The sequence below is a fragment of the Williamsia herbipolensis genome, from assembly GCF_000964005.1.
Classification (GTDB): domain Bacteria; phylum Actinomycetota; class Actinomycetes; order Mycobacteriales; family Mycobacteriaceae; genus Williamsia_A; species Williamsia_A herbipolensis.
Map to the genome: position 1 here is coordinate 1 of NZ_JXYP01000023.1, position 56273 is coordinate 56273.

The 56273-nt window shown below is 69.3% G+C and carries 60 protein-coding genes (1 of these 60 running past the window's edge); 27 read left to right on the forward strand and 33 right to left on the reverse strand.

The features are described 5' to 3' along the window. Positions 1-121: 121 nt before the first annotated feature. Entirely contained in the window at positions 122-2032 is a 1911-nt protein-coding gene (typA, locus tag TU34_RS13710; protein WP_045823470.1) for a translational GTPase TypA, read from the reverse strand. 150 nt (positions 2033-2182) lie between these two features. On the opposite strand from typA, the gene TU34_RS13715 reads away from it, so the two are divergent. From TU34_RS13715 to TU34_RS13725, 3 genes are all read left to right on the forward strand, one after another. Then, on the forward strand, positions 2183-2362 hold the full coding sequence (locus TU34_RS13715) for a hypothetical protein (protein ID WP_055790494.1): 180 nt from the start codon (positions 2183-2185) through the stop codon (positions 2360-2362). A gap of 75 nt (positions 2363-2437) precedes the next feature. Further along, positions 2438-3694 carry a DUF4185 domain-containing protein gene (locus TU34_RS13720; protein ID WP_082080285.1) on the forward strand — a complete coding sequence of 419 codons (1257 nt, stop codon included), beginning with the start codon at positions 2438-2440 and terminating at the stop codon, positions 3692-3694. 178 nt (positions 3695-3872) lie between these two features. Beyond that, the gene (locus tag TU34_RS13725) at positions 3873-5171 is read left to right on the forward strand and encodes a DUF4185 domain-containing protein (protein WP_045823472.1); all 1299 of its coding nucleotides are present in this window, start codon (positions 3873-3875) and stop codon (positions 5169-5171) included. Between the two features lie 32 nt (positions 5172-5203). Here TU34_RS13725 and TU34_RS13730 read toward each other — a convergent pair whose 3' ends face one another. The 5 genes from TU34_RS13730 to TU34_RS13750 are packed head-to-tail and all read right to left on the reverse strand — an operon-like array spanning position 5204 to position 9969. Next, entirely contained in the window at positions 5204-5734 is a 531-nt protein-coding gene (locus TU34_RS13730) for a PASTA domain-containing protein (RefSeq protein WP_238981308.1), read from the reverse strand. 12 nt (positions 5735-5746) lie between these two features. Then, complete coding sequence (locus TU34_RS13735; RefSeq protein WP_045823473.1) at positions 5747-6157, reverse strand: (deoxy)nucleoside triphosphate pyrophosphohydrolase; 411 nt, start codon at positions 6155-6157, stop codon at positions 5747-5749. Then, positions 6154-7212, reverse strand: a complete 1059-nt coding sequence (locus TU34_RS13740; RefSeq protein ID WP_045823474.1) for an ABC transporter ATP-binding protein — start codon at positions 7210-7212, stop codon at positions 6154-6156. Before TU34_RS13740 ends, TU34_RS13735 begins: the two co-directional genes overlap by 4 nt. Beyond that, positions 7209-8921 carry an ABC transporter permease gene (locus TU34_RS13745; RefSeq protein ID WP_420835185.1) on the reverse strand — a complete coding sequence of 571 codons (1713 nt, stop codon included), beginning with the start codon at positions 8919-8921 and terminating at the stop codon, positions 7209-7211. The genes TU34_RS13740 and TU34_RS13745 overlap by 4 nt, the downstream gene beginning before the upstream one ends. A gap of 22 nt (positions 8922-8943) precedes the next feature. Continuing rightward, positions 8944-9969: a thiamine ABC transporter substrate-binding protein gene (locus tag TU34_RS13750; protein ID WP_338063000.1), complete on the reverse strand. Its 1026-nt coding sequence runs from the start codon at positions 9967-9969 to the stop codon at positions 8944-8946. A 112-nt stretch (positions 9970-10081) separates the two neighbouring features. On the opposite strand from TU34_RS13750, the gene TU34_RS13755 reads away from it, so the two are divergent. From TU34_RS13755 to TU34_RS13765, 3 genes are all read left to right on the forward strand, one after another. Then, the gene (locus TU34_RS13755) at positions 10082-10402 is read left to right on the forward strand and encodes a 4a-hydroxytetrahydrobiopterin dehydratase (protein WP_045823476.1); all 321 of its coding nucleotides are present in this window, start codon (positions 10082-10084) and stop codon (positions 10400-10402) included. A gap of 291 nt (positions 10403-10693) precedes the next feature. Further along, positions 10694-11461 carry an Rv1157c family protein gene (locus TU34_RS13760; RefSeq protein ID WP_238981320.1) on the forward strand — a complete coding sequence of 256 codons (768 nt, stop codon included), beginning with the start codon at positions 10694-10696 and terminating at the stop codon, positions 11459-11461. Between the two features lie 222 nt (positions 11462-11683). Then, positions 11684-12511, forward strand: coding sequence for a hypothetical protein (locus tag TU34_RS13765; protein ID WP_052688934.1), 828 nt, complete (start codon positions 11684-11686; stop codon positions 12509-12511). Between the two features lie 79 nt (positions 12512-12590). Here the strand turns inward: TU34_RS13765 and TU34_RS13770 are convergent, their stop codons facing one another. Next, the gene (locus TU34_RS13770) at positions 12591-14039 is read right to left on the reverse strand and encodes a sugar porter family MFS transporter (protein WP_045823478.1); all 1449 of its coding nucleotides are present in this window, start codon (positions 14037-14039) and stop codon (positions 12591-12593) included. 171 nt (positions 14040-14210) lie between these two features. Here TU34_RS13770 and TU34_RS13775 point away from each other — a divergent pair, with 171 nt between their 5' ends. The 4 genes from TU34_RS13775 to TU34_RS13790 all read left to right on the forward strand — a co-directional run bounded on the left by TU34_RS13775 (position 14211) and on the right by TU34_RS13790 (position 17387). Continuing rightward, on the forward strand, positions 14211-14780 hold the full coding sequence (locus TU34_RS13775; RefSeq protein WP_045823479.1) for an HhH-GPD-type base excision DNA repair protein: 570 nt from the start codon (positions 14211-14213) through the stop codon (positions 14778-14780). Between the two features lie 79 nt (positions 14781-14859). After that, positions 14860-15714, forward strand: a complete 855-nt coding sequence (locus tag TU34_RS13780) for a hypothetical protein (RefSeq protein ID WP_045823480.1) — start codon at positions 14860-14862, stop codon at positions 15712-15714. A 51-nt stretch (positions 15715-15765) separates the two neighbouring features. After that, positions 15766-16452: a transketolase gene (locus tag TU34_RS13785; protein WP_045823481.1), complete on the forward strand. Its 687-nt coding sequence runs from the start codon at positions 15766-15768 to the stop codon at positions 16450-16452. Then, a complete protein-coding gene (locus tag TU34_RS13790; protein WP_045823482.1) occupies positions 16449-17387 on the forward strand; it encodes a transketolase family protein in 939 nt (312 codons plus the stop codon). The genes TU34_RS13785 and TU34_RS13790 overlap by 4 nt, the downstream gene beginning before the upstream one ends. Before the next feature lie 233 nt (positions 17388-17620). Here the strand turns inward: TU34_RS13790 and TU34_RS13795 are convergent, their stop codons facing one another. Together TU34_RS13795 and TU34_RS13800 are read right to left on the reverse strand one after the other, a co-directional pair. After that, positions 17621-18946, reverse strand: coding sequence for a WS/DGAT/MGAT family O-acyltransferase (locus TU34_RS13795; protein WP_082080287.1), 1326 nt, complete (start codon positions 18944-18946; stop codon positions 17621-17623). A 30-nt stretch (positions 18947-18976) separates the two neighbouring features. Continuing rightward, on the reverse strand, positions 18977-20206 hold the full coding sequence (locus tag TU34_RS13800; protein WP_238981309.1) for an acyl-CoA dehydrogenase family protein: 1230 nt from the start codon (positions 20204-20206) through the stop codon (positions 18977-18979). A 103-nt stretch (positions 20207-20309) separates the two neighbouring features. On the opposite strand from TU34_RS13800, the gene TU34_RS13805 reads away from it, so the two are divergent. Together TU34_RS13805 and TU34_RS13810 are read left to right on the forward strand one after the other, a co-directional pair. Next, positions 20310-21173 (forward strand): LLM class flavin-dependent oxidoreductase, encoded by an 864-nt coding sequence (locus TU34_RS13805; protein WP_045823484.1) that lies wholly within the window; start codon positions 20310-20312, stop codon positions 21171-21173. A gap of 231 nt (positions 21174-21404) precedes the next feature. Beyond that, the gene (locus TU34_RS13810; protein WP_045823485.1) at positions 21405-21608 is read left to right on the forward strand and encodes a cold-shock protein; all 204 of its coding nucleotides are present in this window, start codon (positions 21405-21407) and stop codon (positions 21606-21608) included. 80 nt (positions 21609-21688) lie between these two features. On the opposite strand, the gene TU34_RS13815 is transcribed toward TU34_RS13810, so the two are convergent. Beyond that, entirely contained in the window at positions 21689-22642 is a 954-nt protein-coding gene (locus TU34_RS13815) for an ROK family protein (protein WP_045823486.1), read from the reverse strand. A 102-nt stretch (positions 22643-22744) separates the two neighbouring features. On the opposite strand from TU34_RS13815, the gene TU34_RS13820 reads away from it, so the two are divergent. Next, positions 22745-24847 (forward strand): RecQ family ATP-dependent DNA helicase, encoded by a 2103-nt coding sequence (locus tag TU34_RS13820; protein ID WP_045823487.1) that lies wholly within the window; start codon positions 22745-22747, stop codon positions 24845-24847. Positions 24848-24873: 26 nt separating this feature from the next. Here the strand turns inward: TU34_RS13820 and TU34_RS13825 are convergent, their stop codons facing one another. The 3 genes from TU34_RS13825 to TU34_RS13835 form a co-directional block, all read right to left on the reverse strand. After that, the gene (locus TU34_RS13825) at positions 24874-25962 is read right to left on the reverse strand and encodes an NADH:flavin oxidoreductase/NADH oxidase (protein ID WP_045823488.1); all 1089 of its coding nucleotides are present in this window, start codon (positions 25960-25962) and stop codon (positions 24874-24876) included. An 87-nt stretch (positions 25963-26049) separates the two neighbouring features. Then, positions 26050-26427, reverse strand: coding sequence for a cupin domain-containing protein (locus TU34_RS13830; RefSeq protein WP_045823489.1), 378 nt, complete (start codon positions 26425-26427; stop codon positions 26050-26052). A gap of 37 nt (positions 26428-26464) precedes the next feature. Beyond that, a complete protein-coding gene (locus tag TU34_RS13835) occupies positions 26465-27592 on the reverse strand; it encodes an FAD-dependent oxidoreductase (RefSeq protein ID WP_045823490.1) in 1128 nt (375 codons plus the stop codon). Positions 27593-27653: 61 nt separating this feature from the next. Between TU34_RS13835 and TU34_RS13840 the strand changes: the two genes are divergently transcribed. Then, positions 27654-28226, forward strand: coding sequence for a TetR/AcrR family transcriptional regulator (locus TU34_RS13840; protein ID WP_045823491.1), 573 nt, complete (start codon positions 27654-27656; stop codon positions 28224-28226). A gap of 1 nt (position 28227) precedes the next feature. On the opposite strand, the gene TU34_RS13845 is transcribed toward TU34_RS13840, so the two are convergent. Continuing rightward, on the reverse strand, positions 28228-28773 hold the full coding sequence (locus tag TU34_RS13845; protein WP_045823492.1) for a hypothetical protein: 546 nt from the start codon (positions 28771-28773) through the stop codon (positions 28228-28230). A 350-nt stretch (positions 28774-29123) separates the two neighbouring features. Between TU34_RS13845 and TU34_RS13850 the strand changes: the two genes are divergently transcribed. Then, complete coding sequence (locus TU34_RS13850; protein ID WP_045823493.1) at positions 29124-29600, forward strand: NUDIX hydrolase; 477 nt, start codon at positions 29124-29126, stop codon at positions 29598-29600. A 10-nt stretch (positions 29601-29610) separates the two neighbouring features. Here the strand turns inward: TU34_RS13850 and TU34_RS13855 are convergent, their stop codons facing one another. Further along, positions 29611-31047 carry an alpha/beta hydrolase gene (locus TU34_RS13855; RefSeq protein ID WP_045823494.1) on the reverse strand — a complete coding sequence of 479 codons (1437 nt, stop codon included), beginning with the start codon at positions 31045-31047 and terminating at the stop codon, positions 29611-29613. Between the two features lie 160 nt (positions 31048-31207). Between TU34_RS13855 and TU34_RS13860 the strand changes: the two genes are divergently transcribed. Together TU34_RS13860 and TU34_RS13865 are read left to right on the forward strand one after the other, a co-directional pair. Then, positions 31208-32116, forward strand: a complete 909-nt coding sequence (locus TU34_RS13860) for a hydroxymethylglutaryl-CoA lyase (protein WP_045823495.1) — start codon at positions 31208-31210, stop codon at positions 32114-32116. A gap of 30 nt (positions 32117-32146) precedes the next feature. Beyond that, positions 32147-32665, forward strand: coding sequence for a metallophosphoesterase family protein (locus TU34_RS13865; protein WP_045823580.1), 519 nt, complete (start codon positions 32147-32149; stop codon positions 32663-32665). On the opposite strand, the gene TU34_RS13870 is transcribed toward TU34_RS13865, so the two are convergent. Continuing rightward, the gene (locus TU34_RS13870) at positions 32662-33393 is read right to left on the reverse strand and encodes a hypothetical protein (protein WP_045823496.1); all 732 of its coding nucleotides are present in this window, start codon (positions 33391-33393) and stop codon (positions 32662-32664) included. The genes TU34_RS13865 and TU34_RS13870 overlap by 4 nt on opposite strands. 182 nt (positions 33394-33575) lie before the next feature. On the opposite strand from TU34_RS13870, the gene TU34_RS13875 reads away from it, so the two are divergent. After that, entirely contained in the window at positions 33576-34529 is a 954-nt protein-coding gene (locus tag TU34_RS13875; RefSeq protein ID WP_045823581.1) for an SDR family NAD(P)-dependent oxidoreductase, read from the forward strand. A gap of 13 nt (positions 34530-34542) precedes the next feature. Here the strand turns inward: TU34_RS13875 and TU34_RS13880 are convergent, their stop codons facing one another. Genes TU34_RS13880 through TU34_RS13900 form a run of 5 tightly spaced genes read right to left on the reverse strand, consistent with a single transcriptional unit; the run spans position 34543 to position 37656 of the window. Then, positions 34543-34953: a DUF6992 family protein gene (locus TU34_RS13880; protein ID WP_045823497.1), complete on the reverse strand. Its 411-nt coding sequence runs from the start codon at positions 34951-34953 to the stop codon at positions 34543-34545. A 7-nt stretch (positions 34954-34960) separates the two neighbouring features. Then, positions 34961-36241, reverse strand: a complete 1281-nt coding sequence (locus TU34_RS13885) for an MFS transporter (RefSeq protein ID WP_420835186.1) — start codon at positions 36239-36241, stop codon at positions 34961-34963. After that, on the reverse strand, positions 36238-36537 hold the full coding sequence (locus tag TU34_RS13890) for an MGMT family protein (protein ID WP_045823499.1): 300 nt from the start codon (positions 36535-36537) through the stop codon (positions 36238-36240). Before TU34_RS13890 ends, TU34_RS13885 begins: the two co-directional genes overlap by 4 nt. Continuing rightward, positions 36534-37058 (reverse strand): AAA family ATPase, encoded by a 525-nt coding sequence (locus TU34_RS13895; RefSeq protein WP_045823500.1) that lies wholly within the window; start codon positions 37056-37058, stop codon positions 36534-36536. Before TU34_RS13895 ends, TU34_RS13890 begins: the two co-directional genes overlap by 4 nt. Before the next feature lie 55 nt (positions 37059-37113). Next, positions 37114-37656 carry a putative immunity protein gene (locus TU34_RS13900; protein WP_045823501.1) on the reverse strand — a complete coding sequence of 181 codons (543 nt, stop codon included), beginning with the start codon at positions 37654-37656 and terminating at the stop codon, positions 37114-37116. A 70-nt stretch (positions 37657-37726) separates the two neighbouring features. On the opposite strand from TU34_RS13900, the gene TU34_RS13905 reads away from it, so the two are divergent. Further along, positions 37727-38224 (forward strand): hypothetical protein, encoded by a 498-nt coding sequence (locus TU34_RS13905; RefSeq protein WP_045823502.1) that lies wholly within the window; start codon positions 37727-37729, stop codon positions 38222-38224. Here TU34_RS13905 and TU34_RS13910 read toward each other — a convergent pair. The 7 genes from TU34_RS13910 to TU34_RS13935 form a co-directional block, all read right to left on the reverse strand. Then, on the reverse strand, positions 38189-38848 hold the full coding sequence (locus tag TU34_RS13910; protein ID WP_045823503.1) for a class I SAM-dependent methyltransferase: 660 nt from the start codon (positions 38846-38848) through the stop codon (positions 38189-38191). The two genes, TU34_RS13905 and TU34_RS13910, sit on opposite strands and share 36 nt — an antisense overlap. 74 nt (positions 38849-38922) lie before the next feature. After that, complete coding sequence (locus tag TU34_RS24100) at positions 38923-39093, reverse strand: KOW domain-containing RNA-binding protein (protein WP_203225461.1); 171 nt, start codon at positions 39091-39093, stop codon at positions 38923-38925. Positions 39094-39109: 16 nt separating this feature from the next. Further along, positions 39110-40189: a redox-regulated ATPase YchF gene (ychF, locus tag TU34_RS13915; RefSeq protein ID WP_045823504.1), complete on the reverse strand. Its 1080-nt coding sequence runs from the start codon at positions 40187-40189 to the stop codon at positions 39110-39112. 56 nt (positions 40190-40245) lie between these two features. Next, positions 40246-41490 carry an AI-2E family transporter gene (locus tag TU34_RS13920; protein ID WP_045823505.1) on the reverse strand — a complete coding sequence of 415 codons (1245 nt, stop codon included), beginning with the start codon at positions 41488-41490 and terminating at the stop codon, positions 40246-40248. A gap of 41 nt (positions 41491-41531) precedes the next feature. Further along, complete coding sequence (locus tag TU34_RS13925) at positions 41532-42500, reverse strand: TIGR03557 family F420-dependent LLM class oxidoreductase (RefSeq protein ID WP_045823506.1); 969 nt, start codon at positions 42498-42500, stop codon at positions 41532-41534. Positions 42501-42505: 5 nt separating this feature from the next. Beyond that, the gene (locus TU34_RS13930) at positions 42506-43063 is read right to left on the reverse strand and encodes a type 1 glutamine amidotransferase domain-containing protein (protein ID WP_045823507.1); all 558 of its coding nucleotides are present in this window, start codon (positions 43061-43063) and stop codon (positions 42506-42508) included. A gap of 12 nt (positions 43064-43075) precedes the next feature. Next, a complete protein-coding gene (locus tag TU34_RS13935; RefSeq protein WP_045823508.1) occupies positions 43076-43354 on the reverse strand; it encodes a DUF7218 family protein in 279 nt (92 codons plus the stop codon). Between the two features lie 185 nt (positions 43355-43539). Between TU34_RS13935 and TU34_RS13940 the strand changes: the two genes are divergently transcribed. Next, positions 43540-44733: a PQQ-dependent sugar dehydrogenase gene (locus tag TU34_RS13940; protein WP_238981310.1), complete on the forward strand. Its 1194-nt coding sequence runs from the start codon at positions 43540-43542 to the stop codon at positions 44731-44733. A 5-nt stretch (positions 44734-44738) separates the two neighbouring features. Here the strand turns inward: TU34_RS13940 and TU34_RS13945 are convergent, their stop codons facing one another. Next, entirely contained in the window at positions 44739-45002 is a 264-nt protein-coding gene (locus TU34_RS13945) for a hypothetical protein (protein WP_045823509.1), read from the reverse strand. 168 nt (positions 45003-45170) lie between these two features. On the opposite strand from TU34_RS13945, the gene TU34_RS13950 reads away from it, so the two are divergent. The 6 genes from TU34_RS13950 to TU34_RS22385 all read left to right on the forward strand — a co-directional run bounded on the left by TU34_RS13950 (position 45171) and on the right by TU34_RS22385 (position 52125). Then, on the forward strand, positions 45171-47453 hold the full coding sequence (locus TU34_RS13950; RefSeq protein ID WP_150116529.1) for a carbon starvation CstA family protein: 2283 nt from the start codon (positions 45171-45173) through the stop codon (positions 47451-47453). After that, the gene (locus tag TU34_RS24495; protein WP_045823511.1) at positions 47450-47677 is read left to right on the forward strand and encodes a YbdD/YjiX family protein; all 228 of its coding nucleotides are present in this window, start codon (positions 47450-47452) and stop codon (positions 47675-47677) included. The genes TU34_RS13950 and TU34_RS24495 overlap by 4 nt, the downstream gene beginning before the upstream one ends. Positions 47678-47756: 79 nt before the next feature. Then, the gene (locus TU34_RS13960) at positions 47757-49310 is read left to right on the forward strand and encodes an AlkA N-terminal domain-containing protein (RefSeq protein WP_045823512.1); all 1554 of its coding nucleotides are present in this window, start codon (positions 47757-47759) and stop codon (positions 49308-49310) included. Continuing rightward, entirely contained in the window at positions 49307-49825 is a 519-nt protein-coding gene (locus TU34_RS13965; RefSeq protein ID WP_045823513.1) for a methylated-DNA--[protein]-cysteine S-methyltransferase, read from the forward strand. Before TU34_RS13960 ends, TU34_RS13965 begins: the two co-directional genes overlap by 4 nt. Positions 49826-49866: 41 nt before the next feature. Continuing rightward, positions 49867-50982, forward strand: coding sequence for a DNA recombination protein RmuC (locus tag TU34_RS13970; RefSeq protein ID WP_045823514.1), 1116 nt, complete (start codon positions 49867-49869; stop codon positions 50980-50982). An 87-nt stretch (positions 50983-51069) separates the two neighbouring features. Continuing rightward, positions 51070-52125 (forward strand): DUF6542 domain-containing protein, encoded by a 1056-nt coding sequence (locus tag TU34_RS22385; RefSeq protein WP_052688935.1) that lies wholly within the window; start codon positions 51070-51072, stop codon positions 52123-52125. A gap of 6 nt (positions 52126-52131) precedes the next feature. Here the strand turns inward: TU34_RS22385 and TU34_RS13980 are convergent, their stop codons facing one another. Further along, complete coding sequence (locus tag TU34_RS13980; protein WP_045823584.1) at positions 52132-52905, reverse strand: fructosamine kinase family protein; 774 nt, start codon at positions 52903-52905, stop codon at positions 52132-52134. A 40-nt stretch (positions 52906-52945) separates the two neighbouring features. On the opposite strand from TU34_RS13980, the gene nadE reads away from it, so the two are divergent. After that, positions 52946-53776, forward strand: a complete 831-nt coding sequence (gene nadE / locus TU34_RS13985) for an ammonia-dependent NAD(+) synthetase (RefSeq protein WP_045823515.1) — start codon at positions 52946-52948, stop codon at positions 53774-53776. On the opposite strand, the gene TU34_RS13990 is transcribed toward nadE, so the two are convergent. The 3 genes from TU34_RS13990 to TU34_RS14000 all read right to left on the reverse strand — a co-directional run. Further along, a complete protein-coding gene (locus TU34_RS13990) occupies positions 53762-54679 on the reverse strand; it encodes an SDR family oxidoreductase (protein ID WP_045823516.1) in 918 nt (305 codons plus the stop codon). The two genes, nadE and TU34_RS13990, sit on opposite strands and share 15 nt — an antisense overlap. Before the next feature lie 28 nt (positions 54680-54707). After that, a complete protein-coding gene (locus TU34_RS13995; protein ID WP_238981311.1) occupies positions 54708-55838 on the reverse strand; it encodes an N-acetylmuramoyl-L-alanine amidase in 1131 nt (376 codons plus the stop codon). 214 nt (positions 55839-56052) lie between these two features. After that, positions 56053-56273, reverse strand: the 3' portion of a protein-coding gene (locus TU34_RS14000; RefSeq protein WP_045823517.1) for a DUF3253 domain-containing protein. It continues 40 nt past the right edge of the window; only the last 221 of its 261 coding nucleotides appear in the window; its start codon lies off the right edge, out of view — the gene reads right to left on this strand; it ends in the stop codon at positions 56053-56055.

The window sequence follows — 56273 nt, forward strand, 5'->3', positions numbered from 1 at the left end:
CGCCGGGGCGGGTCGGCGGTGCACGCCGCGGTCGAGAGCACCGCGACACAACCGAGCACCACCGCCCACCTGGGCGCGCGTCTGCGCATCGCTGCGACGTCCACCGCCACCGGCCTCGAGATCAGCTGACGCTCTGGTTGCGTGCCTTGGCGCGCGAACGCTCACGGCCGCGGGCGGTCGCGTCGAGCTCCACCTTGCGGACGCGCACGACCTCCGGCGTCACCTCGACGCACTCGTCGCCGGCACAGAACTCCATGGCCGCCTCGAGATCGAGCTGCATGGGCTTGGCGAGGGTCTCCATCACGTCGGCCGAGGACTGACGCATGTTGGTCAGCTTCTTCTCACGGGTGACGTTGATGTCGAGGTCCTCCTGGCGCGGGTTGATGCCCACCACCATGCCCTCGTAGGCGTCGGCGCCGGGCTCGACGAAGAACGTCCCGCGGTCGGCGAGCTGGATCATCGCGAACGGTGTCACCGAACCGGAGCGGTCGGAGACGAGCGATCCGGTGTGGCGTGCCCGGATCTCCCCGGCCCACGGCGCGTAGCCGTCGAAGACGGCGTTGGCGATGCCGGTGCCGCGGGTCTCGGTGAGGAAGTCGGTGCGGAAGCCGATGAGGCCGCGCGAGGGCACCACGAACTCCATGCGGACCCAGCCGCTGCCGTGGTTGGTCATCTCCCCCATGCGTCCCTTGCGGGCCGCCAGGAGCTGCGTGACCGCGCCGAGGTACTCCTCGGGCACGTCGACGGTGAGGTGCTCGAACGGCTCGTGCAGCTTGCCGTCGACCTGGCGGGTGACCACCTGCGGCTTGCCGACGGTCAGCTCGAAGCCCTCGCGACGCATCTGCTCCACGAGGATCGCCAGCGCGAGCTCGCCACGACCCTGGACCTCCCAGGCGTCCGGGCGACCGATGTCGAGCACACGCAGCGACACGTTGCCGACCAGTTCCTGGTCGAGGCGCGACTTGACCATGCGCGAGGTCAGCTTGTGGCCCTTGACCCGACCGACGAGGGGTGAGGTGTTGGTGCCGATGGTGACCGAGATGGCGGGCTCGTCGACGGTGATGCGCGGCAGGGCGACCGGGTTCTCGAGATCGGCGAGGGTGTCGCCGATCATGATCTCGGGCATGCCCGCGACGGCGACGATGTCGCCGGCGACGGCCTTCTCGGCCGGGGTGCGCTCGACGCCGACGGTGGCGAGCAGTTCGGTGATCTTGGACCGCTCGATGACCGGCGCGCCGTCGACCTCGCGCATCCACGACACGGTCTGTCCCTTGGTGAGGGTGCCGTTGTGGATGCGGACGAGTGCGAGGCGACCGAGGAAGGCCGAGGCATCGAGGTTGGTGACGTGGGCCTGCAGCGGGGCGTTCACGTCGCCCTTGGGGGCGGGGACGTAGCTCATCAGCACGTCGAAGAACGGGTCGAGGTTCTCGCCCTCGGGCACGTTGCCGTTCTCGGGTGCGACGGTGCTGGCGATGCCCGCGCGGCCCGAGGCGTAGAGCACCGGCAGGTCGAGCGCGAGTTCGGCGGCCTCGGCCGCCTCGTCGTCGACGTCGGAGGCGAGATCGAGCAGCAGGTCGTGGCTCTCCTCGACGACCTCGGCGATGCGGGCGTCGGGACGGTCGGTCTTGTTGACCAGCAGGATGACGGGCAGCGATGCGGCGAGCGCCTTGCGCAGCACGAACCGGGTCTGCGGCAGGGGGCCCTCGGAGGCGTCGACGAGCAGCACGACACCGTCGACCATGGACAGTCCGCGCTCGACCTCGCCGCCGAAGTCGGCGTGGCCGGGGGTGTCGATGACGTTGATGATCACCTCGGTGCCGTCGGGCTGGACCCGGTGCACCGCGGTGTTCTTCGCGAGGATGGTGATGCCCTTCTCGCGCTCGAGGTCACCGGAGTCCATCACCCGGTCGACCACTTCCTCACGCTCGGTGAACACGCCGGATTGGCGAAGCATCGCGTCGACCAGGGTGGTCTTGCCGTGGTCGACGTGGGCCACGATCGCGACGTTGCGGAAATTCGGAACAGCAGTCACTGAGATTTCTTTCGGGTGGTGGACTCGAGGGTCACGACATGGCAAAGAAGGCCGGACTGGTGCGCGACCGCATACCAGGGTATCGGTACCGCGGGTGAGATGACGCTCACGCCCACATCGCGAAGGTAAGGCTCTGCTAACATGACGCTCGTGTCGAAGAAGATCACGCCGACGACGCTGCACACGGCGAAGTCCAAGAAGAAGTGCTGCCGCAAGTCCATGCGGTGCACCAGCTGCCCCGTCGTCCTGCACCGTCTGCGCAAGATCGACGCCGACGAGTTCACGAACAAACAGTTCTCGAAAGCCCTGAAGAAGGCACGCGCGGCCTGACCTCGGGCCGAAGTCCCCCGAGAAGCCCGTTCGCATGGGTGACATCGCCCGGACGTTCATGGGGAGGGTCCAATCGTGCGATCGCGTTCGCTTCTGGCTGTCATCACCACCGCCTGCCTGACCGCATCATTGGCGGCGGCGGTCGGCGTCACCGCGCCGGCCTCGGCGGCGCCGTGTGGCAACAAGGGAATCTTCGGCTCCAGCCTGGCCTTCGGGAGCAGTTTCGGCGGGCTGCTGGGCAGCCGGAGCGACCAGAAACCGTTGCCGCGCATCAGCACCGGGACCAGCCGCACCATCGGATGGGTCACCGGCGCGCTGTCGAACAATCGCACCGACACCCGCTTCGGGATCTCCGGGACCGATCTCGGCATCTCGTGGGACAACGGCTCGGGTCAGACCCTCATGGCCTTCGGCGACACCTACGGCGATTGCAACGCGCCGGGTCAGCAGTGGCGCCACAACACGATCATGCGGACCACCGACACCGATCCCGACAACGGGCTCGTCATCGGCCCCGGTATCCCCGGTGACATCCGCTCGGGCGTATCGGTGTCGGCGGCCGCGCCGCGTACGGCGTCGGAGGCCGTCGGCTCGCCCGGCGTACCGGGGGTGGCCATCACCTCCATCCCCACCGCGGGTATCGCCATCAACGGCATCCAGTTCATGAACTACATGTCGGTGCGGTCGTGGGGCGCGGCCGGGCGCTGGGTGACCAACTACTCGGCGATCGCGGTGTCGCGGGACAACGGGCAGACGTGGACCACGGCGCAGAGCACCGTGCGCCCCAACCTCCCCGCGCCGTCGCCGGGGGTGCGCGTCGTCGACGACAGCAACGGCAAGTTCCAGCAGAGCGCCTACGTCGACGGGCGCGACGGCTTCATCTATCAGTACGGCACACCCAACGGCCGCTTCGGCGCCGCCTTCCTGGCGCGCTTCCGTCCCGCGGACATCCTCGACCTCGGCAAGTACGAGTACTTCACCGGCGATCGCAAGACCCCGTGGTCGCCCGACAAGACGAAGTCGAACTCGGTGGTGCGCGAGCCGGTCGGCGAGCTGTCGGTGGCGTGGAACGCCCGGATCGGACGCTTCGTGATGCTGACTGGCGACGAGAACCGCGGATCGATCACCCTGCGCACCTCCCGGACGCCGCAGGGCCCGTGGAGCGGCCCGACCACGCTGCTCACCTCGGGGCAGCTCAGCGGCGTGTATGCCCCGTACATCTACGCCGGGACGTCGCCGGACAGCCCGTACCTCTACTTCACGGCGTCGCGGTGGCAGGACTACAACGTCATGATGATGCGCACCGATCTCTCGCTCATCCGGGTGCCCTGACCGAACCCTCACGGCCGTAACGATCCGATGACCGTTCGGCCGCAAACCGATCCTGGATTCCCGCTGCCGTACGGAAGTCGTGGATAGTCGGCGGGTAAACCCCACCGCCTCACCAGTCACACACGCACCATCATCGGTGTCGGCTCGTGGCCTGGGGTCCCGCCTCTCGAGGAGCGTCATGCCCGTCCTGCGCCGCAGTGCCGTCCTGCTGACCACCGTGTGCACCGCAGCGGCGACCCTGGTCGGCCTCGGGGTGGCGGGCACCGCGTCGGCGGCGCCGTGCGGCAACGCCGGACTGCTCGGATCGAGCCCGCTGGGCAACGCCATCGGCAACGCGTTCGGCAGCTTCGGCAGCAGCGGCGGCCCGCTGTTGGGCAAGAGCAGCTCGCAGGGGCCGCTGCCGACGGTCAACGGCGGCAACACCACACCGGTCGCATGGGTGACCGGGGCGAAGTCCCCCAACAACACCGAGGCGCGCTTCGGCATCTCCGGCACCGACCTCGGGATCGCCTGGGACAACGGCACGGGTCAGACCCTCATGGCCTTCGGCGACACGTTCGGCAACTGCAACGCCGCCGGCCAGCAGTGGCGCCACAACCTGATCCTGCGCACCACCGACACCAACCCGGCCGACGGCGTGACCATCGGCAACGGCGTCCCCGGTGACGTCCGCTCGGGCGCCGTGGTCGGTTCGGGCGCACCCACGTTCGCCACCGAGTCGATCCCCGCACTCGAGATCGCGGGGGTCGAGGTGACCACCATCCCGACCGCGGCCATCGCGATCGACGGCAAGCAGTACATGAACTACATGTCGGTACGGCAGTGGGGCGGACCGGGGCGGTGGGTCACCAACTCCTCGGCCATCGCGGTCTCGAGCGACAACGGTCAGACGTGGGCGACACAACCGCAGACCGTGCGCCTGAACCTCCCGGTCACCGTTCCGGGGGTCGAGCAGGTCGACGACAGCAACGGCAAGTACCAGCAGAACGCGTACCTCCGCGGGCACGACGACCCGTACATCTACCAGTACGGGACACCCAACGGACGCTTCGGCGCCGCGTTCCTCTGCCGATTCCTGCCCGGGAACATCCTCGACCTGAGCAAGTACCAGTACTACACCGGCGACAGCGACCCCACCAAGACGTGGTCGCCCGACACCACGAAGTCGAAAGCCGTTGTCACCGAACCGGTCAGCGAACTGTCGGTGGCGTGGAACAACCGTCTCCAGCGTTACGTGATGCTCTACGGCAACGAGACCACCGGCAACCTCGTGATGCGCACCGCGACGGCACCGCAGGGACCGTTCAGCGCACCGACCACCCTGCTCACCAGCCAACAGCTCGGCGGGGTCTACGCGCCGTACATCTATCCCTCCAACGGCGGCAACGACCAGTACCTCTACTTCACGGCCTCGCGGTGGCTCGACTACAACGTCATGATGATGCGCACCGACCTGTCGCGGATCCCCGTCGGCTGAACCGACGCCGACCCGTTCGGCGACAACCGTTCCTAGCAGGGGTTGGGCTCGTCGGTCTTGACCACCGACAGCACCGCGTCGCCCTCGCCGATGCGCGCACCGGCCGCCGGTGACTGCGCGACGACGATCCAGTTGCGGTCGAAGATCTGCGCGCGCCCGGCGCCGGTCGCGTCGCGGCTCCGGGAGTAGAAGACACCGGTGCGCTGGATGAGATCCTGGGCCGCCTGAAGGTTCATGCACACGACCTGCGGCATGATGCCCTCGCCGGACGCCGCGGTCGTCGACCGTGGCGCGTCGGTGGTCGAGGCCGGGGACGCCGATGAGGGGGTCGACGACGGGGCGCTGACCGTGGTACTCGGCGCGACGGTGACCGTGACCGGCGGCGCGGCGACCGGATCGTCGGATCCGCCCGTCCCCACCACCACGGCGATCACGATGACGAGCAGGATCACCGCCGCTCCCAGGATGATCCAGGCACCGGTGTTCGGCGACCGACTGGGGGGTTTCGCGAACGGATCGGTGTCGTCGCCGGGATCGAATCCACGTGTCGGGGGCAGGGACATGGTCGCTGATCCTTACTGGGCGTCGGGCGCGTCGAGGAGCGCGAGGAGGTCTGGGAGCCACGCGGTGTCGGCGGGGACCACCGCCCCGGCGTCGGCGAGGGCGCGCAGCCAGTCGGCGTCGACCCACCGGACGGCGAGATGTTCGGTCGCCGTGGGTGTCCCGTCGCGCAGCACGCAGCGCATCGCGATCAGGTCGACACCCGGCGCCACCTCGACGCGACCGCCCACCGTCTCGTGGACGGTCACCTCGATGCCGAGTTCCTCGCCCAACTCGCGGGCCAGTGCCTCCTGCGGCGACTCCCCCGGCTCCACCTTGCCGCCGGGCAGCTCCCACAACCCCGCGAGCTCCGGTGGTCGGGAGCGCTGCGCGACGAGCAGCCGCGGCCCGTCGATCACCGCGCCGGCCACGACCGTGCGGGTCATCCGATCACCGCGACACGGTCGGGATCGATGCCGACCCCGACGGTCTCACCCACCGACAGAGCGGGTGTGGACACCGCCGACACGATTGTCCCGTCGTCGAGGGCGACCGACAGGAGGTGCTCCTCGGGCAATGCCGCGACACTGCGCACAATCGCGCGCACCCCGCGCTCCTCGCCGCACACCACCACCGATCGCGGTCGCAGACCCACGACGACCTCCCCACTCGCACCGTCGGATCCACCGTCGAACAGTCGCCCGGCGAGGGCGACGGTTCCGAGCACGGTCTGCACCGTCGTCGCACCGGTGTCGGCATCGCGCACGAGGTGCCCGCCGATCAGGGTGGTGCATCCGACGAACCGGGCCACCCACTCGTCGACCGGTCGACGCCAGATCGTCTCGGGCGCACCGGATTGCACGATGCGGCCCTCCGACATGACCGAGATCCGGTCGGCGATGACGGCGGCCTCCTGGTGATCGTGTGTCACGAGGATCGCCGGGGTCCCGGCGACGCGCAGGATCTCGGCGATCTCGGCGGCGAGCCGCTCACGCAGCCGGCGGTCGAGCGAGGAGAGCGGTTCGTCGAGCAGCAGCAACCGTGGGCGCGGCGCCAGCGCGCGGGCCAGCGCCACACGTTGGGCCTGCCCGCCGGACAACTCGGTGACCGCGCGATCGGCGAGACCGGAGAGCCCGACGAGATCGAGCAACTCGGCGACCCGTTCCGCGCTCGCCGCGCGTGACCACCGGCGCGCGCGCAGGCCGTAGGCGATGTTCTGTCCGACCGTGCGTCCCGGCAGCAGCTGGCCGTCCTGGAAGACCACGCCGAAGTCGCGTCGGTGGGTCGGCACGGCGGCCAGGTCGACACCGTCGAATCGCACGGTGCCGCCGGCGATCGGTTCGATCCCCGCGATCGCACGGATGAGCGTCGACTTCCCGCACCCCGACGGGCCGAGCAGAGCGGTCACCGGCGCATCGGCGGTGCCGATGTCGAGGTCGATGTCGTCGATGACCACCTCGTCGTCGTAGGTGACGCGCAGCGAACGCACCTCGAGCGTCACAGGTCACCGCCCGAGACGGTGCGGAACGACTCCATCACGACCACGGCGATCGCGGTGACGACGATCATGAGCACCGAGCACGCCATCGCGGTCGCCAGATTGTCGGCGCCGGGGCGGTTGAGTGCCGAGCCGATCAGCACCGGCAGCGTGGTGGTGCCCGGCCGGGCCAGGAATCCGGTCGCCCCGAACTCGCCGACGGCGATGATGAAGGCGAACGCCCCCGACGCCGCCAGCGGACGCCAGATGAGCGGCAGGTCGACCGTGCGCCACACCCGCCACGGTCCGGCACCCAGGGTCGCCGCCGCATGGCGCAGCCGAGGCGGGATCGCCGCGAGCGCGGGGGCGATCACACGGATCACCACCGGTACCGCGATGAGTGCCTGTACGGCCGGGATCAACCCCGGCCACGACGCGACACCGGCGGGCAGCGAGGCGAGCACGATGAGATAGCCGAAACCGACGGTCACCGCACTGACACCGAGCGGGACCAGGGCGAGCGCCGAGCCCACCGTGGCCGCCGTCCCCCGGGCGCGTTGCAGCGCGATCGCCGCGAGCAGGCCGATCACCACCGACAGCACCATCGCCCACAGTGCACTGACGACGCTGTACTGCAGTGTCTGCAGGGGTGTCTGACCGTTGACCGCGCGGGTCAGCGACCGATAACCCGACAGCGTCCACTCCCCTCCGGCGGTGGGACGCAGCGATCGGATCACCACCACCGACAGCGGTCCGACCAGGACGACCACCGCCCACACCGCGACGACCGCTTGCGACGCCCGGCCGCGGACCCGCGCCGTGGCCTCGCGCGCGACGACCGCGACGGTCCGCGGCGTCACCCACCCGGAGATCGCGACGACGACGATCACCACGACGATCTGCAGCAGCGACAGGGTCACCGCCGCGGGGAGGTCGAAGTAGCCGATCGCCTGGGTGTAGACGGCGGTCTCGATGGTCTGCCAGCGGCCGTTGCCGAGGATGAGGACCACGCCGAAACTGGTGGAGCAGAACAGGAACACCAGCGCCGACGCGGACAGGATTGGGACGATCAGACGCGGAAGCACCACGGTGGTGAAGGCGCGCCACGGGGTGGCCCCGAGGGTGCGGGCGGCCAGTTCGGCGCGAGGATCCTGCGTGCGCCACGCCGACCCGACCACGCGCACCACGACAGCGATGTTGAGGAAGGCGTGGGCGGCGAGGATCGAGGCGACGCTGCCGTCGAGGCCGAGACCCGACAGCGGCCCACCCGGGGACACGATGGCCCGAAACGCCATGCCCACCACCACCGTCGGCAGCACGAAGGGAATGGTCACCCCGACCATCAGCAAGGTCGAGGTGCGCGCGCTGCAGGTGGCGACCAACCAGATGATCGGCGCCGCGACCACGAGGGTCACCAGCGTCGAGCCCGCGGCCTGGGCGAGGGTGAACCCGAGCAGACCCCAGGCGTCGGTGCGACGGGCCAGGTCGAGCAGACCCTCACCGTCGGACACCCCGACCGCGCGGACGACCAACGCTCCGACCGGCCACACGAAGAAGACGCCGATGAAGGCCAGGGGGATCACGGTCAGGACCGCGACGACGCGGCGGTGGCCGGTGTCGCCGGTCTCGCCGCGGCGGTGGCCGGTGTCGCCGGTCTCGCCGCGGCGGTGGCCGGTGTCGCCGGTCTCGCCGCGGCGGCGCCGGACCGGTCGCAGCCGTCCCGCGCCGGTCACCGCGTTCGCGGTGGCCGTGACCTCAACGCCCCAGGATCGTGCGCCACTGCTTCTGCCAGTCCTCGCGGTTCCGTGCGATCGAGGCCGCCGACAGCTCCACCGTCGAGGTGGGCAACGGCGCGTACTTCTGCCACGTCTCCGGCAACGTCACGCCGTCGCGGACGGGATAGACGTACATCGAGTCCGGCAGCGCCTGCTGCACCTGCGGACTCAACATGAAGTCGACCAGCTTCTTCGCCCCGTCGGTGTTGGCCGCACCCTTGAGCACGCCCACGTACTCGACCTGTCGGAAGCATCCGTCGAGCAGCGCCTTCGTCGCGGGGTTCGCCGCGGGCGACGAGGCGTACGACACGACGATGGGCTTGGGGCCCTTGCCTTCTCCGCCGGAGAACTGCTGGTTGTACCCGATCTCCCAGCCCGACACGACGGTGACGTCGTTGGCGCGCATGGCGCGCCAGTAGTCCTGCCAGTTCGACGGGTCGGCGGCGATCGTGGCGAGCAGGAAGCCCAGACCCGGCGACGAGGTCGCCGGGTCCATGACCACGGTGTCACCGCGGTAGCGGGCGTCGGTGAGCTGGGCGATCGAGGTCGGGGCGGGGATGTTGCGCTGCGCGAACCATGCCGTGTCGACGTTGACGCAGACGTCGCCGCGGTCGACCGGCGTCAGCTCGTCCTTGTCGCCGTTGAGCGCGTACTGCGCCGCGCCGCCGACCAGCGCCGGTGAGCGATAGGACTCGAGCGCGCCGGCCTGGATGGCGCGCGAGGCGAAGGTGTTGTCGATGCCGTAGACCGCGTCGGCCTTGGGCCGCCCCGGGGTCAGCGACACCTCCGAGGTCAGCTGTCCCGCGTCGCCCGACTGCGACACCTTCAGCTCCAGGCCGGTCTGCTTGCGGAAGTCCGCGATCACCGAGTCGGGTAGGGCGAAGGAATCGTGGGTGAGCAGCGTGACCGACGCCGTCGAGTCGGAGTCACCGCACGCTGTCGCCATCGACGCGGTCAGCGCCGCACCCATCACCACGATCATCGCCCTGCGACCCCACCGCTGCACCCCGATCGACCTCCTCCACCACCAGCGCTCCGGACACGGCGTCCGGGCGCGGAGTTCTTCTTCCGCGATCTAACCAGCACGCTGCAGGCGGGGCGGGGTGCACCATGGATGCATGGCATCCGACGACTCCGCCACCGGACCTCGACCGCTCGATCCCGACGAGATCGAGGCAGCGCGCCCGACCCTGCCCCTGTGGGAGTGGGGCGACGGCGTGATCCGACGGTCGGTCGAGGCACCGTCGTTCCCCGCGGCGATCGATTTCGTGCGGCGGGTGGCCGAGGTGGCCGAGCGCCGCGACCACCATCCCGACATCGACATCCGCTGGCGCACGGTCACGCTGGCCCTGAGCACACACTCAGCGGGAGGATTGACCGTTCTCGACCTGGAATCGGCGCGGGAATACGACTCCCTCGCGCCTGGGCCGAGTGTCTGACTGCCGGTGTCGATCGTGTGTGCAGCGCGTAACAATCGCATCACCAGTCACATGGGTCACTCTGGTATCACGCTATGGTCCCTGGACGGTTGTCGACACGCGGCGACCGCCTAGACTCACCCGCGGCGCCCCTCGAGGTCGCCGACGGGGACGACAAGATTCGACGGCGACCACGGTTGTGTCGCCACAGACGGGAAGTACCACGCTGTGAAGGGTGTTCTAGTGCGAAACGCAGGCGCGCGTCCCGGGTCGTTGACCCGTCGGGCCGTCTCCATCACGGCGTTCGCCGTGATGACCGCCCTGGCCGCACCGGCGGTCGCCACCGCCGCTCCGTTCGCCGCAGCTCCGGCCGCCGGCGCGCCGAAGGTCGACCAGCAGACGCTCGATTCGGTCGGCGCCTTCTTCCCCGCGATCATCGGATCGGTCGCCACCCCCGGTCCCGACGGCAAGGCCAATCCGGCCCTGATCTCGCAGGCCACCGCGCTCGCGACCGCGAAGGGTGTGCCCCCGCAGGTCGGGGCCATCTGGGACCAGGTCGTCGGATTCCTGAACAACACCGCCAAGCCGTCGCAGGTCGCCAAGGTCGCCGCCGCGAACAACAAGGCGGCGAACAACGATCCGATCATCCCGACGGGCCCCAACGCCCCGAAGATCCAGCAGTTCCTCTACCCCACCATCGGTTTCGGTTGCACCCCCGCCGGGAACTCGGTCGGCACCGCACTGGTGACCGCGGGTCCGCAGGCCGCCCCGGCTCCGGGCCCCGCCCGCGGACAGGCCGGCTACGTCTACACCAGCCTGGGCACCGGCCCCGCCGTCGACAACGCACGCAACCCGCTGATCGCGATCTGGATCAACATCGACACCGGCAGGACCGGGCAGATCAACCTCAAGCGCAACGCGAAGATCAACGCCGTCAACGGTCCCGGCACCTTCACCGCGATCGCCAACACCGGCCGGGGTCGCGTCCTCTCCGCCATCTACGGCGCGGTGACGACGAAGAACAACAACCGCGTGAACAGCTGCACCATCGTCCCGACCGTGGGCCTGTCCTACATCTGACCCAGCGCTCGACGAACTCCCATTCACCCGCCACGGCACACGCCTTCGGCGGGTGAATTGTTGTGCGCACCAGTACCAAACGCGATTCGGTCCCGGTCGCGTCTCATCTCGATCACGTGCATTGCGGCTCGCGGACACTCGTGCGAATGTTCACTCGTACCCCCCTGGCCACTTCTGTCACACTCCCTCGGCGCGTCGACCGACACCTCGCCGAGACCGGCCATGAGCTTCGAGGAGCCCGACCCCATGCCGATCCACACCCGCGCGCGCCGCGCCGCTCTGCGCACCGGCGTCGCCGCCGCGATCAGTGCCGCGGCCATCGCCGTCGCAGCCGCACCGGCCGGCGCCGTGCCCACCACCACCACCGTGCCGGCCGGCCAGAGCACGCCCGTCGACTCGGTCGCCGCGGCTGCCCTCTCGGCGCTGACCAGCAACTCCACCGCGACCCAACAGCAGACCCCCACCGCATCGGGTCAGGACATCGGCGCACTCCTCGCCCAGGCCAACGACACCCTGCGCAAACTCGGCATCCAGCCGTTCCTCAACCCGTCGGTGGCGTTCAACTGCGTCGCGCCGACCTCGACCAACCCGTTCGGCCTCGCCCCCGCTGTGGGCGGCGCGGTCGCCGGGCCCTACTCGGCACCGGGGCTCCCGGCGCTGCCGATGATCAACGGGATCGACCCGAACATCGTCAAGAGTGGTGAGACGCTCTACGGCTTCGTGCCCGCCGGCATCACACCCGACGCGAACACCGCGGGCATGCAGGTCGCCTGGTTCAACATCAACTCCGGCAAGGGCGGCTTCGCCCAGATGGGTGACGCGTCGCAGACGATCATCGACCGTTACCTCGCGGGGGTCCCGGCCGGGCCGATCCGCGACGTCGCCGTCGCCACGGTGAAGACCGTGCTCACCACCATCGCGCCCGCAGGAACCCGGCTGGCCCCGGTGGCCACCGGCAAGGGCACCGTTCTCTCCGCGGTGTTCGGAACGGTGAACAGCGGCGGTCGCAGCTGCTTCTTCCTCCCGATGGTGGGCATCACCAACGCCTGACGCACGACGACGACGGCCGGTCGAGGGAACCCCTCGGCCGGCCGTCGTCGTGTCGGGAACGGGTCGCGATGAACCCGGGTCAGGAGACCTCGGTCGGAATCGTCTTCCCGCTGCGGAGGTCGCCCATGTCCTCGAGTTCCATACCGTTCGTCTCGGGCACCTTGAACTGCACGTAGAAGTACGAGATCGCCGCGCACAGCGCGAAGAACCCGTACACGTAGGCCAGGCCCAGGCTCTCGCTCAGCTGCGGGAACAGCAGGGAGATCGCGAAGTTGGCGATCCAGTTCATCGCGGTGCAGACACCGAGGGCGACACCGCGGATGCGGTTGGGGAACATCTCGCCGAGCATCACCCACATGACCGGGCCCCACGTCGCGGCGAAGGCGACCACGAAGAGGTTGGCGCCGATCAGGGCGAGGGTGCCGTAGGTGTCGGGCAGCGTGACCGAGTCACCCGAGCCCTGCTGCTGGGTGAACGCGATCGCCGCGAGCACCAGGCCGATGAACATGCCGACCGAGCCGATCTTCAGCAGACGGCGACGACCGATGCGGTCGACGAACAGGATGGCCCCGAAGGTCATCACGACGTTGATGACACCGGTGATCACCGATGTCTTGAACGACTCGCTCTCGGAGAACCCGACGGACTGCCACAGGGTGGTCGAGTAGTAGAAGATCGCGTTGATGCCGACGAACTGCTGCAGCACGGCGATCCAGATGCCCACCCACACCAGGGGGTGCAGACCGAACGACGGGCCGCGGATGTCCTTGAGCGACACGTTGGACTCACGCTTGAGCGTCAGGCGGATCTCCTTGACGCGGTTGAGCGGATCCTTCTCACCGGTCACCTCGCGCAGGATGCGGGCGGCCTCCTCGTCGAGGTTGTTGCCGACGAGGTAGCGCGGCGACTCGGGGATCATCAGGGCGAGGACGCCGTAGACGATCGCCGGGATGACGCCGACGAAGAACATCCAGCGCCAGGCCTCGATACCGAACCACAGGTCGTTGGACGCGCCGCCGGCACTGTCCTGCAGCAGGGAGTCCGAGAGCAGGGCGATGAAGATGCCGATGGTGATGGCGAGCTGCTGCATCGACCCCAGCGCGCCGCGGAACTTCGCGGGCGCGATCTCGGCGATGTAGGCCGGCGCGATCACCGAGGCGATACCGATGCCGAGGCCGCCGAGGATGCGCCAGACGATCAGATCCGGGACGCTCCAGGCGAATCCGGTCCCGATCGAGGAGATGAGGAACAGGAACGAGCCCACGAGCATCACCGGCTTGCGGCCCCACTTGTCGGCGAGGCGACCGGCGAACCACGCGCCGAGTGCGCAACCGAGCAGGGCCACGGCGACGGCGAAGCCCTTGAAGAACTCGCTCAGCTCGAAGTGTGACCCGATGGAGTCGACGGCACCGTTGACCACGGAACTGTCGAACCCGAAGAGGAAGCCGCCGACCGCCGCGGCGACGGTGACGCCGATGACCTTGGCGAGGTGTTGGTCTTGTTTGGTGTCCTGAGCCGATGTGCTCACCTGACCACCCCGATCTGCTTCGTGGAGAGTGGGATCGGCGCCGAGGGCCCCGCCGTTTCCGGACCACCCTGTGCCGTGGGGAACGCTACTCCCCACCCACCCCGCCGAGTCGGCGATCGACGCAGGTGTCGCGAGGCGGACCGGTGCGGCGGCAAAAGTTAGACTCCCGACATGGTCACACTGCAGATCGCCCAGGACCCGGCCGCCGACGAGCTGTTGTCGAACGATCCGTTCGCCCTGTTGGCCGGCATGCTGCTCGATCAGCAGTTCCCGATGGAACGCGCGTTCGCCGGGCCGGCGAAGGTCCTCGACCGGTTCGGCACGCTCGACCCGGAGAAGATCGCGACGGCCGATCCCGACGCGTTCGCCGAACTGTGTGCCACTCCCCCGGCGATCCACCGCTACGGGCGGTCGATGGCCAAGCGACTGCAGGACCTGGCGAACGTGATCGTCGCCGAGTACGACGGCGACACCACGCGTATCTGGACCGAGGCCACCAGCGGCGCCGATCTGGTGAAGCGGATCAACGCACTACCCGGATTCGGTGAGCAGAAGGCCAAGATCTTCACCGCCCTGCTGGCCAAGCAGCTCGACGTCAAGCCCAAGGGCTGGACGACCGCGGTCGGCGACTACGGCAAGAAGGGATTCCGCTCGGTCGCCGACGTCGTCGACGAGGAGTCCCTGAACAAGGTCCGGGCGTTCAAGAAGGAACAGAAGGCCAAGGCGAAGTCGGAGGCCTGACCGCCCGCTTCGGCGAGCCCGGACAGGGGAACCCGGTGATGAGTTCTCCGTCACACCGCGATGGCATAACCTGTCATCCATGGATGTGAGAGTCGGTTACACGCTGCCGTTCAAGGTCGGCTTCGCCGTGACCGGTGTGGCACTGGCCGCGGTCGAGTCGAGCGTGACCATCGCGCGCCTGACCTTCGAGAACGTCGCCCACGAGGTCAACAACGTCTTCGGCGTCGAGGACACCACCAACTTCTCGGCGCGGACGCCGCTCGCCCTCATCGGGCAGATCGCCGAGATGCTCGGCCCCGACCGTCCCATCGGCAAGATGCTGGCGCAGGACGGCGCCCTCGACCGCCTGTTGTCGCCCGGCGGCGTCGTCGATCGGCTCACCGAGGCCGACGGCTCACTCGAACGCCTCACCGCCCGCGACGGTCTCCTCGACCAGATGGCCGAGGAGGACGGAATCCTCATCCGCCTGGCCTCCAAGGGCGGACCGCTGGATCGTCTGTCCCGCAAGGGCGGCGTCATCGACCAGTTCACCGAGAACGAGGGCATACTCGAACGCCTCACCGGCGAGGGCGGGGTGGTCGACAAGCTGACCGCCGAGAACGGGCTGCTCAACAAGATGACCGAGACCGGCGGCATCATCGACCGACTCGTCGACGACGGCGGACTCCTCGACCAGCTCGTCGGCGAGGGCGGTGCCGTCGAGCGCGCGATCGCCCCGGGCGGCACCATCGACCGCATCACCGAGCTGACCGAGGTCATCAGCCAGCTCGCCCCCAGCATCGTCGCGATCCAGGAGACGGTGCACGAACTGCGCGACGCCGTCGACGTGCTGAACAACGCTGTCACCCCGCTGTCCGACCTCGCCGGCCGCCTGCCCAAGCGCCTCGTCCGCGGCAACGGCAAGCAGGCCGAGCTCAACGGGCACCAGCACTGAATCGACGCGAGCGCTTGACCTGAACAAAGGTCGAGGTTGCATCGTGGTCCCATGACCACCACGACACCCCTGGGTCGTCGCGACCTCACCGCGCTGATGGCGCGGATGACCGGCGACGAGAAACACGACGCAGCCGCACTGTCCACCCTCGACGTGGTGTGGACGCTCTACCACCACGTCCTCGACATCTCCCCCGACCGCCTCGACGATCCCGACCGCGACCGGTTCTATCTGTCCAAAGGTCATGGGCCCATGGCGTTCTACGCGACGCTGGCCGCACACGGCTACTTCCCGGTCGAGTGGCTCGATCACTGGACGTCGGTCGACTCCCCGCTCGGCGCCCACCCCGACCGGGCGCTGATCCCCGGATGCGAGATCTCCTCGGGATCGCTCGGCCACGGGCTGCCGCTCGCCGTCGGCACCGCACTCGCATTGGGTGCCCGCGGGAGCCGTGCCCGTGTGTTCGTCCTCGTCGGCGACGCCGAACTCGACGAGGGGTCCAACGACGAGGCCATCGCCTTCGCCGGCGCCATCGGGCTCGACGGTCTGACCGTCATCGTCATCGACAACGCCTCGGCCACCCATCGCCGGCCGCACCGCCTCGCGGCGCGATTCGCGCTCGAATCGTGGTCGACCGCCGAGATCGACGGGCACGATCCGACCGCGATCCTCGGCGCGCTGCAGCCGTCCGAGCCGGGTCCGCGGGCGGTCGTCGCCAGGGTGGAGGCGAAGTCATGACCGATCCACGAACCCGATTCGCGGACACCGCTGTCGACCTCGTCGACCGCGACCCCGACACCGCACTCGTCTACGCCGAGATCGGCGGACAGTTCTTCGGCGGCGCAGCCGCGCGCCACCCCGACCGCGTCGTCAATGTCGGCATCCGGGAACAGCTCCTGGTGAACGTCGGTGCCGGGATGTCGCTGGCCGGCATGTTCCCGATCGTGCACACCTTCGCGCCTTTCCTCGTCGAACGCGCCTACGAGCAGATCAAGCTGGGCTTCGGCCACCAGGACGTCGACGGGCTCCTGGTCTCGACCGGCGGATCGGTCGACATGTCGACCACCGGACGCACCCACCAGACCGACGCCGACGTCGCGCTGATCGACGCGGTCCCCGGAATCGCGATCCACGTACCGGGCACCGCCGCCGAGGTCGAGGCGGTGATGCGTGCGGCCCACCGGCGCCGCGGACGCCACTACGTTCGCGTGACGGCACAGCAGAACTCGGCCACCTTCGACGCCGCCGACGGTCAGCTGCACATCGTGCGGCCCGGATCGTCGAACCTCGTGATCCTCGCCGTCGGCCCTGTTCTCGACGCCGCACTGGCCGCCGCGGCGGAGATCGCCCACACCGAGGGCGTCGAGGCGACCGTCTGCTACACCGCGACCGTCCGACCACTCGACACCGTTGGGCTGTCGAGAGCGTTGGCGCACAACACGTCCGGCGAACACCCCGACGTGGTGTTGGTCGAGCCGTACCTGGCCGGAACGTCGGCGCACGTCGTGTCGGGTGCCCTCCTCGACCGGCCGCACCGACTCCTGTCGTTGGGTCACGGCCGCGCCGAACGCCGGCTCTACGGAACCCCCGAGCAGCACCTGCAGGTCTCCGGGCTCGACGCGGCAGGGGTGGCGCGATCCGTCCGGGCCCTGATGAGGGCACACGCGGCGTAGCGTGAACGGCACACGCCTGCGACGGGAGATGCACATGGGACAACCGATACCTGCGCCTTCGCCACCGGAACCGCCGGATCCCGGCCCGCCGATACCGACGCCCGTGCCCGAGCCCGGTCCCCCGATGCCGGATCCTCCTGCGCCCACTCCTCCTGGGCCCACTCCCCCTGCTCCGCCGTCCCCGGGGCCGACGCCGGATCCGGCACGGCCGACGGTGATCTGACCGACGTGGTCTAGGTGTTCAGTCGCGCGGCCAGACGGTCTCGGTAGGCGTCGACGTCGGCGAGACCGGTCGGTGACGAACAGATCGAGATGACCACGCGGTCACCGATGCCGTGGACGCCGTGCGTCAGCGTCTGCATCGGCGACAGCGCCGGGAAACCCGTCGTGAACGCCACGCGCCCACCGCCGAGAACGAGGTCGGCGGGTCCGCGGTTCACGCTGGACACCACGACATTGCCGGTCATCGTGTCGGGGACGACGTCGGCGTCGAAACCCGCCACACCCCAGCGGATCAGTGCCGCCGGTACCGACGCCATGGCTCTCGACTCGGCCACGGTGGCGGGGTGGGCGGCGCGCAGGACCGCCGCGTCGATCTCGTCGCCGATGCGTCGCGCACGAACGGCACGGTCGGGCTCGGTGATCCACAGGTCGATTCCCGCATTGCGGAAGTGGTTGCGCGCCGACCGGACACCGGGTTTCGCGACGGTGATCTCCGCGCGCAAGCCGACCGACGGGTCGACGTCGAGGTGCTCGGCCAGGGCTTCGGAGATCACCACCAGGGCACCGCGGGTCACCGATCCACCGATCGCCCGCAGCGCGTCGCGGTCGGTGTGGACCGTGCGCAGCTCACGGCGGTGGTCGGGTCGGGTGTTGACGGCGACCAGCGGCCCGCCGGCGGGGGCGGCCGACACCCGCCCCTCGGCGATGTCGTGCTCGCGCCGTCGATGCGCGCGGTGGGCGCCGACGGCGGACACCGCCAGACGCCCGGCACGTACCGGCATCGAGGCCACCGCGCGGGCGACCGCCCTCGTGGGCGAGAAGGTCCCGATGTCCGCGACGGAGCAGTGGGAGTCGGACACGAGGGGGTCGGGGCCGAACAGTCGCCGGGCGATGTCGGAGGCGAGGAGGCCGTCGGCCAGGGCGTGCGCGATCTGCAGCACCGCGACGACCGTGGCGCCGTGCACCCCGGGGGCATCGGAGATCGGATCGAACAGATGTACCCGCCAGCCGTGGTCGGTGAGGTCGATCTGGTCAGCCATCTCGGCGCCGAGGATGCGCAGACAGTCGTCCCATCCCTGGGCCCGATGCCGTCGCAGCTGCCGCGTCGACACCGGCGCGTGCACCCAGTACGGGAAGTCGAGACCGTGCGGGACCTCGACGATCCGCAGCATCAGATCGTCGATGCCGGCCGCCCGACCGAGGAGCGCCGACCCGATCTCGTCGATCGAGTCGCCGGGTCCCACACCGCGGTCGAAACAGTAGAGCAGGAACTGGTCGCTGGGGATCGTGGCCGACATCCAGTACGCCTGGGCGTCGGTCGCGGTCATCAACTCCACGCGCCGCACGCTAGCAGCGCGGTGAACCGATCAGCTGGTGGGACGCTTGCCGGCACTCCACGCGTACGGCAGGTCGTCGCCGTTGAGCTCGAACGCCCCGACCGCCTGCAGCTTGTAGATGAGCGGGTTGTGGGTGGCGATGGTCCGCGCGTTGCGCCAGTGTCGATCGAGACGCAGCCGCTCGGACACGATCGAGGCGCCGCCCACCTCGAACAGCTGCGTGGTGGCCTCGAGGACCTGTGGGATGACGGTGGCCTGCGCCTGCGACGACGCGAGTTCGGCCGCGTCGAGGAGGGCGTCGTCGAACTGCCCGCGGGCCTGCGCGTCGTCGAGCGCGGCGTCGAGGGTGTCGGCGACGGCGAGCACCGTGGCGCGCGCGGCGAAGGCGGCACTGGACAGGCGGCCGACCACCTGCTGGACCAACGGATCCTCGCGGGGCAGGTCGGCGGCGGCGTGGGTGTAGCTGCGGGTACGCGACCGCACCCAGTCGATCGCGTCGTCGGTGGCGCGGCGGGCGATGCCGGCGAGCACCGCGAGCTGCACCAACTGCAGGTACGAGGTGCCGTAGGTGCGGCCCGCCTGGCCGTAGCCGGCGCCTAGGAGGCGATCCTCCCCGACGCGGACGTCGGTGAACTCGGTTGTGCCGCTGGCGGTCAGGCGCTGGCCGAAGCCGTCCCAGTCGTCGTGCTGGCTCACGCCGTCGGCGTCACCGTCGACGAGCACCGACACCCGCTCGCCGTCGAGGTCGGCGGCGACGAGGATGTGGTCGGCGTAGAGGCTGCCGGTGCTGTAGTACTTCGTCCCGTTGACCACCAGCCCGTCACCATCACGGCGCACGGTGGTGCGGTACCGGTCGACGGCCCCGACACCGGGCTCGGTGATGGCGTTGCCGACGAGTCGACCGTCGGCCACCGCCCGCAGCCAGCGTTCGCGCGCCTCGGAGTCGGTCGAGAGCCGCTGGTCCTCTACGAAGCTCCAGTGCACCCGAAGGGCCTGCGGCAGGTTCGATTCCGCGGCCGCGAGATCGATGAGCAACCGGAACAGCTGACGAACCGTCGCGCCCGAGCCGCCGAACTCGACCGGCACACGCAGCGCCCCGAATCCCGCCTCCTTCAGCCATCCCGCCTCGTCGAAGGCGAGGCGGCGATCCACCTCGCGCTCGAGTGCACCCTCCGCGATGCGGGCGAAGACGGGTGCGAAGCGTGCGTCGAGATCGGCGTCGGACGTGGTGGTCGCGCTGGAGGCGAGAGAGCTGGTCACGCGGCCACTCAACTCCGGGCGCGCGGGCGCGGGAAGAGCTGGACTCACGATGGGCCTAATCATCCGCACACCCCGTGCCGGCCGGGCGGTAGCGTCGGGACCCATGCGCCACGGAATCGCCATCCTGCCCGAACACCCCTGGCGCGAGGCCCGTCCACTGTGGGTCGAGGCCGAGGAACTCGGGTTCGATCACGCGTGGACCTACGACCACGTCGTGTGGGGCGGTCTCCCCGAATCGCGGTGGTTCGGGGCGATCCCCACCCTCACCGCCGCCGCGACGGCGACCTCGCGCATCGGGCTCGGGGTGTTCGTCGCGTCGCCCAACTACCGGCACCCCGCGCCGTTCGCGCGCGACCTGCAGGCGCTGGCCGACATCTCCGACGATCGACTCCTGCTCGGACTCGGTGCCGGTGGCGACCCCGACTCCACCCTCCTCGGCGGCCCGGCCCCCAGTCCGCGCGATCGCGTCGACCGCCTCCAGGAGTTCACCGATCTCCTCGACCGGGTGCTGTCGACCGACCACGTCACCACGAACGGACGGTGGTTCTCGACCACCGACATGCGACTGCGCGACGAGCCGATCCGACCTCGCAACCCGTTCCTGTTGGCGGGCAACGGCCCCCGATCGATCGACTACGCGGCACGCACGGGCGACGGCTGGATCACCACCGGACCGAAGGCCGACGACATCGAGGCGTGGTTCGCCGGCGTCGCGACCTCGGTGGGGCATCTCGAGGCGTCCCTGGAGCGGGCCGGTCGCGACCGAGCGTCGTTCCCGACCTACCTGAGCATCGACACGTCACCCGCCGTCTCCCTGTCGAGCACCGAGCTCTACATCGAGATGGCCGGGCGGGCAGGGGAACTGGGCTTCAGCGACGTGATCTGCCACTGGCCGCGGGACACCGCGCCCTACGACGGCTCGCTCGAGGTGCTCCATGACATCGCCGACCGGGTCATCGGGAGGTGACACCGATCGGGTGTCGATGATTCCGCGACGCGCGGGCACATCGGGTTGACACGACCCCGCGTTACCTGTTGACTTGTCGTCGGTACAAGTTTTTGTGTTCGATAGTCGCTCGCAAGAATTTACACGCGAGGGCGTCGGGACATTCGCAAGATTTCCTTCCGCACCCGTAGTTGTAACCCGAGATGGCGTGAGCTGCGCCTTCTCGCACACTGGAAACAAAGGAAATCTCCCATGACTCAGGGAACTGTCAAGTGGTTCAACGCTGACAAGGGCTTCGGCTTCATCACCCCCGACGACGGCGGCAAGGATGTCTTCGTCCACTACAGCGAGATCCAGGGCGGCGGATTCCGCAGCCTCAACGAGAACGATCGCGTGAGCTTCGAGACCGAGCAGGGCAACAAGGGCCCGCAGGCCGTCGGCGTCACCGCGCTCTGATCTCCACCTGATCTCTCCCAGTCAGCCCCGTCCCGAACCGATCTCGATCGGTGGACGGGGCTGATTGCTGTTCGGGGTGCTCACCGCGCCGCGGGCAGCCGATCGGCCAGGTGGACGAAGGCCGCGGCGCCGGCGAGCGGCGCCTCGTCCCCCAGGCCGGCCTCGATCACCCGGACCCGTGACACGTAGTCCAACGGGTGTCGCGCGACGTGCGCCCCGATCCGGTCGATGAGATCCGGCGCCACCCGCGAGAACCCGCCCCCGATCGCGACGACCTCGATGTCGAGCAGCGCCGCGGCACTGCAGACGCCCTGGCCCACCAGCGCCGCCAACCGTTCCACGGCGCGCACCGCGACGTCGTCGCCCGCGGCGAACGCGGCTGCCAACTCCTCACCGGTGGTCCCCGGCCACCCCTGGCCGCGAGCCCACGCCACGGTGTGCGGCCCCGAGGCGACCGATTCCAACGTCGTCCGACTCCCCAGGCTCAACTCCCCTGTCGCACCGGACACCTCGATCTGACCGATGTGCCCGGCGTTGCCCGTGACGACCCGGCCGTCGAGGATGATGCCGCCGCCGATACCGGTCGAGATGACCATCCCGATCATGTTGGCCACACCGTGCGCCGCACCGGTCCAGTGCGCGGCGAGCGCGATCGCCACGCCGTCGCGGTGGAACTCCAGCGGAACACCGGGTAGACGTTCGGCCACGCGTGCGGCGATCACCGCGCATAGCGGATGCTCGTGCCAGGCAGGGAGATTGATCGGGCTCACCGTTCCCGCCCGCTCGTCGATCGGCCCGGCGACACCGACCCCGACCCCGACGATCGAGCCGTCGGCGACGCCTGCGGCCGCCGCGCGATCGAGGGCACCGTCGACGACCTGGAGCACCGACGTATCGAGCTCGGCCGCCGAGCGTTCTCCGCCGGTACCCGCCCGGCATCGCGTCGCACCGAGCACGGCGCCACGATCGTCGACCAGCGCACCCTCCACCTTGGTCCCGCCGATGTCGATCGCCAGCGCCCACCGATCCGTCATGCGCCCAGTCTCGCATCGCGACGTCCACCTGTGGACAGAGAACATGGTGACCCCGGCGCCGGCACCGTCGGTGTCGTGCGTCGCCGGTAGCGTCGGAAGACGATGGACACCGAAGCGAACACCTGGACCACGGCACGCGCCGCCACCGCCACCACCGTCATCGAGGCCCTGGCCGGGCCGGGCGCCACCCTGCGCGAGGACCAGTTGACCGCGGTCTCGGCGCTCACGACACCGGGGTCGCGGGTGCTTGTGGTGCAGGCCACGGGCTGGGGCAAGTCGGCGGTGTACTGGGCGGCGACGGCCATCCTGCGCTCCGAGGGTGCCGGTCCGACCCTCATCGTCTCGCCCCTGCTGTCCCTGATGCGCGACCAGGTCGCCGCGGCCCACCGGGCGGGCCTGCGGGCGGCAACGGTCAACTCCGCCAACATCGGTGACTGGTCGGCCATCGAGGACGATCTCCGCAGCGGTGCGCTCGACGTGTTGTTGGTGTCGCCCGAACGCCTCGCCAACCCCGGCTTCGGTCGTCGGGTCCTCGACGCCGTCGCCGACACCCTCGGCCTGCTGGTGATCGACGAGGCGCACGCCATCTCCGACTGGGGCCATGATTTCCGTCCCGACTACCGCCGCGTCGCCGATGTCCTCAAGACGGTGAATCCCGCGATGCCGGTCCTGGCGACCACGGCCACCGCCAACGCCCGCGTCACCGACGACGTCGCCGGTCAGCTCGGTTCGGCCACCCTGGTGCTGCGCGGCCCCCTGGCGCGACGCTCGTTGCAGCTCAACGTTCTCGACGCGATGACGCCGATCGAGCGTTACGGCTGGGTGGTCGACCACATCGACCGGCTGCCCGGATCGGGCATCGTCTACGTGCTCACCGTCGCCGACGCGCAGCGGCTCGTCGACGCGATCGTCGCGGTGCACGGTGAGGGGATCGGTGTCGCCGCCTACACCGGGCAGCTCGATGCCGATCGTCGGCACGTCCTCGAGGACGGTCTGCGGGACAACGACCTCAAGGCGTTGGTCGCGACGTCGGCCCTCGGGATGGGCTACGACAAGCCCGATCTCGGGTTCGTGGTGCACGTCGGTTCACCTCCGTCGCCGGTGTCGTACTACCAGCAGGTCGGTCGTGCCGGGCGCGCCATCGACGACGCCGTGGTGGCGCTGCTGCCGTCCGGGGCCGACGCCGGAATCTGGGACCACTTCGCGACCGCGACGATCCCCGACCCGAAGCAGATGGCGGCGGTGCTCGACGAACTCGACCGCTCCGACGAGGCGCCGTCGGCGATCGCGATCGAGGCCTCGACCGGGATCCGGCGTACGCGTGTGGAGTTGATGCTCAAGCAGCTCGCGGTCGACGGCGCCGTCGACCGCGTCGACGGCGGGTGGCGATCGACGGGCACGCCGTGGTCCTACGACGCCGAGCACTACGACGGGATCATCGACACACGCCGTCGCGAGGCCGACATCATGCGCGCCTACACCCGCGGCGAACGCTGCCTGATGGCGCTGCTCGTGGAATCCCTCGACGATCCGGATGTCGCCGCCTGCGGCCGGTGCTCGGTGTGTCGCGGAGCCCTGTCCGAGGGCCTCACGGCGGCCGCCGATCCCGAGACGGTGCGCGCGGTGTCGGCCACCCTGCGCTCGGGTGCCCACGATCTCGACCCGCGGAAGATGTGGCCGGGCGGTGCTTTCGGCGCCAAGGGACGCATTCCCGGCCATCTCGCGACCGAACCGGGGAAGGTCCTGGTCCACGCGGATGCACCGGAGTGGACCGACACCCTGACCGCGGCGCGCCGCGGTGACGCCGATGCCCTCGGGGAGATCTCCGCGGCGGCCGTGGCGGCTCTGTCGGCGTGGCGCACCACCTGGGTGCAGCGGCCCGAGATCGCGGTGTCCCTCACCACCGGCGGATCGGGACGGTCGATCGCCGACCACGTGGCCGACCACCTCGCGTCGGTCGGTTCGTTGGACCGCGCGACGCAACCGATCGACACCTCGGGCGATCCGGGTCGTGACGCGTCCGGCGCCGACGAGGCCGCCCACTGGCGGGCGGCGATGCAACCGGCCCCCGACGTGGCGGGCAGAACTGTTCTGCTCGTGGTCGATTCTTCACGGTCGGGGTGGCCCATCACCGTGGCGGGCGCGCACCTGCGTGACGCCGGCGCCGCGGCGGTCCTCCCGCTGCTCATCCACCGACCGGCCTGACCGGGCCCCGGCCCGACACGACACGGTCAGTCGCGCCAGGCGCCCCGCTGGTACTGCGGCCGGTACGGCGCGTCGTGGTGTCCGATGCCGAGTTCGTGGGCGGCGCGCAGCGGCCAGGCCGGGTCACGGAGTGCACCACGGGCGAGGAACACCGCGTCGGCCTGTCCGGTGGCCAGGATCGTCTCGGCCTGCTGCGGGTCGGTGATCATCCCGACGGCGGCGGTCGCGATCTGGGCCCCACTGCGGATCCGGGCGGCGAACTCGACCTGGTAGCCCGGCCCGACCGGGATGTCGGCGATCACGTTGCCGCCGGTCGAGGCGTCGACGAGGTCGACGCCGTGCTCACGCAGCATCCGGGCGAGCGTCACCGAATCCTCGGCGCTCCAGCCACCATCGGTCCAGTCGGTCGCGGAGATGCGGAACAGCACGGGCACCGCGTCACCGACCGCGGCGCGCACGGCGTCGGCGATCTCGATCGCGAGTCGGGTGCGGCCGGCGACGTCGCCGCCGTAGGCGTCGTCACGATGATTCGACTGCGGCGAGAGGAACTCGTGGATCAGGTAGCCGTGGGCGGCGTGGATCTCGACGGTGTCGAAGCCGGCCGACGACGCCCTCCGGGCCGCGTCACCGAATGCCGTCACCACCTCCCCGATCTCGTCGTCGGTGAGCGCCCTCGGGGTGGCGTACCCGTCGAAGGCGACGGCCGACGGTGCCACCGCCTCCCAACCACCCTCGGACTCCGGAACCGAACCCTCGCCATCGGCGAACGGCGAGTAGGTCGAGGCCTTGCGGCCCGCGTGCGCGAGCTGGACACCGATGAGCGAGTCCTGGGCGTGCACGAAATCGGTGACTCGACGCCACGCGGTGGCCTGCTCGTCGTTCCACAGACCCGCGTCCTCGGGGCTGATACGCCCGTCGGCGGTCACCGCGGCCGCCTCGGTCATGATCAGTCCGAAGCCACCGATGGCGTGCGATCCGAGATGCACGAGATGCCAGTCGGTGGGCACGCCGTCGCGAGCGAAGCAGCTGTACTGGCACATCGGCGACAGCCAGACACGGTTGGGGACGGTCAGCGATCGCAGGGTGAGGGGCTCGAACAGCGCGGGGGTGGTCACGGGAGAGATCAACGACGGCCGGAGCGACGATCATTCCGCCTGTGAGGGATCTCCCCTCGGACGTCCCCGCCGGGTGCGCCTGCGATCTCAGGCGTCGGCCCGGAACCCCACATCGGTGTCGTCGGCGAGCACGACGTAGGCGCGGCGCCACGCGGTGTCGGGGTCGAGATGCCACACGTGACCCGTGCCGGTGGTGTCCTCGGCCAGCAGCACCACCCCCGGGCGGAGCGTGAAGCCCTCGTCGTCGCGGGTCCGGAAGTGCAGCACGCCGCTGAGCGTGATGACGAGCTGGCGTCGCGGCGCCGGGTGCCACCCGAGGTCGGCCCCGGGAGCGGTCTCGGCGAAGTGCACACTCGTCGCCGACGCCGTGCTGCTGGTGAGGTGCTCCGGGTGGAGGTCGATGACCCCGCGTTCGGTGTGCGAGTCACCGTCTTCGCCGGTCCACAGACGCCAGGTCTCGATCACGACTCTCCCCTTCGGACGACACTCGGGTGCGACGCGGTCAACGATAGGCGAGCTCCGAGATCTCCATCGCGATGCGGTGTCGGATGGGTGGGACGCTCAGGCCGGCGCGGATGACGGTGTTGCGGACGGCCCGGGCACCGGTCACGTCGACGGTCGCCGCGCGGGTCATCCGGTCGGTGAGTCGCAACACGCGGCGGGCGACCGGGCGACGACGGTGTTCGTAGGAGTCCGGATCGACTCCCGTGGTGAGGATCTCGGCGAGCACCAGCGCGTCCTGGATCCCGGTGTTCATCCCCTGCCCGCCTGCCGGCGAGTGGACGTGTGCGGCGTCGCCGGCCAGGAAGACCACGCCACGACGGTAGCTCTCGGCCAGACGGTGGTGGACCCGGAACCGCCCGCTCCAGGCGACGTCCCCGACCTCCGCGGCGCCCGCGCGAGCGCGCAGCAACGATTCGATGTCGGCGCCGGTGGGGTGCTCGGACGGATCATCGGCCGTCGCGACGACGCGAAAGCGGTTGTCGGGCAGTGGCGCGACGACCGCGAGACCCTCGGGTGCGAAGGTCAACGACACGGTGTCGCGGGGAACCGGCCACGCCATCGACACGTCGGCGAGGACGAACGACTGCTCGTACCCCGATCCGGGGAAGCCGATCGCGACGGCGTCGCGCACCGCGCTGCGCATTCCGTCGGCACCGATCACCGCGTCGAACCGCGTCGTCCGCGACACACCCGCGGGATCGCGCAGGCGGGCGTGCCCGTCGGCGTCGAGATCGTCGAGTCGGGTGTTCCACTCGACCGCGACACCGCTCTCGGCGAGCCGGTCGCGCAGGATCGCCTCGGTGTCGGCCTGAGAGATCATCGCGGTGAACGGGTAGTCGGTGCGCAGCGTCGAGAAATCGAGCTGCGCAATCGAGTTCGACCCGTCACGGATGTCGAAGCGGGGCACGCGTACGGCGCGTGCGAGGATCCGACGCGTCACGTCCACCGCCTCGAGCACCTCGAGGGTCCGAGGGTGCACCACCGCGGCGCGGGAGGTGTTGGCCCCCTCGCTCGCGGCGTCGACGATCCGGACGGTCACACCGCGTGCCGCCAGAGCCGTTGCCGCGGTCAGGCCGGTCGGGCCCGCTCCGACCACCAGAACCGACGACCGCATAGAAGTCAACATGCGTTGACTTTACCTCCGGCCCACCGCCGGAGTCAACGGTCGTTGACATACACTTCTTCCCATGCCCGATCCGACCACTCGCGGCGACACCGCCCGCAACGCCGAGCGCACACGCGCCGCACTCATGTCGGCGGCTCGGCGTCGATTCGCCTCCGAGGGATTCGCCGCGACGACCGTGCGGGCGGTCGCGGGCGACGCCGGCGTGGATCCCGCGCTTGTGATGCGCTACTTCGGCAGCAAGCGCGGTCTCTACGAGGCGGCGACGTCGGTCGACCTCCACCTGCCCGACTTCACCGAGGTCCACCGGCGCCGCCTCGGCGCGGTGATCGTCGAGACGTTCCTGGACCGCTGGGAGGGCCCGCACGGCGAGTCCCTGCAACTCCTGCTGGCGTCAGCGGCCACGGAACCGGCTGCGGCCGAACAGATGCAGACCATCTTCGCCGCGCAGGTGCGGCCGGCTGTCGACGCGGCGGGCGCCGACAGCGACGTATCGGTCGAGGTGATCGCCTCGACCCTCATCGGTATGGCGATGATGCGCTATGTGCTGCGCGTCCCCAGCATCGTCGACCTCACTCCGGCACAGGTGGTGTCGATGTACGGTCCGGCACTGCAACGCCTGCTGGCCCGGCGCTGATTCAGAGCTGGGGACCCTTGGCGCGAAGGGTGTCCACGGAGTCCATCGCCTCCCGCAGTTCGGCGAGCCAGGCCTCGGTGTGCTCACCGACGAGCTTCACCGACCACACCACCGCGTCGGCACGCGACCGCGCCACGCCGGCATCGACGAGGGTGTCGAGGACCTGCCGCTCGGACTGACGCAACCGCGTCATCACCGGAACGGCCAGATGGGTGAACAGGATTCGCTGCTCGCCGACCCGCACGCCCCACGACACCTTCCGGGCATACCGGGCCTGAGCTTCGTCGGCGATGGTCATCCGCTGCTCACGGGTGTCCTCGCGGAACCGGGAGGCACGCCCTTCTGCGACCGCGCTGCCCCCGTCACCGCTCGGCGCCGTCAGCGTGCCGACGACGGTGATCTCGTCACGATCGACGACGACCTCGGGCGCGCCGTCGAACCATTCGTCGGGCAGACGCCCGACGAACCATGCCGATGCGTCGCTCGCATCGGGCAGTTCGGCCTGTTGCCATCCGCCACGACGACCGCTGCGATTGTGTTCCTTCATGTCTCCACTCCTTCGTTGAGTGATTACATGATTACACACTTACATGTCACCTCGTCGCGGTTTCGCTCACAGCAGACCCCAGTTGGGCACGTAACGACCGCAGTTGGGCACGTAACGACCACAGCTGGGCACGTAACGACCACAGCTGGGCACGAGATCACCGAGGCAGCCGATCCACCGGGACCGACGTGCCGTCGGGTGTCCAACCGGGGCATTGACGTGCCCAACCGGCGGGTTCAGGTGCCCAAGTGGCGGGGTTACGTGCCCAACTGGCGGGTTTACGTGCCCAATCGAGGGCCGGGACCGCACGTGAACGGTCATGTCGGGCGCGGCCGAATACAGTCGGCGCCATGCCCACTCCCGATTTCATCCTCGATCTCCGTGAACGGATCGGTCATGCACCCCTGTGGTTGTCCGGGGTGACCGCGGTCGTCCTCCGAGACGGGCACGTCCTGCTGGTCAAGCGCAGCGACAACGGGGCCTGGACCCCGGTCACCGGCATCATCGACCCCGGCGAGGAACCGGCCGTCGCGGCGGTGCGCGAGGTGCTCGAGGAGGCCGGGTGCGTGGTGGAACCCGAGCGGTTGGCCTCGACGCACGTGACGAAGCCGGTGACCTATCCCAACGGCGACGTGTCGCAGTACCTCGATCTGACGTTCCGGATGCGGTGGGTGTCGGGCGAACCGACGGTCAGCGACGACGAGAACACCGACTGCGGGTGGTTCCCGCTCGACGATCTACCGACCATGTCCGACGAGATGACCTACCGGCTCGATGCCGCCGTCGCCGACCGTCCCGACGCGGTGTTCCGCACCGGGCCGGCCTGACCTCGACGCGTCAGTTGACCGGCGCGCAGGTCGGCGCCGCGGACGTGCTCGCAGCGGGGTTCGCCGACGGGTCGACCGAGGTGCACACCGGCGTGCTCGCCGCGGCCGAGGCCGGGGTCGAGGCGTTCGTCGATGCCGGGGCCGCCGACGGGGTGGTGCTGACCGAGGCCTCTGACGACGGTGCCGACGACGACGTGGCCGACGATGACGCAGACGACGAGGCGGGCGAGGATGACGAACTCGCCGACGGGGCGGCCGACGCACTGCTCGACGGCGCGGACGACGCCGCCGAGGAGGAGGACGCCGACGACGGCGCCGAGGCGATACGCGCGGCGGCGAGCACCGTGGTCTTGTTCGTGACCGGCGGCGCGGCCTTCATCCCCTCGATGACGCTGGTCTTGCCTGCCTGCAGGGCACGGTTCCAGTTGTCCCAGTCGTGTCCGCCGTAGTTCGGGATGGTGATGACGGAGACGCCGGCCTGCGCGGCCTGCAGTTGGAACAGGATCGTCGAAACCGCCGAGAGCGCCTCGAGCAGGATGGCGCTGATCTGATCCTGCGGCTTCATCTTGGCCATCTCCTGCGGCGACAGGAACGCGTTCCCCGAGGAGACGATGAGGACCTGACCGTTCTCCTTGAGCTTGGCGAGGTTCTGCGAGGCGTCGTTCTGCTGCCACTGCGCGCTGCCCGGCGCACCCCACATGTTGATGATGCCGTTGGTGTAGTTCGACACCATCGTCTGTGTCGCGAAGACACCGAGCGCGCCCAGCGGGTTGTTGGTCTGGTAGTACCCCGACATGGCCTGCACGACCTTGAACTGCTCGGGATGCTTCTCGGCCAACGTCACCGCGGGACCGGCCGACATCGACAGACCGACGATCGCGTTCCCGCTCTTGGCGACACCGAACTCACGGTTGAGGTAATCGGGCAGCTCCGAGGTCAGGAAGGTCTCCTGCTTGATCGGGGTGTTCGCGGCGCCGGCGCCACCGTTCCAGTCGGTGTAGAACGATGACGCGCCACCGACCGGCATCACCAGCGTGGTGTCGGACTTGCCGTCGTAGACCTTGGCAGCCTGCACGTCGGTGGTCCAGGCCGAACGGTCGTCGCGGGCGCGCATACCGTCGAGCAGGTAGACGCCCTGGGTGCTGGTGTTCGAGGCGCGGATCTGCACGATGACCCACCGGTTGTTCGACGGCGACCACACCTTGCAGTTCTGGACGTAGTTGCCCGACGAATCCCACGTGCAGCCGGGGCGCAGCTTCTCCGGGTGTCCGATGAGCGCGCCCGCCTTGTTGTTGCTGACCAGCAGTGTGGCGAGCGCGAACAGGACGACACACACCGCGAGGACGATGGCCACCGGGCGAAGCACCGCTGGTCGCAGCCATGCCGGTCGCGTCGCGGCGCCCGAGGAGTCGGGCGTCGGGAAGTGGTCGGTGGGGATCCAAGCCATGCGTGGTGTCCTTCGAGATAGAGAACGCGTCGCACCTATCTCGTCGCGAGCCCGCAGAACGTTACCGACGAGATCGAACCCTTGCGGTCATCGCGAGCCGGAGTGCACCGGACGGGCGATGTTTTTGTCCCCATCCGGCCGGAAGGGTGATGATGAAGCCATGACGACAGCGACGGGTGCCGGCACGCATGTGGTGGAAGTGGGTCCCCGTGACGGACTCCAGAACGAACGCAAGGCGCTGTCGGTGGACACGCGCGTCGAGTTCATCCGTCGGGCGGTCTCAGCGGGGCTGAAGCGCATCGAGACCGTCAGCTTCGTCAACCCTGCGCGTGTACCGCAGATGGCAGGGGCCGAGGAGGTCATGGCCGCGCTCCCCCGGCTCGACGACGTGAACTACATCGGGCTGGTCCTCAACGAACGCGGGCTCGACCGCGCGCTGGCCGCCGGCGTCGACGAGGTCAACGTCGTGGTCGTCTGCTCCGACGAGTTCAGCCTCCGCAACCAGGGCTGCGACGTCGCCGAGGGCCTCGCCCGCTGGGAGCGGATCGCCGAGAGGTCCCGCGCTGCAGGCGTGTTCACCACCGCCACCCTGGCCGTGTCGTTCGGCTGCCCGTTCAGCGGCGAGGTACCCGCCTCACGCGTCATCGAGATCATGGACCGCGTGGCGCAATCATGCCCCGACGAGATCGCGATCGCCGACACCATCGGGGTGGGTGTGCCCGCACAGGTGCGTGAACTCGGGGCCGGGCTCGCCCGTGTCGCGCCGGGTGTCGCCCACCGCTGGCACTTCCACAACACCCGCAACACCGGATACGCGAACGCCCTCACCGCACTCGACCTCGGTGACTGTGCCCTCGATTCGAGCATCGGCGGGTTCGGTGGATGTCCGTTCGCCCCCGCCGCCACCGGCAACATCGCGACCGAGGATCTCCGCTACCAACTGGAGCGGTCGGGGGTGACCACGGGGATCGACGGCACCAAGGTGGTCGACACCGCGACGTGGATCAGCGCCGAGCTGGAGTCACCGGTGACCGCGCTGCTCGGCCGCGCCGGGCCGTTCCCCGGCTGAGCGATGTCGCCGACATCGGCCGCGGGGCCCATCGCTCTGGTGCTCACCGCCGACACCCATCTACCCAAGCGCGCCAAGCGGTTACCGTCTGCACTCCTCGAGGCGATGGACGCGGCCGACGTGGTGTTCCACGCCGGCGACTGGGTCGACGGGGCCACCCTCGACCTGTTCGAGTCACGCTCTGCGCGCCTCGTCGCGTGCTGGGGTAACAACGACGGCCCCGAACTGCGTGCCCGGATCCCCGAACGTGCCGACGTGACGCTCGGTGGTCTGCGGTTCACCGTGACGCACGAGACGGGTGCTGCGACCGGTCGCGAAAGGCGCATGGCGGCGGCCTATCCCGACACCGACGTACTCGTCTTCGGGCACAGCCACATCCCCTGGGACACCCTCGCCGACAACGGACTCCGCCTGCTGAACCCCGGTTCGCCCACCGACCGGCGACGGCAGCCGTTCTGCACCTTCATGACCGCGACCATCGCCGCGGGTGGGCTCTCCGACGTGGCGCTACACCGGGTGACCCACACCGCGACGACGGCACGGAGCTAGTCGGCGAGCACCTTCTGCACGGCGGCGGCACGCGACGTCGAGCCGAAGTCGAACACCGGGTTGGTCAGGTGCACGTCGAGCGTGTTGTTCGGTCCGGCGATCAGCGCGTTGATGATCGGCGCGAACAGACCACAATCGCCCTGGAACTCCGGGATCGTGTAGCTGCCCTTGACGTGGGTGTCAGCGGTGTTGTCCTGGAACAGCTTCGCGGCGTCGATCGACCCGGTCAGGTTCGCTGTCGTGGTCTGCGTCGCGCAGTTGCCGCCGGCCGGGACCAACGTCAGATCCGACGAACCCAGTGAACCGATGCCCAGCGGGGCAACCTTGTCGAGACGGATCTTGAACGACTGCGCGACTTTCAGATCGAGTGTGGTCCGGCCGTCGACCTCGCCCTGGGCGATGGTGCCGGTGACCTTGGTCGGCTCCACGATGGAGATGGTGAACGTCGCGAGGGTCAACGGACCGAGCTTCAAGGCAGCGGTGGTCTGTGGCAGGTTCAGCGTCCCCACCAGGTTGGTGAGATCGGTGCGGCTCGACAGCGTCGTCTTCCCGAACGTGATCGGCTGGCCGGTCTTGGAGATGACCGACACCGTCTCGGCGTCGAACGCGAGGCCGACCGGGTAGTCGTCGCCGACGTCGGCCTGCGCCGCCGTCACGCCGACACTCGACAGCACCGATGCTGCCACCGCCGCGACCATTGCGCTGGTGAGGTACCTGCGAATCTTCATGCTGTGTTTCCGATCTCGAGTGTCGACGTCCCCGTTGGCGCCGATGCGCGAGCAGAAAAATAACAATGGCGTGCATCAATAGTTCTCGATTCGACACCTTTGCTTTGACTCACTATAAAGAATCGGGTCGGTGGTTGTTCCGTGTCCCAATTGCCGGATCGTCGCCGACTAACCTCGTGGTCATGAGCCTGTTGACCCGCGCGATCGACACCGCGCTCGATGTCACTGTCATCCCCGGCTACTCGGTAATCGGGTCGGCTGTGCGGAGACGTTTCTGGGCATCCGACCCCGAGCCGTTCAGCTCCCCCACCGAGATCGTCGTCACCGGTGGCTCGTCCGGACTCGGCGCGGCGACCGCGGCGGGGCTCACGAGACTCGGAGCGCGGGTGCATCTGGTGGGACGGTCCGCGGAGCGCCTCGAGTCGTCCGCCGACACCATCCGGGGCGAGGTCCGCGACGCCGACCTCGTGATCCGCGAGTGCGACATCAGTGACCTCGACGCCGTCGCCCGGCTCGTCACCGACCTGCGCGCCGATCTGACCGGTATCCACGCGGTGGTCCACTGCGCCGGTGTGATGCCACCGGAACGCACCGAGTCGAAGCAGGGCCACGAAGCCGCGTTCGCCACCCATGTGCTCGGGCCGGTCGCGATGACGATCGGCCTGCGCGAACTCTTCGACGCGGACTCCCGCGTGGTGTTCGTGTCGAGTGGCGGGATGTACCCGGTGCCGTTGACGACGACCGATCTCGAGTTCACCGAGGGTGACTACTCCGGACTCACCGCCTACGCACGGACCAAGCGGATGCAGGTGGTGATCACCGAGCAACTCGCACGGCATCTCTCACTCCCCGACGACCCGAAGGTGCACAGCATGCATCCGGGCTGGGCCGACACCCCCGGTGTCACCGACTCGATCCCGGGCTTCGGCAAGGTGATGAAGCCGATCCTGCGCACCGCGCACGACGGCGCCGACACCATCGTCTGGCTCGCCGCCTCTCCCGAGGCGACGAGCACGAACGGGAAGTTCTGGCACGACCGCGCACCCCGACCCACGCACTACCCGTCGTGGCGCAGGGATTCACCGCAGTCGCGAGAGGCACTGTGGCAGGCGGTTGTCGCCGCCACCGACATGTGACCCTGATCGTCGGTCACCACAGGGCGCGGGCGTGGGTGAGGTCGAGGACGAACAGCGCCGCACCCTGCACCATCACCGCCGCACCGTGCCCCCGTGCCTGATCGGCGGTGATCCGGCCACCGAAACTCGGCGTCCGGGCGGCGAGATGCGCACCGCCCGCGACATAGCCGACGTCGAGTCCGGTGTTGACGAGCAGCAACCGGCGCAGCTTCGCCGATGTCGGCGGGGTCGACTGACGGGTCGAGATCGCGGCGATGGCCACGTCGATCGCGCCCCACATCGCGTTCTGGAGTCCGAAGGCCCGCGACCGCGGGGTGGGGCCGGCCACCGCGAGCGCACCACCCGCCACCGTCGAGATCCCGCCCCACACGGCGAGTCGACGGGCGAGACGTCGGGAGACCTCGGGGGCGCGATCGATGCTCATCGCTCCATCATGCCGCGCGGTCCGGCGAGTGGACCCCGAGCGACCTACGCAGTTCGACGGGTCCGACCCCGCGCGCGAGGGCGATCATGAGCACCGCGCAGCCGATGCCGGACAGGACGAACGCGGAACCGAACATCGCCGTGTACCCGAACACATCGCCCACCACGCCGGCGGCGAAACCGGCTGCGCCCTGGGAGAACACGACCGCACACGCCATGAGGGTGTAGTCGCTACCTGCGTACTCACGCTGACAGGCGTCCATCATGAGCGCGAACACGACCACCGTGGCGGCGCCGCCGAGGACGTGTTCGGCGACACTCGCCGACACGAGCAGGGGCAGTCCGCCGACGTCGAACGACGCGACGACATAGAGCACCAGCGCGGCGGTCTGCGCAATCCCCGCGACGGCGAGGGCGTGCCTGCGGCCGTGCAGGAAGGCGTACCACCCGCCGAGCGCCGCACCGAGCAGTGCCGACACCGACGACAGCGCCCCCTCGATGAGCGCGATCTGCGACAACGTGAGGCCGGCGTCGGACAGGAACGGGCCCACCAGAGCCGATCCCATGGAGTTGCCGAACTTGTAGGCGGCGACCAGGAGGATGAACGCGATCATCCCGGGACGGCGAAGGCGCGCGATCCACGCCACCGACATCGCCGGGGCCGACGGCCTCGTCGACTCCTTCGCGGCATCGTCGGCGGTTTCGGTCTGCGCGCGCAGGAACCACACCGGGATCGTCGACAGCACCAACAGTGCGGCCATCGCGACGAACAGCACGCGCCACCCGCCCAGGGAGAACAGCCACAGCAGTGCTCCTCCCCCGACGATCATGCCGACGCGGTAGGCACCGACCTGGATCGCGTTGCCGAGACCGCGTTCTCGCTCGCCGAGCAGCCGCACCGCGAGGCCGTCGGTGACGATGTCCTGCGTCGCGGAGAAGACATTGACCACCGCGATGCCGATGAACAGCCACGTCAGCGTCGTGGAGAGATCCAGGCACGCGAGGATCAGAGCGACTGCGGCCGAGGCGGATTGGAGGGTGAGCAACCATCGACGACGGGATCCGTAGCGGTCGACGTAGGGCGCCCACAGGAACTTCAACGCCCAGGGCGCGAACAGGATGCCCGTCGCGCTGATGGTGACGAGTGAGTAGCCGGACCTGCGCAGCACCACCGGTAGCGCCTGGGTGAAGAACCCGAACGGCAGACCCTGCGCGAAGTACAGGGCGGTCAACAGCACCAGGGCGCCGGCGGTGAGCGATCGCGCCCCGGCGGCGGGCGTGACGGTCACTCCGGCCACCATCGCGCGGCCTCGATGTCGACGATCCCGCGCCGCAACGGTGTCCCCTCGGTGTGCCAGTGCTCCTGCGCGTCGATCATCAGGTGCGCCGGGAGCGTCCCGTTCGCGCGGACCACCCGCCACCACGTCACCGCCTCGCCGTCGCGGGCCATCACGCCGCCGACGCCCCGTGGACCGCCGCGCTGCAGGTGTTCGGCAATGGCGCCGTACGTCATCACCCGCCCGGGTGGGATCTGGTCGACGACATCGAGCACCGCCATGGTGAAGTCGTCGCGGTCGGCGCTCATGTCGCGATGACCGCTCTGGCAATGAGTTCGGCGACGACGACGGGGGCGAGCGCAGTGGTGTCGACCACCTCCGCTTCGTGGTGCAACCACGTCCCCGCAGCTTCCTCGTAGTCCGTCAGGTATCCGAGACGGAAAGCCGACGGCCCCAGCGTGGTGTCGTTCATGATCCTGCTGCGCAGGGTTTCACGATCGGCGTGGAGCACGAAGTGCCGCAACGGAATCGAGTATGCAGCCAGTCCGGCGCTGATCTCGCGCCAGTACTCCTCGACAAGGACCGTCATCGGCATGACCAGGACGCCGCCGGTGTAGTCGACCACGCGCCGAGCGGTCTCGACCACGAGCGGCCGCCACGGCGCCCAGTGTTGGAAGTTGTCCGTCTCGGGCAATCCCGGGGTGATGCTCATCAGTGTGGCACCGACCTTCTCGGCGTCGAGCACGCGCGACCCCGGCAACTTCTGCTGCACCAGCGCAGCTGTGGTGGTCTTGCCCACCCCGTGGGTGCCGTTGATCCATACGATCACGGCCCGAGACTAGCCTCCGATCCGGCCGCTGAGCACGGCCGCAGTGGGTGATCGATCACGTCGATGCCGAACCGACGCGCTCCTGGATCTCGCGGATCGTGTCGCCGAGGATGCCGCGCGTCATCAGCCCTGGCCCGAGCGGGCCACCGGATTCGGCGCCCACCGGCGGCAGCATTCGCAGGATCGCGCGCTCACTCTCGGTGCACTCCGCCACCTGCCAGTCGATCTCGTCGGCGACCGTGCCGTCGTCACCGGGGTGCGCCAGCGACACCGCTCTCACCGCGTAGGCCGCGGCGCCGAGCGCATGGGCACCCATATGGGCGACCCCCGACGCCTGGGCCACCGACCGGGCTGCTGCGGCACCGGCGGAGGTCGTCGCGGCCCCGGCTGCCTTCACCGCGATCATCCGCTTCCCTATCTCGACGGCCGCGCTGCTCTCCCCCGCGCTGAACGCACGCGTTCGGGCCAGGGCGTCGTGAATCGCGTGCGCCGCCTCGGGGTCGGCGTCGAACAGTGGGAGCACACGCTCCGCGCAGGCGGCCGCCCACCGTGCGATCGCTCGCCTGTCGGCGTCGTCGAGGGTCTGCGTCGAGGTCACGTCTGTATGCGTAGCAGTTCCTCCCGCACAGCGGGAAGAACTGCTACGGATCTGTGTCAGGGTGGGGCACATGGACGCCGAGCGAATCCTGACCGGTGCACGTCGCCTCCGACGGGCGGCGTGGTGGGTGTATGTGGTCGTCGCTCTGGCCGCGGGGCAGGTGTCGTGGTTAAACCTCGGCAACGGACGGACGGTCACCTACAACGGTTCGTACGAACCGCTCGAGGGTGTCGAGCTGTCGAAGGCCTATTCCACCTCGCTCGAGATCGACTACGCGGTGCGCGGCGGGCTCGAGTGGACGGGGATCGTGACCGCCTGTGCGGCAGCGCTTGTGGTCGTCGCGGCGCTCGTGCAGGCCGCCTACGCGAGACAGCGACCGATGGTGGCCGTCCTCACGGTGCTCGCGTCACCCGTCGCGATCCTCGCCGTGGCCGTCGCCGTGAACGGCATCGGCGGCATCACGTTCCGCCTGTCCCTGGCCGTGCTCATCGTCCTCGCCGCGGTCGTCGTGCACGAGGCGGCGGCGATGGGATCACCCACCTCGAGCAGCGCTCGCATCGGCAGATGATCCGGGGTGTCGTGCGAGGACGAAGCCCTGCGGGTGGGCGTCAACCGAGCGTGGCGCGCGCTCGACGACGGTGACCGGAAGGAGCCCGACATGGCGCATTCGTTCGGCGACGTCGTGTGCGCGATGCAGGTGTGCGGGCATCGTGACGTCGCATCCGTATGCGCCGGCGATGACACGAGGTCCGTCTCCGGCCTGAAAGCCCGTCAACAGAACACCTCCGGGTCGAAGGACTCGCGCGAACTCACGGAGAGTTCGGTCGAGCGCATCCGGCAGCGTGTGGATGATCGAATACCAGCCGAGAACCCCGTCGACGCTGCTGTCGGGGTACGGCAATTCGGTGAGGTTGCCCCGACGGATTCGACGGGTCGGATGAGCGCGTCGCGCGTGGTCGACCATTCGGGGGGATAGATCGACACCGTCGATCACGAGTCGATCGTTCAGAGACTCCAGGTGGGTGATCATGCGCCCGCCGCCACACCCGGCGTCGAGAACCTCTCGGCCCGGCAACATCTCGACGAATTCGCTGATCAGCCGGAGATCACTGTCGGCCTCGAACGATGCGTCGGGGACGATCTCGACATACGAATCCGCCACCGCGTCGTACGCGTTCTCGAGGTCGGTCATAGCACGAACGGCATCAGTAGCAGTATGTGTCGGTAGACGACACGAACGGCCACGGGAGCGATCACCTCGGTCGCTCAGGACGAGAACAATTTGAGGTCGTCGCCGGAGAAATAGTTCTGGGTGACGGCACCGACGCGGACGAGATAGCGACCCCGGCCCTCGTCGACGTGGACCACGGTGCCGACGTTTCCGGTCATCACACTGCCCGTGATCTGCACCGTGTCGCCGATCGCGAATGCTGCCATGGGGTTGTCCGATCGATCAGACGTTGAAGCGGAACTCGACGACGTCGCCGTCGTGCATGACGTAGTCCTTGCCCTCCATGCGGACCTTGCCGGCGGCCTTGGCGGCGGCCATGGTGCCCGCGGCGTCGAGGTCGTCGAACGACACGATCTCGGCCTTGATGAAGCCCTTCTCGAAGTCGGTGTGGATGACGCCGGCGGCCTTCGGGGCGGTGTCGCCCTTGTGGATCGTCCACGCGCGCGACTCTTTCGGGCCCGCCGTGAGGTAGGTCTGCAGGCCGAGGGTGTGGAAGCCGGCACGGGCCAACGAGTGCAGGCCGGGCTCGGTCTGGCCGATCGAGTCGAGCAGCTCTTGCGCGTCCTCGGCGTCGAGCTCGAGGAGCTCGCTCTCGACCTTGGCGTCGAGGAAGACCGCGTCGGCCGGCGCGACCGCGGCACGCAGTTCGTCCTTTTTGGCGTCGTCGGTGAGCACCGACTCGTCGGCGTTGAAGACGTAGAGGAACGGCTTGGTGGTCATCAGGTGCAGATCACGCAGCGAGGCGAGATCGATCGAATCCTGCTGCGAGAACAGGGTCTTGCCGCTGTTGAGCAGCTCCTGCGCCTTCTGCGCCGCGGCCAGGGACTCGGCGAGGCTTTTGTCCTTGCGTGCGTCCTTCTCCAGGCGCGGGATCGCCTTCTCGAGGGTCTGCATGTCGGCGAGGATCAGCTCGGTCTCGATGACCTCGATGTCGGCGAGCGGATCGACGCGGCCGTCGACGTGCACCACGTCGTCGTCGGCGAACACGCGGACGACCTGGCAGATGGCCTCGGCCTCGCGGATGTTGGCGAGGAACTGGTTGCCCATGCCCTCACCCTCCGACGCGCCCTTCACGATGCCGGCGATGTCGACGAACGACACCGTCGCGGGCAGGATCTTCTCGCTGGAGTGGATCTCGGCCAGACGACCCAGACGGGAATCGGGCAGTTCGACCATCCCGACGTTCGGCTCGATGGTGGCGAACGGGTAGTTCGCGGCCAGCACATCGTTGCGGGTCAGGGCATTGAACAGGGTTGACTTGCCGACGTTGGGCAGTCCGACGATTCCAAGGGTGAGGCTCACGAGGGACCAGTCTAGTTTTCGCCGGTCCCCCAGCTCACACCCGTGGGCGTCGGCGGCTACTCCGCGGGACCGTCGGCAGGCTTTTCTGCACGATCGACGCCGTTTTCTGCCCGATTGGTGGCGTTATCTGCCCGATCGGCGGGGTCGGGGGTCGCGGCGTCGACGATGGCGGTGTCGTCGGCGAGAACCTTCACCTCGTCGGGGTCGGTCTCGCCGGTACGCAACGACACCTGCTCGCCGTAGTACCGGATGATCACCGCGGCCGAGGCGGCGACGGGAACCGCGAGGAAGGCACCGATGACTCCGAACAGGGTGCTGCCCAACGTCACCGACAGCAGCACGATGACGGCGTGGAGGTTCATCGACTTCGACTGCAGCCATGGCGAGAGCACGTTGCCCTCGAGTTGCTGCACCGCGAGGATGATCGCCAACACGATCAGCGCGGTGACGACCCCGTTGGAGACGAGCGCGATCAGCACCGCCAGGCCGCCGGCGACGAACGCGCCCACGATCGGGACGAAGCCGGCGATGAAGGTGATGACGGCCAGCGCATAGGCCAGCGGCACCCCGAGGATGACCAGCCCCAGCCCGATGAAGAACGCGTCGACCAGGCTCACCAGGGCCTGCGTGCGGATGAACCCGCCGAGGGTCTTCCAGACGCGGGTCAGCATCTCTGCGAGATGCGGCGCGGCCGGGTTGCCCACCGATCGCCGCAGCCACGGGAGGAAACGCGGGCCGTCCTTGAGCAGGAAGAAGATCACCACGAGCATCGTGAAGACGGTGACCAGGGCGGAGGTGACCGCTCCGACGCCGGTGAACAGTCCGGCGGCGATCTGCTCGCTGCTCGACTGCAACCGATCGGTGAGTGCGCTGACCGCGGTGTCGAGTTGGTCGTCGCTGATCCGCAGTGGCGGGCCCTGCAGCCAGTCCTGCACCTGCACCACACCGGCGGTGGCGCGGTCACCCAGTTCGGTCGTCTGCTCGACGATGGAGGGGGCGATCGCGGCGACCACTCCGGCGATCACGAGCGCGGCCACCAGCAGCACGAGCAGCACCGCGCCCGCGGGTGGGATGCCCTCGGAACGCAACCACCGCACCGGCGGCCACAAAACGGTGCAGGCGATGATCGCCAGCACCACCGGGAGGAGGATCACCCACAGCTCGCCGATCGACCATCCGACCAGCCACAGCGCCGCGGCGACGGCCACGATCTGCACGCCCACGACGGCGGCGAAGCGGAGATGCCGCGCGTACACCGAACCCCGAGTCGGACGGTCCCCTACCTCTGCGCCATGCGGCATGGGTCAATCGTCACATATCGCCCCACGCGCCACCGACTCGCTCAGCCCGCCACCGACCGGATCTTTCCGATGAGGTCGGACTCGCAGACGGCGAGGAACGCGTCGACATCGGGCCCGGCGTTGAGCAGGGTCAGATGATCGAACCCGGCGTCGGCGAACTCCTTCGCCGACGCGACGTGGGCGTCGATGTCGGGCCCACACGACATGGCATCGGCGACGTCGGAGGGGCGCACCAACGAGGTGGCCGCCTCGAAGTTGATCGGATTCGGCAACTCGGACTGCACCTTCCACCCCGTGAGACCGAACCGGAACTTCTCGTGGGCCGAGGCCACGGCGGTGTCGACGTCGTCGGCCCACGCCATCGGGACCTCGGTGTAGCGGGCTCCGGTGCCCCCGGCGTCGCGGTAGGCGGCGATCAGGTCGGCATCGGGCTCGGTGGTGAACAGCCCGTCACCGGAACGACCGGCGATCTCGGCGGCGTTGGTCCCACCGGCGGCCACGACGATCTCGGGCAACTCGTCGGGGAGGTCGAAGACGCGGGCGTCGTCGAGGGTGATGTGCTTGCCCTGGTAGGTGTGATAGCCGCCCGACCACAACAGGCGGATCACCTCGATCGCCTCGCGCAGCATCTCGTGACGGATGTGCGCCGAGGGCCAGGTGGCCCCGGTGACGTGTTCGTTGAGACGCTCACCCGATCCGAGACCGAGGGTGAAGCGGCCGTCGGACAACAGGGCCGTGGTCGCCGCGGCCTGCGCGATGATCGCCGGGTGGTACCGGATGAACGGACACGTCACACCGGTTGCGAGACCGAGGGTCTCGGTCTGCACGGCGATCGCCGCGAGCATCGACCAGGCGAACCCGGAATGCTTGTGGCTGTAGAGCCAGGGGTGGTAGTGGTCGCTGATCTCGACGAAGTCGAAACCCGCACGCTCGGCGGCCACGGCCTGACGGACGATCTCCTTCGGATCGAACGTCTCGGCCATGAGCTTGAACCCGATCCGGGTGGCCATCGGTGTCAGCCCGCCGCGACGACCGCGGTGAGACGCTCACAGAACGCCGGCAGGTCGTCGGGGTTGCGGCTGGTGACCAGGGTGTTGGGGCCCGCGGTGCACTCCACGACCTCCTGATCGACCCAGGTCGCGCCGGAGTTGCGGATGTCGGTCTGCAGGCTCGGCCACGAGGTCAACGTCCGGCCGGCCAGGACCCCGGCCTCGATGAGAGTCCACGGCGCATGGCAGATGGCCGCGACGGGCTTGCCGAGATCGAAGAACTTCGCGGTGAACGCGACGGCGGACTCCACGGTGCGCAGGTAGTCGGGGTTGGCGACGCCGCCCGGCAGCACCAGGGCGTCGAAATCGGCGGCGCCGACCTCGCCGACGGTGGCGTCGACGTCGAAGTTGTCGGCCTTGTCGAGATGGTTGAACCCCTGCACAGTGCCCGGGTCGGTCGACACCAGCTTCGGGGTGCCCCCGGCCTGCTTCACCGCCTCCCAGGGCTGCGTGAGCTCCACCTGCTCGATGCCCTCGGGAGCCACCAGGAACGCGATCGTCTTGCCGGTCAGGTCATTCGACATGTGTTGTCTCCTCTAGTGCGAACGGAGCAGATCGATGAGATCGCTCTTGTTCTTGTCCGAATAGTTGTGCAGGCCCAGCTCTTTGGCCCGGTCGCGCAGTTCCGCCACGGTCCACTCGTCGTAGGCCGGTGATGTTCCGCCGGAATGCCCGACGGCCGAGCGTCCGCGCTTCGCCGCCGCATTGGAGATGCGCGCGGCCTTCTCCTTGGAATTGCCCTCGTCGCGCAATTCCTCGTACAGGTCAGGGTCTTTCAGCGACGGGTTGTCCTTCTCGGATTTCTTGTCGGCCATGGGGGGCCACCTCCACGACGGATGCGGTTCGACTTCGAGACATCGCTGCGCCGGGCGAGCCGGTCCGCGGACAGTCCTCAGCGCGGGTTCTCGGCTGCGTAGCCGACGCTACACGACGGGGCTCGACGCCCGGGCGCGGTTCGCGGCCACCCGGTCGACGGCCGCGCGCGTGTACCTTCGAGGAGGTGATCGCGTATCGGACAAAGCCGACCACCCAGTCCCGCCGGGCTCTGCCCGTCGCCGTCGCGGCCCTGTCCGCCGGCCTGCTCCTCGCCTCGTGCTCCGACGCGAACCCCACCTCGTCGTCGACCTCGAACGGCACCCCCGCCGCCGGGTCGTCGACCGCCGTGGTCGACGGCCAGGTGCGGGTCACCGAGCTCATGACCGGGCTCGACCATCCCTGGGATGTCGCGATCGACCGCGCCGGCAACATCGTCACCGGCGAACGCGGTGGCCGTATCGTCGTGCGACACAATGACGGTCGTGTCGCCGAGGTCTCCGCCGACACCTCCGATGTCCGTGCACGCGGCGAGGGCGGGTTGATGGCGCTGACGCTCGCCACCGACTTCGACACCTCACGCACCGTCTACACCTGCGCGGCGAGCAACGCCGGCGACGTCCGCGTGGTCCGCTGGAACGCCGCGGCCGACTGGTCGTCGATGCGACAGACCGGCACCGTCCTCCCCGGGATCCCGCTGGGCGCGTCCGGGCGACACAGCGGATGTCGCATCCTGCCCGCGCCCGACGGCACGCTCTGGGTGTCCACCGGTGACACCGCCGATCCCACCGCCCCGCAGGATCTCCGGAGCCTCGGCGGCAAGGTCCTCCACATCAACGCCGACGGGACACCGGCATCGGGGACCTTCCCCGGCACACCCGTCCACAGCCTCGGGCACCGCAACCCGCAGGGCCTCGCGTTCGCGCCCGGTACCGATCGGCTCTACACGACCGAACACGGGCCGACCATCGACGACGAGCTGAATCTGGAACGCCCGCAGGCGAACTACGGGTGGGACCCGAACACCGGCAGCGGTTCCTATGACGAGAACGTCCCCATGACCGACGAGACGCGCCACCCGGGATCGGTTCCGGCGGTGTGGTCCTCGGGAGATCCGACGCTCGCCGTCGCCGACCTCGAGTTCCTCGGCCCGTCGTGGCGGCAGTACAACGGGATGATCGCGGTGGCCACCCTCAAGGCACAGCGCCTGATGCTCCTGCGTCTCGATGCCGCCGGTACCTCGACCACCGAGCGCGTCGACCTCCTGCAGGGTTCGCAGGGGCGACTGCGGTCGATCACCACCGCGCCCGATGGATCACTGCTCATCACCACCGACAACGGTGACGACCAGGACAAGGTGCTGCGCGTGCGCCTCGGCTGACGCCGTCAGCGACGACGCAGTCGGCGCACCCGAGCGAGCATCGAGGTGACCGCCTCGAACTCGGTCGCCTCCGTCGAGCCGGCCGGCGTCGCGTGTTCGGCCGCGGGAGCCGCATCGGAGACAGGCTGTCGCGGTGCCTCGTCGGCACATTCGGCCGCGAGGGCGTCGCGCACCTGCTGTTCGCCGTAGAGACCCATCATGATCTCCAGGCCCCACCCCGGGAACTCCGCGAGAGGTCGCTCGTCCCTCTTCTTCCGTGTTACGCGCATGTTACGAGGATGACATGCCCAGCCGGTGGGTGTCCGCGATTTCGCGCCCCCTGGCCGAAATGCCCGCCCTCGTCGGCGCCCGCCGGGCCGTCGGTATAGTGACGCGCGCCACACAATGGCCCGCGTCGATGCCCACGGCATCGGTTGCGACATCGGAGAGGACCCACGGTGACAACCACCCGAGAACGCCCGCACCACCCCGACATAGAGCTCATCACCAACGACCCCGCACTCCCGCCGGTCGCCATCGTCGACCGCTCCCCGATGACCGTCGGCAAGCGGATCCTCTTCGCGATCATCGGCCTCGTCGGCGCCGTCTCGTGGGCGGTGATCGCCATCGTGCGCGGCGAGAGTGTCAACGCCGTCTGGTTCGTCCTCGCCGCGGTGTGCACCTACGTCATCGCCTACCGCTTCTACGCGCGACTGATCGAGACCAAGGTCATCAAACCCCGCGATGACCACGCGACACCGGCGGAGATCCTCGACAACGCCAAGGACTACATGCCGACCGATCGGCGGGTCCTCTTCGGCCACCACTTCGCCGCCATCGCCGGCGCCGGCCCCCTCGTGGGACCCGTGCTCGCCGCGCAGATGGGGTATCTGCCGGGGACGATCTGGATCATCGTGGGCGTCGTCTTCGCCGGCGCCGTGCAGGACTACCTGGTGCTGTCGATCTCCACACGGCGTCGCGGCCGCAGCCTGGGCCAGATGGCCCGCGACGAGTTGGGCAACGTCGGCGGCATCGCAGCGATCGTCGCGGTCTTCGTCATCATGATCATCCTGATCGCCGTCCTCGGACTCGTCGTCGTCAACGCACTGGCCGAGAGCCCGTGGGGCGTCTTCTCGCTCGCGATGACGCTGCCGATCGCGGTGTTCATGGGCGTGTACCTGCGCTACCTGCGACCGGGCCGGATCTCCGAGGTCTCCGCGATCGGGTTCGTCCTGTTGATGCTCGCCATCGTCTCCGGCGGCTGGGTCGCCGAGACCAGTTGGGGCGAGGACTGGTTCACGCTCTCACCGGTCTTCCTGAGCTGGGCGATCATCATCTACGGATTCGCCGCGGCCGTGCTGCCGGTGTGGCTCGTGCTGGCACCGCGCGACTACCTGTCGACGTTCATGAAGGTCGGCACCATCGCGCTGCTCGCGGTCGGGATCCTCATCGCCCGACCGGTGATGAACGCACCCGCGGTCAGTGAGTTCGCCTCCAACGGTCAGGGTCCCGCGTTCGCGGGCTCACTGTTCCCGTTCCTGTTCATCACCATCGCGTGCGGCGCGCTGTCGGGATTCCACGCGCTGATCGCCTCCGGTACCACCCCGAAGCTGCTGGAGAAGGAGAGCCAGGCGCGCATCATCGGCTACGGCGGCATGCTCGTCGAGTCGTTCGTGGCCATCATGGCGCTGATCACCGCCTGCATCCTCGACCAGCACCTCTACTTCGCGATGAACGCCCCCAAGGGTGTGACCGGTGGAACCGCCGAGACCGCAGCGCAGTACACGAACACCAAGCTCGGGCTGTCCGGGCCGCCGACCTCGGCCGAACAACTGCAGGCGTTCGCCGACGGCGTCGAGGAACCGTCGCTGATCTCCCGGACCGGTGGCGCGCCGACGCTGGCGATGGGTATGTCGGAGACGCTGCAGCAGGCGTTCGGCGGGTCGTCGCTGAAGGCGTTCTGGTATCACTTCGCGATCATGTTCGAGGCACTGTTCATCCTCACCACGGTCGACGCCGGTACCCGCGTCGCACGGTTCATGCTCTCCGACGGTCTGTCGAACGTGAAGGGCGGCAAGCGGTTCGCCGAGCCGTCGTGGCGGGTCGGGGCGTGGGTGTGCACGTTCATCGTGGTCGCCGGCTGGGGTTCGATCCTGCTGATGGGTGTGACCGATCCACTCGGTGGCATCAACACCCTGTTCCCGCTGTTCGGCATCGCCAACCAGCTGCTCGCCGCCGTCGCCCTCACCGTGGTGCTGGTGGTCGTGGTGAAGAAGGGCCTGTTCAAGTGGGCCTGGATCCCGGGCCTGCCCCTGGTCTGGGACCTTGCGGTGACCATGACCGCGTCGTACCAGAAGATCTTCTCCTCGAACCCGGCGATCGGGTACTGGGCGAACCACGACGCATTCCAGAACGCGAAAGACTCCGGCGCGACGTCGTTCAAGACGGCCACGACGCCGGAGCAGATGGATGCCGTCATCCGCAACACCTTCATCCAGGGCACCCTGTCGATCGTGTTCGCGGTGCTGGTCATCGTCGTGGCGCTCGCCGGAGCGTGGGTGTGCATCAAGGCGTTCCGCGCCGGCGGACTGCCGACCACAGAGGACGAACCGGTCCCCTCGAAGCTGTTCGCGCCCAGCGGCATGATCGCGACCCCCACCGAGAAGGCGATCGAGAAGGAGTGGGCCGAACACCGCGCGTCACCGACACACGACGACCACCCCACGGAGTCGTTGCGGTGACGACACGGGGAGACCGAGCCGCGGGCAACGGACAGGCGACGTTCGCCGCGGCGGTCCGCACGGCGTGGTCGTACATCGGCGCGGTGATGGGCGATCACGACTACCGCCGCTACGTCGCCCACCACACCGCCCGGCACCCGGAGACGCCCGCGCTGTCCGAACGCGCCTACTGGCGCATGCGGCACGACGAGCAGGAGGCGGACCCCCAGGGGCGGTGCTGCTGACAGACCCGCCCCACCGGGCCGCGACCCACGTGTCCGAAACCCGCCAGTGGGCGATCGGGCGGGCTGACACAGTGGAGTCATGACACCCGCGGTGGCCACCTCGCCCGATCTGGACTTCGAACGCTGCTATCGCGCGGTGTCGGCCCGCGACAGCAGGTTCGACGGTCAGTTCTTCGTCGCCGTCCGCACCACCGGTATCTACTGCCGTCCGTCGTGTCCGGCCGTCACGCCGCGCGCCGAGAACGTCGACTTCGTGGTCACCGCCGCCGCGGCCCAGCAGGGCGGGTTCCGCGCCTGCCGTCGATGTCTCCCCGACGCGGTACCGGGATCGCCGCGCTGGAACCTCTCCGGCGACCTCGCCGCGCGGGCCATGCGGCTCATCGGCGACGGGCTGGTCGACCGCGACGGCGTCGACGGGTTGTCGGCGGCCCTGGGCTACTCGCCGCGCCAGCTCAACCGGGTGCTCACCGAGGAACTCGGGGCCGGACCGCTGGCCCTGGCCCGCGCCAACCGGGCGACGAACGCGCGGATCCTCATCGAATGCACCGCGATGCCGATGGCCGACATCGCCTTCGCGTCGGGGTTCGCGAGCGTGCGGCAGTTCAACGACACCGTGCGCGAGGTCTTCGCGAGCACACCGAGCGAGATGCGCCGCCGCCGTGCGGGCACCGCCACCGCCACGCGTGACACGACAGTCGACACCGACCGCCCCGCCTTGAACGTGCGGCTCAAACTGTCGGTGCGGCAGCCGTTCTCACCGGAATGGCTCACCTGGTTCCTCGCCGGCCACGTGATCGAGGGCCTCGAACACTTCGACGGCACCACCTACCACCGGTCGCTGTCGCTGCCCGCGGGGGCCGCGACCGCCTCGCTGACCATGCACCCCGATCACGTGAGCGCCGACATCAGCGGAGTCGACGTCCGCGATCTCGGCACCGCGGTCCACCGGTTGCGACGGTTGCTCGACCTCGACGCCGACATCGTCGCGGTCGACGAGAGCCTGGGCGGCGACGCCGATCTCGCCCCGCTGGTGGCACGCCGCCCCGGCATCCGGGTACCCGGCGCGGTCGACGGATTCGAGACCCTGATGCGCACCATGCTCGGCCAACAGATCAGTCTCGCCGCCGCGCGCACCCACGGTCGGCGACTCGTGGCCGCCCTCGGTGAACCCCTCGGCCCGGACATCGGGACCGCGCCCGTGACACACCTGTTCCCCACGCCCGCCGCCGTCGCCGAACACGGCCACACCGTGCTCACCGGACCGAAACGACGCGTCGCGTCGATCATCGCCGTCGCCCAGGCGGTCGCGGAGGACGCGATCCCCCTGCACACCGGGGTCGCGGCCGACGAGATGCGCGAACACCTCATAGCCCTACCCGGCATCGGACGATGGACCGCCGACTACGTGGCGATGCGCGTGCTCGGTGATCCCGACGTCCTGCTCGACACCGACCTCATCCTGCGACGCCGGGCCGACCATCTCGGTCTCGATCTCACCGACGCGCGGCGATGGTCGCCGTGGCGGTCATACGTGTCGATGCACCTGTGGCACGACGCGCTCCGGGAGACGGAACCGTCGCTGCACGGCGAACGTCCGAGTACGACAACCACGACACACGAGGAGACATCATGACCACCGCCCACTGGTCGACCACCACCCTGAACACGGGCGCGTTCACCACCATCGTCCGCGCGGGCACCGTCCTCGCCTCGGGCTGGACCGAGGACCCTGAGTACCTGCTCGCGCTCATCAACACCGAGCTACGTCCCGACGAACTCCTGCGCGTCGACGACCTGGGCGTCGTCACGACCGCCCTCCTCCGGTACGACGAGGGCGACCTCGCCGCGATCGACGAGATCCCGGTCCGCCAGGTGTCGGGCCCGTTCGTGACCCACGCGTGGGACGTACTACGCAAGGTCGCGCCCGGCGGCCAGGTGACCTACGCCGAGCTCGCCGAACGCGCCGGCAAGGGCTCCGCCCACCGGGCCGCGGCCGCCACCTGCGCGCGCAACGCCGCCGCGCTCTTCGTGCCGTGTCATCGCGTCCAACGCCGCGACGGCACCCTCGGCGGATTCCGCTACGGGCTCGACCGCAAGGCGGCACTCATCGCCCACGAGGCGAAGTACGCGAGCGTCGACGCGGCCTGAGTCGATCGGCCCTGTCGGACCCCTTGTGCACCATGTGACACATGAGTGTCAGCACAGTCGCCGCCGCCGTCGTCGGCATCGTCATCGGGTTCGCCGCCGGATGGTGGGTGTACGCGGCGCGCTCGGCGGCGATCCGCGAGAGTCACGCACTCCTCTCGCAGGCGCTGGCCGCCGCGAGCGAGGACGCCGCCCGCCGGCAGTCCGGCGCGATCGGGACGCAGGTCGCGTCCATCGTCGGACCCCTGCACGACACCCTCGGCCGTCTCGCCGAGGAGCTCGCACGCACCGAGCGTTCCCGCATCAGCTCGTTCGCCGGGCTGAGCGAGCAGGTGAGCGGGGTGCGGGCCGCGTCGACACAGTTGGGGTCGTACACGCAGCGACTGGCCAATGCCCTGCACACGCCACAGCTGCGCGGGCGGTGGGGCGAGATGCACCTGCAGAAGGTCGTCGAGGCGTCGGGCATGTCGCGCTACTGCGATTTCTCGCCCCAGTTCACCACCGAGTCGGGACTGCGCCCTGATCTCGTGGTGCACCTGCCGTCGGACCGCGACATCGTCGTCGACGCGAAAGTGCCCCTGCAGGCGTATCTCGACGCCGTCGCCACCGACGACGTGAGCCGCGAGCGACGCCTGCTCACCGATCACGCCGCGGCCCTGCGCGCCCATGTCACCGCCCTGGCGGGCAAGCAGTACTGGCGGGCGGTGGCCCGCACCCCCGAGATGGTGGTGCTGTTCGTCCCGGGTGACCCCATCCTGGAGGCCGCCTGTCGGATGGACCCGGACCTCGTCGAATACGCCTTCGGTCGCAATGTGGTGATCGCGACGCCGTCGAGCCTCATCGCACTGCTCAAGACCGTCGCGCTGACCTGGCGCGACGACGCCATGGCCCGCGACGCCGAGCAGATCCACGCCCTCGGCCGTGAGCTGTACCACCGACTGGGCACCCTCACCGGCCACCTCGACCGCCTCGGCGGCTCGATCGGGAAGGCGGTCGAGTCGTTCAACGCGACCGTCGGTGCGATGGAATCTCGCGTGCTGGTCACCGCACGCAAACTGGGCGAACTCGACGCCTTCTACGGCGCGGGCGACGACGCACCGCACACCACCCCGGCCGTCGACGCGACCATCCGGGCGGTGCGCAGCAGCGACGCCAGCTGACCGCGCACCGCGCCCCATGTCGCGAACGGCCACGCCACGCGGGTCGGCCGGAACCGTCATCGACGATCCACCCGGTACCGTCTACCTGTGTTCTCTGCCCAACAGACGCGTTCGGGGATACCCACCGAACAGCAATCGGTACTGCCGACGGTCCGCGGTGTGCCCTGGTGGGGCGCGGTCCTGATCGCCCTGGTGCCGACCGTCGCGGGCGCGATCATCGACGCATCGAACACCGACGGACTCTCCACCACCTACCGGATCCTGTACTTCATCGGCTGCGTCGTCGCCGTGCTCGCGGTGCGTCGTCGTTCGCTGTTCACCGCGATCTCGCAGCCCCCGCTGATCGCCTTCGGCGTCGCGCTCATCACCCTCTACCTCCTCAAGGCCGACTCCGGTTCCGGCCTGCGGCAGCTGATCCTCAACGTCATGCTGCCCATCGCGAAGACCTTCCCGCTGATGGCCTGGACCTTCATCGCGGTCGCCGTGCTGGGAGTAGGCCGGGCTCTGTTGACCCGTGGCCGCACGGAATCGACCCCCAAGCGTTCGGCCCGCCACCACGCGGCGAAGGCGACCACGCGCACCCGGACCCGAACCGCCGCCACCGCGAAGAGCGATGGCGCGACGACCGAAGCCGGCGCCCGCGCGAGCCGTCGGCCCGGCGCCCGCGGCGCTGCACCCCGCCCGGACGAACCGGACCGGACGCGCGCACGGCGGATCGCCGACGAACCCACGCGCGTCACCAACCGCAGGCCGGGCGCCGAGCGCACCCCGCGCCCCGACCGCACCCCGCCCGAACGTGGACGGTCGACACCCGCACCCCTGGCCGGTCACCGCCGCACCGATGTCGCCCCGACACCGGCCTCGCGGTGGGACGCACCTGCACCACGACGACCCGCGACCGACGACGCCTCCGCCCGCCGCCGTGACGAGGAGGCGGCCCGCCGCCGTGACGACGAGGCGGCCCGCCGTCGGCCGCCGCCGCGGGGAGAACGCGACCTGGCCGTCCCCCGGAGCGAACGCGAGGTCCCGCCGCGCAGCGACGGCACCGGTCGTCGTCGCCCCCCGCCGAGCCGCGACGAGTCACCACGGCCCGGCGATCTGCCTCCGATCCCCCGCGCCCGCTACCGCGGGGTCAATCCCTGATCGTGCTCACGACGTGAGCACCGCACGCGCCGCCTCGCCCAGCGCACGCCCGTAACCCGGCCCGTGCCCGGCGGCATGGACCGCGAGCGGGTGCATCTGGTGCAACGCGACCCGGTCGCGCCACCCCGCCCGCAGCGGATGCACCTGCTGATAGCCCTCGAGGATCGTCTCGAGCAGCGGGCACCCGAACAGCGACAGCATCGCCAGATCGGTCTCGCGATGACCCCCGTGCGCGGCCGGATCGATCATGACGACACCGTCGGGCGTCCACATGACGTTGCCGTTCCACAGGTCGCCGTGCAGACGCGCCGGGGTCTCGTCGTCGTCGAGGTCTCCCGAGGCGATGAGCTCGCAGGCCGCCCGCGTGTCCCGCTCGTCGGCGGCGGTGAGGTTGCCCGCCTCGACGGCGATGTCGAGGAAATCGGCCACCCGTTGGGTCGCGTAGAACTCACCCCACGATCGGGCGGGACGGCACGCCATCGGGCGGCTGCCGATGAACACCTGCCCCTCGAAACCGTCCGGCTTCGCTCCGAACGACACCGCTCCCGCATCGTGGACCGCCGCCAGTGCACGGCCGAACCGCTGCGCCGCGTCGCGGTCGGGTCGCGCCTGCGACAGGCGCAACAGCACGATCCGATCCCGCGCCACCTCCATCACCTCGACCACGGGCGCTCCGGCAGACCCGAGCCAGCGCAGTCCCGCGGCCTCGGCGGCGAAGAAGTCCGGGTGGGCGTCGGGGCGGGTCTTGGTGTGCACCGACGCCGGGTGATCTGCGTTCACGACCTCAGCGTGCCACGCCGACACTGGTTACCATGAAGTGATGCGGCCTCTCCAGAAGTCCATCATCGCCGAACTCGAGGTACTCCCCGAGATCGACCCCGACGCCGAGATCAGGCGCCGCGTCGATTTCCTCACGGGATACCTCGCAGCGAGCGGCGCAGCCGGTTTCGTGCTGGGAATCAGTGGCGGACAGGACAGTTCACTGGCCGGAAAACTGTGCCAACAGGCCGTCGAGGAGATCCGCGCCGGCGGTGGCGAGGCCACCTTCGTGGCGGTCCGCCTGCCCTACGGCGAGCAGGCCGACGAATCCGACGCACAGATAGCCCTGCGTTTCATCGAGCCCGACCGCACGGTCGTCACCAACATCAAACCCGGCTCCGACGCGATCGGTTCGGTCGCGGGCGACGCCCTCGGCGAACCGTTGCGAGACTTCGTGCGCGGCAACATCAAGGCGCGCGTGCGCATGGTGACCCAGTACGCCCTCGCCGGGCAGGACTCGCTGCTGGTGGTGGGCACCGACCACGCCGCCGAGGCGGTCAGCGGGTTCTTCACCAAGTTCGGCGACGGTGGTGTCGACCTCACCCCCCTGACGGGACTGAGCAAGCGGCAGGGCGCGCAGATCCTGCGCCACCTCGGAGCGCCGGACTCGGTGACCGCGAAGGTCCCGACCGCCGACCTCGAGGACGACCGCCCGGCCCTGCCTGACGAGGAGGCGCTGGGCGTGACCTACGCCCAGATCGACGACTACCTCGAGGGCCACGACGTGCCCGACGACGTCGCCGAGACCATCGAAGGACTGTTCGTCCGCACGCGCCACAAGCGGACCGTCCCGGTCACACCGTTCGACACGTGGTGGTCAGCGCCGCACTGACCGGTCGCCCCGCGGCGCCGATGTCGCGGTGACGCGGGCGAGTCGATCGAACTGGTCGTTGGCGATCCGCATGCCGATCTCGTAGGGCCACGCGAACTTTCGCGACAACCAGTATCCGAGGCGGATGTCGGTCGAGGTGTAGACCATCCATCGGTTTCCGGTGACGCCGGCGATGATCGCCTCGGCCGCACGCTCGGGTGTCACCGCGCGCTTCTCGAAACGACGCACGGCGGCCACGATCCGGGGATCGCTGGTGTCGACGCCGGCGATGTCGACGGTGCCGACCAGCGGTGTGGCCACCGCTCCGGGACACACCAGCGAGACGCCGATCCCGTGGCGGCGAAGGTCGAAGCGCAGGACCTCCGAGACGCCCCGGATGCCGAACTTGCTGGCGCTGTAGGCGGCGTGCCACGGCAGTGCCATGAGGCCCGCAGCCGACGACACGTTGACGAGATGACCACCCGATCCGCGTCGGACCATCTGCGGCACAAAGCATTCGATGATGTGGATGGGACCCATCAGGTTGATGTCCACCATCTTGCGCCACGTCTCGTGGCGGAGATTCTCCACCGTCCCCCACGCCGAGACCCCGGCGATGTTCATCACCACGTCCATCGTGCCGTGGTCGGCCTCGACCGCCGAGGCGAACGCGCTCACCCACTCGTGATCGCTGACGTCACCGGGCTGCGAGAACAGGACACGTCCGCCGCGTCCGGTGATCTCGGAGACCGTATCGGCCAGGCGGGGTCCGTCGATGTCGGTGAGGACCATCCGCGCACCGGCATCGGCCGCGGCGATCGCAGTGGCCTTACCGATCCCGCTCGCCGCACCGGTGACGAGAACCGCACGTCCGGCGAGGGTCGGAACGGGCGTGCGCATGACAAGCAGATCCCGGACGCTCATGGGCCCAGCCTATCGGCACCGATGGGCGTCAGAAGGGGAGCTTGCCGCCGAAGATCGAGTAGATCACCGACAGCAGCGACTTCAGGATCTGCGACGACGCGTCCTGTCCCTGGCCCTGCAACAGGGTGAGGATCGCGGTCGGGTCCTTGCTGTCGATGAGCTGACCGATGAGCGGGACGATCGCCTGCAGGCCGCTGAGATCGATGCCGTTGGCATTCGGAGCGGCCGGCGTCTCGCCGGTGGAGGGCGAATTCTGGCTTCCTTGAGGGAGACTCGGGCTCAACCGGTTGGCCGACGGGGTGGACAGCAGGTACTTGACGATGCCGTCGATGATGGCCACCGCGTATTTGACCTGACCCGACTTCGCGGCCAGGGCGTCGGCCTCCTGCGGGTTCGAGAGGTTGCCCATCTCGATGAACACCGCCGGGACCTTCGTGAGGTTGACCGCGGCGATGTCGGCGCGGGTCTGGATGCCGTTGACGACACCGGCGTAGTTGGCGCCGGGGAAGCCGGCCTTCAGGAACGCGTCGCGCATCAGGTTCGCCGCGGTGCGACCGGTGGTCGCCTGCACGGCGCTGACCGTGGCGTCGGGCACCGGGAGCTGCGGCACGATGATGTGGAAGCCCTTCTTGGCCGGGTCGGCGGCCGCGGAGGTCGAATCGGCGTGCACGCTCACCGCGACGTCGGCCTTCGACGCGTTCGCCGCGGCGGCGCGCTCGTCGACGCAGCCGCCCCACCCGGTGTCATCGGGACGACTGAGCACGACCTTCGCGCCCTGGCTCTCGAGGCCCGCCTTCACCAGTGACACCACGTCCCAGTTCACGGTGTGCTCGGCGGCCTTGTTCACGCCGGTCGCACCGGTGGTCTGGCAGTCCTTCTTACCGCCGCGTCCGTCGGAGACCTGCTTGCGCAGGTCGTGACCGGCCGCCGAACCCTGATGTCCGGGGTCGAGGAAGACGGTCTTGCCGGCGAGTGCATCCTTCTTCTCGGGCGCGGGTGCTGCCGGGGCCGGCGCCGGGCTCGAGGGCACCGGGGCGGGTGTGGCCGGGGCCGCCGACGCGATGGACGGTACGCAGATCATGCTCGCGGTGATCATCACGGCGGCCGCACCGATCGCCGAACGTCGGGTGCGGGTGAGCTGGCGGGGGGAAGAGATCATGGGCGGGTGCGCAGCGACTCGAACACGGTCGACTGCGGCGCTCCTCTCGTCGATCACGGTTGCCGACGGCACGTATGAGTCACACGTGCCACATCAGTAACAGTGAACCAGTAGTCGAGAGTTACTCCCCCACCCGTTCGGCGACACCGGGTTTTCGTTGCCCGGACGTGACCGAGACGATGCACGATCGTTGGCCGGAGGCGAGGGATCGGCGTCAGTCGCGCGGTCGGCGGATGCGGATCGGACCGCGCGCGGTCGTCGGGTCGACGACCTCACCGCGCTGGGTGATCTGGACCTCGCCGGCCTCCATCAGCCGCGTCGCGGCCTGCCGAACCGGCTCCATCAGCGGTCGCCAGTCGTCCGGTCGCACCGCGCGGGCGACGTCGGACGGACAGATCGACGACGTGACGGCGCGACGGTCGAGCAGGTCGCGGA

What these genes read in the sequence shown, in the direction of transcription:
- TU34_RS13725 (WP_045823472.1), top strand. Translation starts at nt 3,873, where the DNA reads ATGCCCGTCCTGCGCCGCAGTGCCGTCCTGCTGACCACCGTGTGCACC.
- TU34_RS13730 (WP_238981308.1), bottom strand. Translation starts at nt 5,734, where the DNA reads ATGTCCCTGCCCCCGACACGTGGATTCGATCCCGGCGACGACACCGAT.
- TU34_RS13735 (WP_045823473.1), bottom strand. Translation starts at nt 6,157, where the DNA reads ATGACCCGCACGGTCGTGGCCGGCGCGGTGATCGACGGGCCGCGGCTG.
- TU34_RS13755 (WP_045823476.1), top strand. Translation starts at nt 10,082, where the DNA reads ATGGCATCCGACGACTCCGCCACCGGACCTCGACCGCTCGATCCCGAC.
- TU34_RS13760 (WP_238981320.1), top strand. Translation starts at nt 10,694, where the DNA reads ATGACCGCCCTGGCCGCACCGGCGGTCGCCACCGCCGCTCCGTTCGCC.
- TU34_RS13765 (WP_052688934.1), top strand. Translation starts at nt 11,684, where the DNA reads ATGAGCTTCGAGGAGCCCGACCCCATGCCGATCCACACCCGCGCGCGC.
- TU34_RS13775 (WP_045823479.1), top strand. Translation starts at nt 14,211, where the DNA reads ATGGTCACACTGCAGATCGCCCAGGACCCGGCCGCCGACGAGCTGTTG.
- TU34_RS13780 (WP_045823480.1), top strand. Translation starts at nt 14,860, where the DNA reads ATGGATGTGAGAGTCGGTTACACGCTGCCGTTCAAGGTCGGCTTCGCC.
- TU34_RS13785 (WP_045823481.1), top strand. Translation starts at nt 15,766, where the DNA reads ATGACCACCACGACACCCCTGGGTCGTCGCGACCTCACCGCGCTGATG.
- TU34_RS13790 (WP_045823482.1), top strand. Translation starts at nt 16,449, where the DNA reads ATGACCGATCCACGAACCCGATTCGCGGACACCGCTGTCGACCTCGTC.
- TU34_RS13805 (WP_045823484.1), top strand. Translation starts at nt 20,310, where the DNA reads ATGCGCCACGGAATCGCCATCCTGCCCGAACACCCCTGGCGCGAGGCC.
- TU34_RS13810 (WP_045823485.1), top strand. Translation starts at nt 21,405, where the DNA reads ATGACTCAGGGAACTGTCAAGTGGTTCAACGCTGACAAGGGCTTCGGC.
- TU34_RS13815 (WP_045823486.1), bottom strand. Translation starts at nt 22,642, where the DNA reads ATGACGGATCGGTGGGCGCTGGCGATCGACATCGGCGGGACCAAGGTG.
- TU34_RS13820 (WP_045823487.1), top strand. Translation starts at nt 22,745, where the DNA reads ATGGACACCGAAGCGAACACCTGGACCACGGCACGCGCCGCCACCGCC.
- TU34_RS13835 (WP_045823490.1), bottom strand. Translation starts at nt 27,592, where the DNA reads ATGTTGACTTCTATGCGGTCGTCGGTTCTGGTGGTCGGAGCGGGCCCG.
- TU34_RS13840 (WP_045823491.1), top strand. Translation starts at nt 27,654, where the DNA reads ATGCCCGATCCGACCACTCGCGGCGACACCGCCCGCAACGCCGAGCGC.
- TU34_RS13845 (WP_045823492.1), bottom strand. Translation starts at nt 28,773, where the DNA reads ATGAAGGAACACAATCGCAGCGGTCGTCGTGGCGGATGGCAACAGGCC.
- TU34_RS13850 (WP_045823493.1), top strand. Translation starts at nt 29,124, where the DNA reads ATGCCCACTCCCGATTTCATCCTCGATCTCCGTGAACGGATCGGTCAT.
- TU34_RS13855 (WP_045823494.1), bottom strand. Translation starts at nt 31,047, where the DNA reads ATGGCTTGGATCCCCACCGACCACTTCCCGACGCCCGACTCCTCGGGC.
- TU34_RS13860 (WP_045823495.1), top strand. Translation starts at nt 31,208, where the DNA reads ATGACGACAGCGACGGGTGCCGGCACGCATGTGGTGGAAGTGGGTCCC.
- TU34_RS13870 (WP_045823496.1), bottom strand. Translation starts at nt 33,393, where the DNA reads ATGAAGATTCGCAGGTACCTCACCAGCGCAATGGTCGCGGCGGTGGCA.
- TU34_RS13875 (WP_045823581.1), top strand. Translation starts at nt 33,576, where the DNA reads ATGAGCCTGTTGACCCGCGCGATCGACACCGCGCTCGATGTCACTGTC.
- TU34_RS13880 (WP_045823497.1), bottom strand. Translation starts at nt 34,953, where the DNA reads ATGAGCATCGATCGCGCCCCCGAGGTCTCCCGACGTCTCGCCCGTCGA.
- TU34_RS13890 (WP_045823499.1), bottom strand. Translation starts at nt 36,537, where the DNA reads ATGAGCGCCGACCGCGACGACTTCACCATGGCGGTGCTCGATGTCGTC.
- TU34_RS13905 (WP_045823502.1), top strand. Translation starts at nt 37,727, where the DNA reads ATGGACGCCGAGCGAATCCTGACCGGTGCACGTCGCCTCCGACGGGCG.
- TU34_RS13910 (WP_045823503.1), bottom strand. Translation starts at nt 38,848, where the DNA reads ATGACCGACCTCGAGAACGCGTACGACGCGGTGGCGGATTCGTATGTC.
- TU34_RS24100 (WP_203225461.1), bottom strand. Translation starts at nt 39,093, where the DNA reads ATGGCAGCATTCGCGATCGGCGACACGGTGCAGATCACGGGCAGTGTG.
- TU34_RS13920 (WP_045823505.1), bottom strand. Translation starts at nt 41,490, where the DNA reads ATGCCGCATGGCGCAGAGGTAGGGGACCGTCCGACTCGGGGTTCGGTG.
- TU34_RS13925 (WP_045823506.1), bottom strand. Translation starts at nt 42,500, where the DNA reads ATGGCCACCCGGATCGGGTTCAAGCTCATGGCCGAGACGTTCGATCCG.
- TU34_RS13930 (WP_045823507.1), bottom strand. Translation starts at nt 43,063, where the DNA reads ATGTCGAATGACCTGACCGGCAAGACGATCGCGTTCCTGGTGGCTCCC.
- TU34_RS13935 (WP_045823508.1), bottom strand. Translation starts at nt 43,354, where the DNA reads ATGGCCGACAAGAAATCCGAGAAGGACAACCCGTCGCTGAAAGACCCT.
- TU34_RS13945 (WP_045823509.1), bottom strand. Translation starts at nt 45,002, where the DNA reads ATGCGCGTAACACGGAAGAAGAGGGACGAGCGACCTCTCGCGGAGTTC.
- TU34_RS13960 (WP_045823512.1), top strand. Translation starts at nt 47,757, where the DNA reads ATGACACCCGCGGTGGCCACCTCGCCCGATCTGGACTTCGAACGCTGC.
- TU34_RS13965 (WP_045823513.1), top strand. Translation starts at nt 49,307, where the DNA reads ATGACCACCGCCCACTGGTCGACCACCACCCTGAACACGGGCGCGTTC.
- TU34_RS13970 (WP_045823514.1), top strand. Translation starts at nt 49,867, where the DNA reads ATGAGTGTCAGCACAGTCGCCGCCGCCGTCGTCGGCATCGTCATCGGG.
- nadE (WP_045823515.1), top strand. Translation starts at nt 52,946, where the DNA reads ATGCGGCCTCTCCAGAAGTCCATCATCGCCGAACTCGAGGTACTCCCC.
- TU34_RS13990 (WP_045823516.1), bottom strand. Translation starts at nt 54,679, where the DNA reads ATGAGCGTCCGGGATCTGCTTGTCATGCGCACGCCCGTTCCGACCCTC.
- TU34_RS13995 (WP_238981311.1), bottom strand. Translation starts at nt 55,838, where the DNA reads ATGATCTCTTCCCCCCGCCAGCTCACCCGCACCCGACGTTCGGCGATC.